We start from the raw sequence: 57,671 nt of genomic DNA on the forward strand, positions 1-57,671 counted from the left end.
GAACTGCCAGGCATCAAATTAAGTAGTAAGCCGGTGCATTAATCCGGTGGTTACAGAAGTATTCAGTGGAGCGGTAGTTCAGTCGGTTAGAATACCTGCCTGTCACGCAGGGGGTCGCGGGTTCGAGTCCCGTCCGTTCCGCCACTTATTAAGACATTAAGCCTGCCCAAAGGGCAGGCTTAATGGCAAAAAAATTTAGGGGCGTAGCTCAGTTGGTAGAGCACCGGTCTCCAAAACCGGGTGTCGCGAGTTCGAGTCTCTCCGCCCCTGCCATATAGAATCCTTTGCTTCGGCAAAGGATTTTTTTTTTGCCTGTAAAACGGCTCAACACCTTCCTGAAGAATAAGCAGCCTGCGTTTCCGCAGGCTTTTGCGTTAATCCAGTATGCTGGTTTTTAACAGATCTTTTATCTGCGACTGCTTATCGCTGTTTTGCAGCCAAATGGCATACAGCGGCCTGGAGAGCGTTGTTGAATCGGTGACAACATGGAGTGCAGGTTTATTATCCGCCCAGCGAACAGGTAACCAGGTACAGCCTTTCAGTGTGGGAAGATGCTGGCATGCGATCTCCGCAGAGCTTGTCGTGAGTTGCGGGATATCATCGCTGGCAATTAACCCCGTCTCGTGCTGCTGAAAATCAGGCCCCCATTCCAGGCGTAAATAATTCAGGTCGGCCTTCATCATTGCAGGCTCGGATGCATAGAGCGCCAGGCTAAACTGTCCAACAATCTGGCTGCTAAATTCATCCATCTTGGGGGCTTCTGTGGTGATCAGCAGATCAAGCTGCCGCTCGTGGAGTTGCTTAACCAGCGACTGGCGTTGCGCAATCCTCGCCTCAAATTGCAGATGGTTGTGTGTGCGATATAGCCGCATAAGCCACTGGCTGAGCATGCATTCCCATAGTGAAGCGCTGGCACCGATCGAGAATTCATTATGCCGGGATGTGTGCGCAACCTCCTTTCGCGCTGCCTGCCAGGTATTCATCAGGGTTTCTGCATAAGGCAATAGCTTTTCACCGGCCGGGGTTAAACGAATATTGTTGCGATGGCGGGTAAAAAGGTTCACACCCAGTTGATTTTCCAGCTGTCGAATACGAAAACTGACTGCTGACTGCGTCAGGTAGAGGGCTTCAGCTGCTCGCCCAAAGTGTCGCGTTCTGCTCACTTCGAGGAAAGTTTTTAGCAATTCCGTATCCACATCTTTCTCCACAAAATTATTTGTCGTTATGATTTAAATGTTTTGTTTTACACTCTGTCAAGCGTAACTAATACTCCGCGCCATAAATAGCTCGGCCAAAGAATTAGGAGCGTGTAGGATGGCGGAAAGCTTTACGACGACTAATCGTTTTTTCGATAATAAACATTATCCGCGCGGGTTCTCTCGTCACGGCGATTTCACTATCAAAGAAGCTCAACTTCTTGAGCGCCATGGTTATGCCTTTAACGAGCTGGATCTGGGTAAGCGCGAACCGGCAACCGAAGATGAAAAACAATTTGTCTCTGTTTGTCGTGGTGAGCGTGAGCCGCAGTCTGATGCAGAACGTGTATGGATCAAGTATATGGCTCGCATTAAGCGTCCTAAGCGTTTCCATACGCTGTCTGGCGGCAAGCCGCAGATGGAAGGTGCAGAAGACTACACCGAGTCTGACGATTAAGAAGAGAAGGGGCTACGGCCCCTTTTTTATGCCAGCATTTTTTGCAGATGCAACAGCAGCCGATCGATCGCACGGTAGCTTAATGCCTCCTGCAAATGTCGCCTCTCTATTCCGGGGCAGCCCTCCACGTCAGCGACCGTGCGCGCAACTTTCAACAAACGCTGCCACGCGCGAATGGATAGCCCAAACCGCGTCAGTGTCTCTTCCAGCCAGCCTGCATCTTCGGCGTTGAGAGAGCAAAACTGTCGGATCCCGCTGTTATCCAGCCGGGCATTCAGCCTGTTCTGACGGGCATACTGCCGCGCCTGAGCCGCAATGACCCGTTCTCGCACCACTGCTGAGCTTTCGCCTTTGATACCGGTTTGCCTCAGCAGACCGGGCGGTGGCAGGGGGATCTCGAGAGATAAATCAAAACGGTCGAGGAAGGGGCCGGACAGCTTACTCAGATAGCGCAGCGTCTGCTCCGGCGTACAGCGGTTATGGTTGCCCTGATAATGGCCCGTTGGGCTAGGGTTCATCGCGGCGACCAGCTGAAACTGCGCAGGGTAGCTTATTTTGGCGCGTGTACGAGACAGATGGATTTCGCCGGATTCAATCGGCTCCCGCAACGCATCCAGCACGCGGCGTTCAAACTCTGGCAATTCATCCAGGAACAGAATGCCGTTGTGTGCCAGTGAGATTTCACCCGGTCCGGGAATTGAGCCCCCGCCCACCATCGCGGTAAGAGACGCACTGTGGTGTGGCGAGCGGAAAGGACGGCGGCGCCACTGTTTATGCAGCGATATTGAACTGACCAGGCTAAATATCGCGGCGCTTTCCAGCGCTTCGTGATTATTGAGGGGGGGCAGCAGGCCGCTCAACCTGCTCGCCAGCATCGTTTTCCCCGTGCCTGGCGGACCTATCAGTAGCAGGTTATGCCCACCCGCGGCCGTTATTTCTAACGCCCGCTTACCCTGTTCCTGACCCATAATATCGCTGAGGTCATCGGGTGAATCTGCCACTACCTCCTCATTCTCCTGCGGCTCGGCAAGCTCATGTCGGCCTTCCAGCCAGGCGCAAACCTCCTGCAAATGTCCCGCGACAAGACACCCCTTTTCGGCGATAAGGCTGACTTCAGAGGCATTTTCATTGGCCACAATGATTTGCCTTCCCGCGCGTATGGCTTCAAGCGCACCCGAGATTGCTCCGGGAACGCCTCTTAACGCGCCTGTAAGCGCTAATTCACCCACGAACTCGCACGAGCTTAACCCTGACGTATTGAGCTGTTCAGAAGCCGCGAGAAGCGCTATAGCAATAGGTAAATCATATCGCCCTCCCTCCTTTGGCAAATCGGCGGGCGCAAGGTTGATGGTGATCTTCTTCGCCGGAAAAGCATAACCGCTATTAATAATTGCGCTGCGCACGCGATCCCTGGCCTCCTTAACGGTCGTTTCGGGTAAGCCGACCAGCGTCAGTCCGGGCAGTCCATTACTTAAATGAACCTCTACAGAAATAAGCGGTGCCTTCACGCCGATGGCCGCGCGTGTATAAACAACTGACAGTGACATAAGCCCCTCCTTGGCGGTAACTATGCCAGCATCATTTTTTCCTGTTTAGCGCTAATTCACTGAATTACGGCGCTCGTTCCAGCCTTTTAGCGCCTAAATGTAATCATTACATGTCGGTGGAATCGGCCTCGCAGAAAAGAAATCATGCGCGCCTTGCCTGATGAAACAGGACAAAAAAATGAAAAATCTTCATTTCTATTTTTTCCCTATATAAAACAACGATTTTGAAAGAAATAGTTCGCCTGCTACAGAAATGAGTCATAAAAAAATCTTGTGTCAGATGAAATATCTGTGGTAACTCTTTAGGTATTCCTTCGAACAAGATGCAAAAAGAACTGAAAATGACAGCCCTTCTACGAGTGATTAGCCTGGTCGTGATTAGCGTGGTGGTGATTATTATCCCACCGTGCGGGGCTGCACTTGGACGAGGAAAGGCTTAGAAATCAAGCCTTAACGAACTAAGACCCCCGCACCGAAAGGTCCGGGGGTTTTTTTATGACTAAAAAACTTAAATGAGGAGCAGAGAATGACGACTAGCACAAAATTCTGTTTCTCCAGATTTATGACGGGGAACTAACTATGAATGGGGCACAATGGGTAGTACATGCGTTGCGCGCGCAGGGAGTCGAAACCGTATTCGGTTATCCGGGTGGCGCAATTATGCCGATTTACGATGCACTGTATGACGGCGGCGTGGAACACCTCTTGTGCCGACACGAGCAGGGCGCAGCGATGGCCGCCATCGGTTATGCCCGTGCGACCGGTAAAACCGGCGTCTGTATGGCCACCTCCGGTCCGGGCGCAACGAACCTGATCACCGGCCTGGCTGACGCGCTGCTCGATTCCGTACCCGTGGTGGCGATCACCGGCCAGGTGGCCTCTCCGTTCATCGGCACCGATGCTTTCCAGGAAGTGGATGTGCTCGGTTTATCGCTTGCCTGCACCAAACACAGCTTCCTCGTTCAGTCTCTCGAAGAGCTGCCGCGCGTGATGGCCGAAGCGTTCGAGGTTGCCAGCTCTGGCCGTCCTGGCCCGGTTCTGGTAGATATCCCGAAAGATATTCAGGTTGCACTCGGCGATCTGGAACCGCACTTCTCCACCGTTGAAAGCGACGACGTGTTTCCCCATGCGGAGGTTGAAGAGGCTCGCCAGATGCTGGCGCAGGCGAAACAGCCGATGCTGTATGTAGGCGGCGGCGTGGGCATGGCGCAGGCTGTTCCTGCCCTGCGCGAATTTATCGCAGTAACGCAAATGCCCGCCACCTGCACGCTGAAAGGATTGGGCGCGGTCGACGCGGACTATCCATACTATTTGGGCATGTTAGGGATGCACGGCACCAAAGCGGCAAACCTGGCGGTGCAGGAGTGTGACCTGCTCATCGCCGTCGGCGCCCGTTTTGACGATCGCGTCACCGGCAAGCTGAACACCTTTGCGCCGAACGCCAAAGTGATCCATATGGACATCGACCCGGCGGAGATGAACAAACTGCGTCAGGCGCATGTCGCGTTGCAGGGCGATCTCAACGCGCTGTTACCGGCGCTGGAGCAGCCGCTGGATATCAACCCATGGCGTCAGCACACCGCCGATATGCGCGCTGAACACGCCTGGCGTTACGACCACCCCGGCGAGGCCATCTATGCGCCGCTGTTGTTGAAACAGTTGTCCGACCGCAAACCCGCAGACAGCGTGGTGACGACGGATGTCGGCCAGCATCAGATGTGGTCAGCCCAGCACATGACCTACACCCGCCCGGAGAACTTCATCACCTCGAGCGGCTTAGGCACGATGGGCTTCGGCCTGCCCGCTGCCGTGGGCGCACAGGTTGCCCGCCCGAACGATACTGTTATCTGTATCTCCGGTGATGGCTCCTTCATGATGAACGTCCAGGAGCTCGGCACCGTGAAGCGTAAGCAGTTACCGCTGAAGATCGTTTTGCTCGATAACCAGCGTTTAGGCATGGTTCGCCAGTGGCAGCAGCTGTTCTTCCAGGAGCGTTACAGCGAAACGACCCTGACCGACAACCCCGATTTCCTCACCCTGGCCAGCGCCTTCGGCATTCCTGGCCAGCACATCACCCGTAAAGACCAGGTTGAAGCGGCACTCGACACCATGCTGTCAAGCGAAGGGCCATACCTGCTTCATGTCTCAATCGACGAGCTTGAGAACGTCTGGCCGTTGGTACCGCCCGGTGCCAGTAACTCACAAATGCTGGAGAAATTATCATGATGCAACATCAGGTTGCCGTGCAGGCTCGCTTCAACCCGGAAACGTTAGAACGCGTATTGCGTGTGGTGCGTCATCGTGGTTTTCAGGTTTGCTCTATGAATATGGAAACGGCCACGGATGCACAAAATATCAGTATCGAATTAACCGTTGCCAGCCCGCGGCCGGTCGACTTACTGTTTAGTCAGTTATCAAAACTGGTAGACGTTGCCCATGTTGCCATCTGCCAGAGCACAACCACATCACAACAAATCCGCGCTTAAGCGTGACAGGACGAAAAAAATGACGACAAAAAAAGCTGATTACATTTGGTTCAATGGTGAGATGGTTCGCTGGGAAGACGCGAAAGTTCACGTGATGTCCCACGCGCTGCACTACGGCACCTCCGTGTTTGAAGGCATCCGTTGCTACGATTCTCACAAAGGACCAGTGGTGTTCCGCCATCGCGAACACATGCAGCGTCTGCATGACTCAGCCAAAATTTATCGTTTCCCGGTCTCCCAAAGCGTTGATGAGCTGATGGAAGCCTGCCGCGAGGTGATCCGCCAGAACAAACTGACCAGTGCCTATATTCGTCCGCTGGTCTTCGTGGGTGATGTCGGCATGGGTGTCAATCCGCCCGCTGGCTATAACACCGATGTGATCATTGCTGCGTTCCCGTGGGGCGCCTACCTGGGCGCGGAAGCACTGGATCAGGGGATCGACGCAATGGTTTCTTCCTGGAACCGCGTGGCACCAAACACTATCCCGACCGCGGCTAAAGCGGGCGGTAACTACCTTTCCTCACTGCTGGTCGGCAGCGAAGCGCGCCGTCACGGTTACCAGGAAGGTATCGCGCTCGATGTAAATGGCTACATCTCCGAAGGTGCGGGCGAAAACCTGTTTGAAGTGAAAGACGGCATTCTGTTCACCCCGCCGTTCACCTCGTCCGCGCTGCCGGGCATCACCCGCGACGCCATCATCAAGCTGGCAAAAGATCTGGGTATCGAAGTACGCGAGCAGGTGCTGTCCCGCGAATCCCTGTACCTGGCTGACGAAGTGTTCATGTCCGGTACCGCGGCTGAAATTACACCGGTGCGTAGCGTCGACGGCATTCAGGTGGGCGAAGGCCGCTGTGGTCCGGTCACCAAACGCATTCAGCAAGCCTTCTTCGGCCTGTTCACCGGCGAAACAGAAGACAAATACGGCTGGTTGGATCAGGTTAATCACTAAATATAAATTTGGGACGGCACGCACCGTCCCATTTAATAGTCAGACGGGAGTAAATAAAGCATGCCTAAGTATCGTTCAGCCACCACCACCCACGGCCGTAATATGGCGGGTGCCCGCGCACTGTGGCGCGCCACCGGAATGACCGACGCCGATTTCGGCAAGCCAATTATCGCCGTGGTGAACTCCTTCACCCAGTTTGTGCCGGGCCATGTGCACCTGCGCGATCTCGGTAAGCTGGTTGCCGAGCAAATCGAAGCCTCCGGCGGCGTGGCGAAAGAGTTCAACACCATTGCGGTGGATGACGGTATCGCAATGGGCCACGGGGGGATGCTCTATTCACTGCCGTCGCGCGAGCTGATCGCCGACTCGGTGGAGTACATGGTTAACGCCCACTGCGCCGATGCGATGGTCTGTATCTCCAACTGCGACAAAATCACCCCGGGGATGCTGATGGCCTCCCTGCGCCTGAACATTCCGGTGATCTTCGTTTCCGGCGGCCCGATGGAAGCGGGTAAAACCAAGCTTTCCGACAAAATCATCAAGCTCGACCTGGTCGATGCGATGATCCAGGGTGCGGACCCGAAAGTCTCTGACGAGCAGAGCGACCAGGTGGAACGCTCCGCGTGTCCGACCTGCGGCTCCTGTTCCGGGATGTTCACCGCCAACTCCATGAACTGCCTGACCGAAGCGCTGGGCCTTTCTCAGCCGGGTAACGGCTCGCTGCTGGCGACCCACGCCGACCGTAAGCAGCTGTTCCTTAACGCGGGCAAGCGCATCGTTGAGCTGACCAAACGCTACTACGAGCAGGACGACGCCAGCGCGCTGCCTCGCAACATCGCCAGTAAAGCGGCGTTCGAAAACGCCATGACGCTGGATATCGCCATGGGCGGTTCCACCAACACCGTTCTGCACCTGCTGGCCGCCGCGCAGGAAGCCGAAATCGACTTCACCATGAGCGACATCGACAAGCTCTCCCGCAAAGTGCCGCAGCTGTGTAAAGTCGCGCCGAGTACCCAGAAGTACCATATGGAAGACGTGCATCGTGCTGGTGGTGTCATCGGTATCCTCGGCGAGCTGGATCGCGCAGGGCTGCTGAACCGCAACGTGAAAAATGTGCTCGGCCTGACGCTGCCGGAGTCGCTGGACCAGTACGACGTGATGCTGACCAAAGACGACGCGGTGAAAAAGATGTTCCGCGCCGGTCCGGCAGGTATTCGCACCACGCAGGCGTTCTCGCAGGATTGCCGCTGGGACACGCTGGATGACGATCGCGCCGAAGGCTGCATCCGCTCGCTGGAACATGCCTACAGCAAAGACGGCGGTCTGGCCGTGCTGTACGGTAACTTTGCGGAAAACGGCTGCATCGTGAAAACCGCAGGCGTGGACGACAGCATTCTCAAATTCACCGGTCCGGCAAAAGTGTATGAAAGTCAGGACGAGGCGGTAGACGCTATCCTCGGTGGCAAAGTGGTGGAAGGCGACGTGGTGGTCATTCGCTACGAAGGGCCGAAAGGCGGTCCGGGCATGCAGGAGATGCTCTACCCGACTACCTTCCTGAAATCGATGGGCCTCGGCAAAGCCTGCGCGCTGATCACCGACGGTCGTTTCTCTGGCGGCACGTCAGGCCTCTCCATTGGCCACGTCTCCCCGGAAGCGGCAAGCGGCGGCAATATCGCGATCATCGAAGATGGCGACCTGATCGAAATCGACATTCCGAACCGCGGCATTCAGCTGAAGCTGAGTGACCAGGAGATTGCGGCCCGTCGTGAAGCGCAGGAAGCCCGCGGCGACAAAGCCTGGACGCCGAAAGACCGCCAGCGCGAAGTCTCCTTCGCCCTGCGCGCTTACGCGAGTCTTGCCACCAGTGCAGATAAAGGCGCGGTGCGCGATAAATCTAAACTTGGGGGCTAATGATGGCCGAGTCACAACCCTTATCCGCCGCCCCCGAGGGGGCGGAATACCTGAGAGCGGTGCTGCGCGCGCCGGTCTATGAAGCCGTGCAGGTCACGCCCCTGCAAAAAATGGACAAACTCTCCTCGCGCCTCGACAACGTCATTCTGGTGAAGCGCGAAGACAGGCAGCCGGTGCACAGCTTCAAGCTGCGCGGCGCCTACGCGATGATGGCCGGGCTGACGGATGAGCAGAAAGCGCGCGGCGTCATTACCGCGTCGGCGGGCAACCACGCGCAGGGCGTAGCGTTCTCCGCGGCCCGTTTAGGGCTGAAAGCGCTGATCGTGATGCCGGTTGCCACGGCGGATATCAAAGTCGACGCGGTGCGCGGGTTCGGCGGCGAAGTGCTGCTCCACGGCGCGAATTTTGACGAAGCGAAAGCCAAAGCGATTGAGCTGGCGCAGCAGCAGGGCTTCACCTGGGTCCCGCCGTTCGATCACCCGATGGTGATTGCCGGGCAGGGTACGCTGGCGCTGGAACTGTTGCAGCAGGATGCCCATCTCGACCGCGTTTTCGTCCCGGTGGGCGGCGGTGGCTTAGCCGCTGGTGTGGCGGTGCTGATCAAACAGCTAATGCCGCAGATCAAAGTGATTGCGGTTGAAGCGGAAGACTCCGCTTGCCTGAAGGCGGCGCTGGACGCCGGACATCCGGTGGATCTGCCGCGCGTCGGGCTGTTCGCCGAGGGCGTGGCGGTGAAGCGCATTGGCGATGAAACGTTCCGTCTGTGCCAGGAGTATCTCGACGATATCGTCACCGTCGACAGCGACGCTATCTGCGCGGCGATGAAAGATCTCTTCGAGGATGTGCGTGCGGTGGCGGAGCCGTCCGGCGCGCTGGCGCTGGCGGGGATGAAGAAATACATCGCCCAGCACAACATTCGCGGCGAGCGTCTGGCGCACGTGCTTTCCGGCGCCAATGTGAACTTCCACGGCCTGCGCTACGTGTCCGAACGCTGTGAGCTGGGCGAGCAGCGTGAAGCCCTGCTGGCGGTGACCATTCCGGAAGAGAAGGGCAGCTTCCTGAAGTTTTGCCAGCTGCTGGGCGGCCGTTCGGTAACGGAGTTCAACTACCGCTTTGCCGATGCCAAAGATGCGTGCATATTTGTCGGCGTGCGTCTGAGCCGTGGCGTGGAGGAGCGCAAAGAGATCCTCAGCCTGCTGCATGACGGCGGCTACAGCGTGGTCGATCTCTCCGACGACGAAATGGCGAAGCTGCACGTGCGTTACATGGTCGGCGGCCGTCCATCCAAGCCGCTCAAGGAACGCCTGTTCAGCTTCGAGTTCCCGGAATCGCCGGGCGCGTTGCTCAAGTTCCTGCACACGCTGGGCACCCACTGGAACATTTCTCTGTTCCACTACCGCAGCCACGGCACCGACTACGGCCGCGTGCTGGCGGCGTTCGAGCTGGGCGAGCACGAGCCGGATTTCGAAACGCGCCTGAACGAGCTGGGCTATGAGTGCCATGACGAAACCCACAACCCGGCGTTCCGCTTCTTCCTCGCGGGCTAAGGGTTGAGCTGCGTGTAGGCCAAGCGCAGCGCCACCCGGCTTTAGTGGTTCGGCAATATCTTCCAGAACGCATCAATAAGCGGCTCATGCAGCCGCTTTTTTTGTGCGCACACGCCAAGCTCGAACGGCGTTTTTTCGTCGCTGCGTTCTAAAATCATCACGCGATTGCGCACTGGCTCCGGGCTGTTTTCCAGCACCACTTCTGGCAGCAGCGCCACGCCGCAGCCGAGCGCCACCATCGACACCATCGCCTCATGGCCGCCGACCGTGGCGTAAATCGACGGGTTGCTGATTTTCTGGCGGCGGAACCACAGCTCAATGCGGCGGCGCACCGGCCCCTGATCGGCCATGATAAATGGCACCGTCGACCAGTCCGGTTTCTCCACCGAGACCTGGTTGCGCACAGGGCAGGGCAGCGCCGGGGCAATCAGTACTACCGCCAGATTCTCCAGCATTGAGAACGCTACCGCGCCCGGCAGGGTTTCCGGCTTCCCGGCAATCGCGAGATCCGCTTCGCCCGTGACCACTTTTTCCATCGCGTCGGCGGCATCGCCGGTGGTGAGCTTAATTTCAACCGACGGATGTTCCGCGCGGAAGCGGTCGAGAATGGGGGGAAGATGGCTGTAGGCGGCGGTCACGGAGCAGAAAATATGCAGCTCGCCGGAAAGCGACGGCCCCTGCTGGTCGATGGTGTGCCGCAGCTGCTGGTACTGCAACAAGGTTTGCTGGGCAAAGATGCGCAGCTCTTCACCGGCTTCCGTGAGGGTGACGGTGCGGTTATCGCGCACGAACAGCGGCTGGCCGAGGTCCTCCTCAAGGCGCTGGATCTGGCGCGACAGCGTGGAAGGGCTGACGTGCATCGCCCGGGCGCTGCGGCCAAAGTGACGGCTTTCCGCCAGATGCAGGAACATTTTCAGATCGCGTAAATCCACCGATTCCACTCCCTCTTTTTACATTGCATAAATTGCAATGTGACGTTGTGAATATATCAATTTCCGCAATAAATTTCCTGTTGTAATGTGGGTACATTCTCGCTGAAACGCGAACCGAACAATAAGACACACAACATCACGAGGTATCACCCATGGCTAACTACTTTAATACACTGAACTTGCGCCAGCAGCTGGCGCAGCTGGGCAAATGCCGCTTCATGGCGCGCGATGAATTTGCCGATGGCGCGAGCTACCTTCAGGGTAAAAAAGTGGTCATTGTTGGCTGTGGCGCACAGGGTCTGAACCAGGGCCTGAACATGCGTGACTCCGGGCTGGATATCTCCTACGCCCTGCGCAAAGAAGCGATTGCTGAAAAGCGCGCTTCCTGGCGTAAAGCGACCGAAAACGGCTTCAAAGTAGGTACCTACGAAGAGCTGATCCCGCAGGCGGACCTGGTGGTTAACCTGACGCCAGACAAGCAGCACTCTGACGTTGTGCGTTCCGTACAGCCGCTGATGAAAGACGGCGCCGCGCTGGGTTACTCCCACGGCTTCAACATCGTTGAAGTGGGCGAGCAGATCCGTAAAGACATCACCGTAGCGATGGTGGCACCGAAGTGCCCGGGCACCGAAGTGCGCGAAGAGTACAAACGTGGTTTCGGCGTACCGACGCTGATCGCCGTTCACCCGGAAAACGATCCGAAAGGCGAAGGCATGGCGATTGCCAAAGCCTGGGCAGCGGCCACCGGCGGCCATCGTGCGGGCGTACTGGAATCTTCCTTCGTTGCGGAAGTGAAATCTGACCTGATGGGCGAGCAGACCATTCTGTGCGGCATGCTCCAGGCGGGTTCTCTGCTGTGCTTCGACAAGCTGGTGGAAGAGGGCACCGACCCGGCATACGCGGAAAAACTGATTCAGTTCGGCTGGGAAACCATCACCGAAGCGCTGAAGCAGGGCGGCATTACGCTGATGATGGACCGTCTGTCCAATCCGGCAAAACTGCGCGCGTTCGCACTCTCTGAACAGCTGAAAACCATCATGGCACCGCTGTTCCAGAAACACATGGACGACATCATCTCCGGCGAGTTCTCTTCCGGCATGATGGCGGACTGGGCGAATGACGATAAGAAACTGCTGACCTGGCGCGAAGAGACCGGTAAAACCGCGTTCGAAACGGCACCACAGTTCGAGGGTAAAATCAGCGAGCAGGAGTACTTCGATAAAGGCGTACTGATGATCGCGATGGTGAAAGCGGGCGTTGAGCTGGCGTTCGAAACCATGGTGGATTCCGGCATCATTGAAGAATCTGCGTACTATGAATCGCTGCACGAGCTGCCGCTGATCGCAAACACCATCGCCCGTAAGCGTCTGTATGAGATGAACGTGGTGATCTCCGATACCGCCGAGTACGGTAACTATCTGTTCTCTTACGCCTGCGTACCGCTGCTGAAAGAGTTCATGACTACCCTGCAAGCAGGCGATCTGGGTAAAGCGATTGCGGAAGGTGCGGTTGATAACGCGCAGCTTCGTGACGTTAATGAAGCGATTCGCAGTCACGAAATCGAGAAAGTGGGCCAGAAACTGCGTGGCTACATGACCGATATGAAACGTATCGCAGTAGCAGACTAAAAAGACAATCGGGTGGCGCAAGCCACCCGAACTGTTTTAGCTACGCAGTATCGCGCCGGGATAACCCAGCTGGCGCCACGCCTCATACACCACCACCGACACCGCATTCGACAGGTTCATGCTGCGGCTGTCCGGCATCATCGGAATACGAATTTTTTGCTCAGCGGGCAGGGCATCCAGAATGGTGGCCGGCAGGCCGCGGGTTTCCGGACCAAACATCAGATAATCCCCGTCCTGATAGCATACGGCACTGTGCGCTGGCGTGCCTTTGGTGGTCAGGGCAAACATGCGCTGCGGCTTCTCTGCGTCCAGAAACGCGGCGTAATCGTGATGACGAACGACGGCAGTAAACTCATGGTAGTCCAGCCCCGCGCGGCGCAGACGTTTGTCGTCCCACGTAAAGCCCATCGGCTCAATGATGTGCAGACGAAAACCGGTGTTGGCGCACAGGCGGATGATATTGCCGGTATTGGGTGGGATTTCTGGTTCGAATAAGACGATGTTAAGCATGCTGCCCCCTTAATTGCGGGGGGCAGAATAGCAGAAAAGAGAGAGACTAGGCGACGCCCGGCTCCTGCGAGCGGCTATACAGCATTTTGTAGACGGTTGCCGCCGCGGCCACGAGAGCAGGCACGCTGAGGATCATCAAAATACTGTCCGCCTGCCACTGCATGGAAAGAAGCTGGGCGCTGGTCATGGTGCCCGCCACGCCGCCGAAGCGGCCGATCCCCTGCATCCAGGCGATACCCGTCGCGCGGCACTCGGTAGGGTAAAAGGTGGCGGCCAGGGTCTGCATCCCCGACTGCGCGCCGTTCATCGCGATCCCCATCAGGAAGATTAACCCGCCAAACAGGGTGATATGATTATGCTCAATGCCGAGTAAAAGAATCAGGCCCATCGTCAGCACGAAACCACACGCGACCACCTTGTGCGCTTCCCAGCGGTCCATCATCCAGCCCGCGAGCAGAATGCCAGCGGTGCCGCCGAAGGTGAACAGCGAGGTGAGCCAGGCGGATTCCGCCAGCGCATACCCCATCCCCTGCATCAGCGTTGGCATCCAGCTCAGCAGGACGTAATAAATCACCAGTCCCATAAAGTAGGTGACCCACAGCATCAGGGTGCCGGGCAGCCAGGGCATGGAAAACAGCTGCGACACGCTGCCTTTTTTCGACGCGACCTTCTCCTCCGCCAGGAAAAAGCCCGTGACGCTATCCAGCGTGCTGCGGGCGAACCGGCTGGCGATGCGGCGAACCTGCGCGACGTCTTTTCCGCGCTGCACCAGAAACTTCACCGACTCCGGCAACAGCAGCGCCAGCAGCACCGTTAAAATCAGCGGCGCAATCGCGCCGGTCAGCAGCACGCTTCGCCAGCCATGGTGAGGGATAAGCCAGGACGAGATCGCCCCGCCGCCCGCCGCACCCAGCGGAAAGCCGCAGTACATGGTGTTAATTGCCATGGCGCGGCAGCGCTGGGGGGCAAACTCTGAGATCAGCGTGATGGCGTTAGGCATCGCGGCGCCCAGCCCGAGACCGGTCAGAAATCGCCACAGCGTCAGGGTATTCAGACTTTGCGCCCAGGCCGTGCCCAGGCTCGCCAGGCCGAAGAACAGGCATGAAAAGACCAGTACGCGCTTGCGTCCCATACGGTCCGATACCGGACCTGCAATAAGAGCTCCCAGCGACAGCCCCAGTAGCGCCGCACTCAACACCGGCCCCAGATCCTGTTTATGTATTCCCCACTCCGCCGACAGCGTAGGCGCAATGTAACCCATCGCGGCGGTATCGAAACCATCGATCGCCAGCACCAGAAAGCCCAGCACAATAAGAAGCCAGTGAAACCCTGAAAAAGGACTCTCATCGATCACCTGCTGTATATCCACCCGACCTGAATACGTCATACGTTCCCCTCCGATGTGATGTTGTTTTTGTGTTCTTGTATTTGCTTGTCTATACAATTGCGGAGGGCGGGTTGTGTCAAATTTTCTTATCCAGAATGTTACGCAGGTGTTATTTTCAACAAAAAAAGCGCCCGAGGGTAAAGCTGGGCGCGGAAGAAGGGGAGGCTAACCGGGGGAGATCAGGCCGCGTTTCCTTGAGAAAGGGGGGCCAGCGCCGCAGGCAGCTTACTGAGCTCCTGCACCAGAGAGTCTTTGCTGATTTCACCGATTGTTTTCGCACCGGTAAGGGTCATCGCCACCTTCATCTCTTTCTCGATCAGGTTCAGCAGATTCGCCACGCCCGCCTGGCCGCTGGTGGCCAGCGCGTACAGGTAAGCACGGCCCAGCAGCACACTGTCTGCGCCCAGGGCAATCATGCGTACCACGTCCAGCCCGTTACGGATGCCGCTGTCGGCCAGAATCGCAATATCGCCTTTCACCGCATCGGCAATGGCTGGCAGGGCGCGGGCGGAGGAGAGCACCCCGTCAAGCTGGCGGCCACCATGGTTAGAGACCACGATCCCATCGGCACCAAAACGCACCGCGTCGCGCGCATCTTCCGGATCGAGGATCCCTTTGATCACCATCGGGCCGTCCCAGAATTCGCGGATCCACTCCAGGTCTTTCCAGGAGATGGATGGATCGAAGTTGTTCGCCAGCCAGCCGATGTAATCTTCCAGCCCGGTCGGTTTACCCAGGTAGGCCGAAATATTGCCCAGATCGTGCGGACGGCCATTCACGCCGACATCCCACGCCCACTGAGGGTGCGTCACCGCCTGCCAGTAGCGGCGCATCGCGGCGTTCGGACCGCTCATGCCGGAGTGCGCATCACGGTAGCGGGCGCCGGGCGTGGGCATATCGACGGTAAAGACCAGCGTTGAGCAGCCTGCCGCTTTGGCGCGCTCCAGCGCGTTACGCATAAAGCCGCGATCGCGCAGGACGTAGAGCTGGAACCACATCGGGCGCTTGATGGTCGGGGCGACCTCTTCAATCGGGCAGACGGACACGGTGGAAAGGGTAAACGGGATGCCTTTGGCATCTGCGGCGGCGGCGGCCTGCACTTCGCCCCGGCGGGCATACATGCCGCATAAGCCGACGGGCGCAAGCGCCACCGGCATGGAGAGCGTCTCGTTAAACAGCTTCGTCTCAAGGCTCAGGTCAGACATATTCTTCAGCACGCGCTGGCGCAGGGCCACTTCCGACAGGTCCTCCACGTTGCGGCGCAGGGTATATTCGGCGTACGCCCCGCCGTCAATGTAGTGGAACAGGAATGGCGGCAAAATGCGCTGTGCCGCGGCGCGATAGTCACTGGCTGCGGAAATAATCATGCTTTGTTCTCCCTGGAAATATCACTCTCGCCAGGCAGACGGGTAATACGCGCCTGTCGGGCCTGATCTTCATCGAATCGTTTAATGGTGGTATGCACGAAGCCGAGATGCGCCATCATCGCCTTGCGCGCGGCCTCGGCATCACCGGCCAGAATGGCGTTGAGCACCGCCTCGTGCTGTTCGGTCAGTTGGGCAAATACCGGCGGCACCAGATACATGCGCTGGCGGCTCTGCTTCACGGAGGATTGCAGCAGGTCGAAGAACCCGCGCATGGTTTGCAGCAGAACTACGTTGTGCGAGGCCTCGGCAATCGCGAGGTGAAAACGCACGTCCGCCTGGGAGGCGATGTCCGGATCGCTGCTTTGCGTGGCCTCAAAGCAGGCTTTGAGCTTCTCTTTGTCGGCCTCGGTTGCCCGCATCGCCGCATGCCACGCGGTGCTGGTTTCGATGGCGTGACGCGCTTCGAGGATGTCAAAGCTGTAGTCCGGGTCGTTTTCCATCAGCGTCTTAAGCGGCTGCACGATGTTTTGTTCGGACCAGTCGTCATGCTGCCAGCGCACGAAGGTGCCGCCGCCTCGACGGCTCAGCAGCACCCCTTCGCTGACCAGCGTCGCCAGCGCCTCGCGCAGTGAATTGCGCGACACGCCAAGCTGGGCGGCAAGCTGACGCTCGGCGGGCAATCTCATGCCCGCTTCCAGCTGTTGTTCTTCTATCAGCGCCCGTACGCGAGTGGCAATCTCGTCGGACAGGCGTCTGGGCATCACTATCATGGAATCATCCAGGTTAAGACATAGGCCTGCAATGTGGTGATCACGCCCACCATGCAGGTAAATATCAGGCTGTGTTTAACGGTAAAGCGGAACAGATCCGACTCTTTGCCTACCAGCCCCACCGCGGCACAGGCAATGGCGATGGACTGCGGTGAGATCATCTTCCCGGTCACGCCGCCGGTGGTGTTCGCGGCGACCAGCAGCACGTCCGAGACGCCAATCTGCTGCGCGGCTGTGGCCTGTAGGGCGGCAAACAGGGCGTTAGATGACGTATCTGAACCGGTCAGGAACACCCCCAGCCAGCCGAGGAACGGCGAGAAGAAGGTAAACGCGTGGCCGGTATGCGCCAGCGCTAACGCCAGCGTCGACGACAGGCCGGAGTAGTTCGAAATAAACGCGAACGCCAGCACCATGCCGATGGAGTAAATCGGCAGCATCAGCTCTTTAATCGTCGCCGCAAAGGTCTGCACCGCGGCGGCAGGCTTCATGCGCAGCCACACTACGGAAAGGATAGCGGCAAACAGGATGGCCGTGCCGGTGGCTGAGAACCAGTCGAACTTAAACACTGCCGCATACGGCGTGGCGTCGTGTACCACCGGCGGCATACGGGCGACCATTTTGTCGAGGAACGGCACGGAGATATTAATCACCATGTCGTACAGCGCGCCGCCCGGGGCGAACAGGGCTTTAAACGGCGGAATACTCCACAGCGTCACGGTGGCGGTCAGGAACAGGAACGGTGACCACGCGCGCACAATCTGTCCGGCGGTATAGCCGGTGCGCGCCAGCGTCTGATCCACGTGCGATGCGCCCATGTCAGCAAAGCGGAAGATACGTACCGGCTGCCAGCGTTTCAGGAACAGCGTCAGACAGACCAGCGACACCAGGGAAGAGATGATGTCCGGCAGTTCCGGGCCGAGGAAGTTGGAGCTGAGATACTGGGCAATGGCGAACGAACCGCCCGCTACCATCACCGCAGGCCAGGTCTCCTTCACGCCGCGCCAGCCGTCCATAATCGCCATGATCCAGAACAGCACGATAATGGTCAGGAACGGCAGCTGGCGGCCCACCATCTGGCCGATCTCGAAGCTGTCCAGCCCGGTCACCTGGCCCGCCACCAGAATAGGAATGCCCATCGCGCCAAACGCCACCGGCGCGGTATTCACAATCAGGCACAGGCCAGCGGCATACAGCGGGTTAAAGCCCAGACCGACCAGCAGGGCGGCGGTGATGGCCACCGGTGCGCCGAATCCTGCCGCCCCTTCCAGAAATGCTCCGAAGGAGAAGCCGACGATCAGCATCTGCAAACGCTGGTCCGGTGTAATAGAGAGAATCGACGAGCGAATAATGTCGAACTGCCCGGTTTTGACCGAGATTTTGTAAACAAAGACGGCGGCGATGATGATCCACGCAATCGGCCACAGGCCGTAGAAGAAGCCATAGACGACGGAGGCCAGCGCGCGATCGACCGGCATTTTGTAGAAAAACAGTGCCACAAGCAGGGCGATGGCAACGGTGTACGTTGCGGCAAGGTAGCCCTTCAGCTTGAGCTTAATCAGCGCAAAGAAGAAAAACAGTATCGGTAGCGATGCGATCAGGCTCGACAGCCAGATATTTCCGGCCGGATCGTAGTTTTGTTGCCAGAGGCTCATGCAGGTCTCCTGAGGACCACACAGGTGTTCGTCGGGTGAGTCTCTGCTCATCTCTGCGTCACACTTAGTGTAAAAGTGGTCCTTCCAATATTGTGATGTAGGGTTAATGACAACAAATGGTTAACCAAGTGTTGCTATTCAGCAATTGTTTTGTGAAGTGGAGCATCGAAATTGTGAACGATGGATAGCTTTGTGCGTGATTGGTAGGACCAAAACCGCAAAATCAAATCACCGTGTGCGTTGGGAGCGGTAGTCAGGTGGAGAGCCTTACACTCGCCTTTTAAGCAGATACGGCGTGTAAAAGAGGTTATATAAAAAGGAGGGGTGATAATATTGCGTGAATTGAATGATGTTTGTTTGTTTTATTTATGTTTTTGAGAAGCTGTATATGTGTGAGCAGAGTGATATATTTCCTATAAATAAAAATTTTTTTGGTTAAAAATGCGAAATCTAAGCTGTAGCAAAAAATTTTAATTAAGGTAAATTTCACATATAGATTTTAACAGTGTATTACAAACGATCAATTGATGATCGATAAAGAAATATCCTGTTCAATTGTGGTTTTTCAGGATAAAGGGTAAGAATTTTGCGCTGAACAGACATTTTTTGGCTAATAATATTCTGAAATAAATTGATCAAACAATGATCAGTTAACTCTCTTGTAATTTATTTGCGGTATTAAAAGCAGATTAATAATTATTAGGGCAATCGAAAGGGGTTAAATTTGTTAGCTGAGTGTTAATTTCTGAGTGTTTACAGACGCGGCATATTGCTTTTCAATGCGTAGACGTTAAAAGGCATTTGATTTACTATTTATTCAGAAGCAACGTAACAGAAGATTTTAAATTTATTACTAACCACAACGTATTCAGTGTTATTTTCGGCCAGAAGTCATTCCTCAGTTGAAGGATATCTGTGTATGGCCTTCTGAAAATATACGGATTATCACCATGGGATGGACCCTGCTTTATTCTATAAGGTCGCGTCACCCATTCTGCTAAAAACCTTTCGGTGGCGTTTTTAAATCCTTATAGCGGTTATTGTACCTGGTACAACAAGTCTATATCTGTTTAATTTACAGAGGGGAAAGTGTTCCAAATGAAAATCAAAAATGTGGCGCTGGCGATTGCCGCGGCGGGGCTGCTGTTATCTTCTCAATCAGTACTGGCAAGCAGTGATTCTGGCGTTAATGCTTCTCTGGATACCGGTGCGGGTTCGCAAAGTACGGGCGGGGTGATCAATTTTACCGGGAAGATTACCCTTATTTCCTGTGATATTACTCCGGCCTCTAAAAACAAAACGGTAGACCTTGGGGCGTGGGCAAAAAGCTACTTTGACGATCACAACGAAACGACGCCGCGCGAGTTCAAAATCAACGTGGAAAACTGCCCGGAGACGGTTGAATCGGTTGCGGTACTGTTTGACGGAACCAAAGATACGGTGAATGACACACTGCTTCAGGTTACGCCGGGTGAAGGTATGGCGACGGGTGTCGGCGTGAAGCTTTATAACAGCGATCGCAGCACCGCGATTAAACCGGGTACGGTATCTGAAACAACCGCACCGGATGATCAAGGCAATGCTGAATTAACTTTCTATGCCGCACTTGACAAAGATGGCACGGAAATCAACGCCGGCGATGTTAACGCCGTATCCAACTTCCTGATGGTTTATAACTGATTTCACTGTCAGCCACCTCCAGAGATAATAATGATGAAACGTTTATCGTATATTATGCTCACTGCATTAATGGTTAGTTCTGCGTCAGTTTCCGCTGGCGTTGTAATGGGGGGAACACGGATCGTATACCCGCAAAACAGCAAGGAGGTGGCATTTTCTGTTTCTAATATGGAAAGTGCGGTTCCCTATCTTATTCAGTCGTGGGTTGAAGGCGATGGGCCGGATAAAAATAACGCTGCGCCATTTATTGTCACACCACCTCTGTTCAGACTTGATCCGGAGCAGACCAACACGCTGCGTATTCAATATACCGGCGCTCCGCTGCCCACAGATCGTGAATCTGTATTCTGGCTCGATATTAAAGCGATAGCGCCAAAGCCAAAAGAGAGCAGCAACGAATTACAGGTAAACGTCAAATCGAAATTTAAAATCTTCTACCGCCCGGACAACCTGAAAGGGGACGCCGCCACGGCCTGGCAGAAAATAACGTTTTCGCGAACGGGAAAAGGGCTTAAGGCCGCTAACCCGACGCCATACTACGTCTCTTTTTATCGTCTGACCGTTGGCGGGCATAAAATTGAGCAGCCGGGCATGATCGGTCCAGGGGAAACCCGGGAATGGCCTGTGTCCGCCTCCGGGGGCGTAAGCTGGTCGGCTATTAATGATTTTGGTGCCATCACCGCCACCCACACCCAGCCTCTTTAAGACCATGCCTTTTCGCCTGTTTCGTTACGCGCCGCTTTCGGTGTTGCTGCTTAGCTTCAGCCGCACGGGGATGGCCGAGGATTACTTTGATCCCGCCGCGCTGGAGCTTTCCTCTACTGAACAGAAAACGGCGGATCTGCACTATTTCTCTGAAAAGGGCGGGCAGATGCCAGGCACCTGGCTCGTGACGCTGGAGATTAACGGACGCGAGGAGCGGCATCAGGAGATCACCTTCGTCAATGAGAAAGGCAGCCTGCAACCCGTTTTTAGCGTATCGCTGCTGGAAGCGCTTGGCGTAAATGTAGGGGCCATTCCTGCATTCTCCCGGTTGCAGGAGGGAGAAACGTTCACGCACCTCGAGGATTTTATTCCGGCAGCGCGAACCTCTTATGATTTCAACCAGCAGCGTCTCTTTCTCAGCCTGCCGCAGGCGGCAATGAAACACCGCAGCCGTGGCTACGTGCCGCAGTCGCAGTGGGACGATGGTATCCCGGCGGCATTTACTGATTACAGTCTGTCGGGCGGTCAGGCCCGTCATCAGAGCGGGGTCACGACATCCAGCTATCTGAGCCTGCGTAACGGCATCAATCTGGGGGCGTGGCGGCTGCGTAACACCTCGGCCTGGAGCTACAGCGACGCGGGCGGCGACCATTTTCAGTCGCAAAGTAGCTGGCTGACCCGGGATATTCGCCGTCTTAACAGCCAGCTACGGATCGGTGATGCCTGGACCGCAGGCGACGTCTTCGATAGCGTGGCGTTTCGCGGGGTACAGCTCTCATCAAGCGAAAGCATGTTGCCCGACAGCCAGCGCGGCTTCGCACCAACCATCCGCGGCGTCGCACACAGCTTCGCTAAAGTCTCCGTTTCGCAAAATGGCTATGTGATCTATGAAACCTGGGTGGCCGCTGGGCCATTTATCATTAACGATCTGTTCCCGGGCGCACAAAGTGGCGATCTACAGGTTACGGTCACGGAAAGTGACGGCTCAACGCGCGTCTTTACCCAGCCCTACTCTGCGGTGCCGTTTATGCGACGCCAGGGCAGCCTGAAATACAGTCTCAATGCAGGACGATTTCACTCCGGCTCCGGTGATGCGCGTTCGCCCGAATTTGTTGAAGGCGCTTTCTTCTACGGTCTGCTCTCCAGGATGACGGTGTATGGCGGCTTTCGTACGGCGAGCAACTATCAGGCCGGTGCAATTGGCGTAGGCAGAGGGTTTGGCGCATTTGGCTCGCTGGGTATTGATGATACGCTGGCAAAAAGCCGTTTACCCGACGGCAAAAGCGCGATGGGGCAGGCGTGGCGCATTCAGTACCAGAAAGATTTCAGCGCTACCGGCACCGCCTTCAACCTGGCGAGCTATCGCTATGCCTCGCGCAATTACTACGAATTTAGTGAACTGAATCAGTCTGACAGCCAACAGCTGCAACTCAATAATCGCCGTAGCCGCTCGCAGGTCACTTTTTCACAGACGCTGGGTCAGTTCGGCAGCCTCAGCGTCTCGGCATGGATGCAGGATTACTGGCATACGTCCGGGCAGGATAAAACCATCCACATTGGCTGGTACACCAGCTGGCGGGGTATTTCCTGGGGCGCGGGGTATGACTACACCGACTCAGCGCTTGAGCAGCATCCCGATCGCACCGTGTCGTTTAACGTCAATGTTCCGCTTGGCAACTGGCTGCCGGGCAGTTCGGTCAGTTACTACGCTAACCACAACAATCGTGGGATGACCACGCAGCAGGTGTCACTCAACGGCAGCGCGCTGGCGAACCGCAACCTGAATTACAGCGTTCAGCAGAGTAAGACCAGTGAGGGAGAGGCCGACAGCACCAGCCTGGCGCTGCAATACAATGGTGGCTACGGCAACGTCAGCCTCGGTTATGACCACAGCCGAAACGGTAGCAACGCGAGTCTTGGACTCGCCGGAGGCGTTATCGCCACGCAGTATGGGGTCACGCTTAGCCAGCCGCTGGGCGATACCGTCGCCCTGCTGCGCGTGCCCGGCGCGGCGAACGTTGAGCCGGAGGGCTACAACGGGATCCATACCGACAGCCGCGGCTATGCGGTCATGCCAACGCTCTCGGCGTATCGCAAAAATACCGTCAGCCTTGATACGGCGACGCTGGGTGAGAACGTCGACATTGAGCAAAGCGGTCTGACGCTCATTCCCACCAGCGGCGCGGTGGTGCTGGCCAATTACACAACCCACATTGGTTATCGCGTTCTGTTTTCCCTGCGCTACCACGGCGAACCGTTGCCGTTTGGCGCGCAGGCTGAAGTGGTGGAGCAGAACCGCCATTCTGCAAACCGAAGCATGGTCGCTGACGGCGGTCAGGCCTACCTGAGCGGGGTACCAGAGCGCGGCACCCTGCGCGTCACCTGGTATGAAAACGGGGAGCAGCAGCAATGCCAGACACCTTTCAGACTGGGGAAAGCTCATATGGCCCCCGGCATCGCTACGCTGTCTCTTGAGTGCCACTAGAGGAATATCATGCGTCACTTTATTCACTGGTTTTTCTATCTGAGCCTTCTTTCGCTTTTTGGCATGCTGAGTTTTCATGCGCACGCTCAGGCCTCGCCCTGCCGCACCACGCGCGATCAGTGGGTTGTCCAGGTACCCTACGCCATTGGATATGCTCCCGGCACCGCGGATTGGACGCCGGTTTCCGCGCCGATACAGTCTACCGGGCAAGACTTCTACAACTGTGATGGCGGTAGTGACCCCTGGCGTAGTATCGGATTTGTCGAGCTGGATAACCCCGTCGGCACCGTGGTGGGGGAAGACGGTGCGTCGCGGCACGTCTACAAAACCCAGATTGACGGCATCGGCTACGCGCTCGGGTTCCGCGAGCAGCAGTACTGTGGTGCGGATGCCGTACAGTATATTGACGGCACCAGCCCGGTAGACGGCAACGAGTCCCGGCGTATCTGCGATGCCTCACAGAATCCTGCCTTTGCCAGCGCCCCAACGTATAAATTGCAGTTCTGGGTGGTGTTTTACAAAATCCCGACGACCAGCCCCATGCCTGACGATAACGCCAACTCCCAGGAGCAAAATGTCGGATCGCTGATATTGCAGGCGGGAGAAAATCAAGCCAGCGCCACCAACGTGGCGACACCAGTACAGATTCATCTCGCCAGCTTCACCGTCAGGCGTACCAGCTGCTCAGTGGGCTCTCGCAGCATTCTTGTTCCCATGGGGAGCGTGAGCCAGCGTGAATTTCACGGCATCGGCTCCCGTGCCGGAGGCGGACGCTTCAGCATTCCGGTGACCTGTGAAAATAACACGGCGGTTAAGATGGGTTTCTTTGGCGATACCACGCCGGGCAACGATCGGGCGCTGGCGTTGACGAAGCAGGAGGATAGCGCCAGCGGTGTCGGGATCGAACTGCTTTACGGTGACAATACCGGTTCGGTTCAGGGGCAGGTGGTATCGTGGAACACCCCGCAGGTGTCAGCGCTTGGCCAGGTAGGGGATAACCAGACGCAGACCTTCTGGTTTGATGCGCATTACATTCAGACGGAAGAGAACGTAACGGCGGGAAAAGCGGATGCGATGGCCACGTTTAACCTGATTTACAACTGAGTTTCCCCTGCGCAGCGGCAGGGGAGAGCGATCAGAACGCGGTCTTACTAAAACCCGTCATCTCTTTCAGGCCCATTTCGCGGCCAAGCTCAGTCATCGGGTGCACCACCACCAGGCCACGGACGCTTTTCTTCAGCTTGCCCATGTCGGCCTGCTCTTTTTTGGTGATCGCGCGGCGATGCGGCATGTTCATCAGCTTCTGCGCCTCTTTACTCAGCTTCTGGCCTTTCACATCGCGCAGGCGCTCAATTTCCGCCTCCAGCTTCACGGACTCTTTTTCCAGCTCGGCATATTTCTCGGCGGAATCAACAAGGGAGAGGCCAGCCATCTGATGGCGGATCAGATCCAGACGGTCGCTCAGGCGTTTAATTTCGTTCTTTTCGACTTCTTTCATGACAAATAACTCTGAAAACGGGGAATTTACAGGGAAGGATACACCAATGTGTGCGGGCTTACTTCTGAAACGCTTTTTTTAAGCTGATTTTAGAAATCAGCTCAGTCAGGGAAAGCACCATGGTGGAGCGGACAACTTGTTGATAACGCAGCTTTTGCATCATGTACAGCTCTGGGTCGCTGTCATCAAACTGAGGTGCGGGAGGGAGCGCGGCTACGCAGTGCAGTTCGCCGAAGGGCCCCAGGATCTCATCATCGGTGAAGGTGTACTCATTGCCGTCATGATTGAGCTCTTCGCGCAGCGCCATTAACAGCTCGGCGTCTTCATACTCCTGACGGTTGAGCACGCCAAGACCGTAGATCAGCTTCAGCCGTACCGATAAATCGCCCAGCGGTCCGTCTCCGTCAAGTAACGGTTCTACAGCATACTTTACCGCGTAGTCGTCTTTGCGAAACACCTGAAGCACCAGAATGTTCACCGCCTCGGTTAACAGCTCGACGGCGGCGATCAGGAAACTTCGTACGGTTTTGCCAGCATTCAGACGCTCAAGCACACGATTTTCAAAGGCCTGGGTTTGTTCCATTATTGCCTGCATATCTGACAATCTGTTATTCGGGCGCAGGCTAACCTGCGCCGGACTCTGCATCATTTGGTTGCGTTGTATGCGCTGACCGCCTCCGCAACCACGTCACTGTTGGCATCCAGACCGGAAATCTGCGCCAGCGCAGCCTGTGCGCCTTTGTCATCAATCAGCTGAGCCAGCTCAATCGCCTGCGGGTCCTGCTCGCTGCGGTAGTGCATCGCGGCAGCTATCCCTTTCACCAGGTTAGCGTGCGGCAGACCGTATTCCAGCGTGCCCAGCAGCGGTTTAATCAGGCGGTCGCCCGCGCTCAGTTTACGCAGCGGCTGACGACCCACTCGCTCAACGTCATCTTTCAGATACGGGTTTTCAAAACGACCGAGGATTTTCTGGATGTATGCTGCGTGTTTATCAGCATCAAAACCGTAGCGTTTGATCAGCACCGCGCCGCTCTCTTCCATTGCCCCTTTGACCACCGCACGGATGTTCTCATCGAGGATCGCGTCACGAATCGTCTGATGACCGGCCAATTTCCCGAGGTACGCGGTTATAGCATGCCCGGTGTTCAGCGTGAAGAGTTTACGTTCGACAAATGCCATCAGATTATCGGTTAATTCCATTCCCGGAATGGTCGGCAGCGCGCCTTTAAACTGAGTTTTATCAACGATCCACTCGCTGAAGGTTTCCACCGTCACTTCAAGCGGGTCGTTGGTGGCGGATTCTGATGGCGGAACGATGCGGTCAACGGCGGAATCCACAAAACCAACGTGCGCTTCAACCCAGGCTTTATCTTCCTCAGCCACAGCGGCCAGAACGTGGCCTTTCAGCTGCGTGGTGCCGCGCACCATGTTTTCACAGGCGATGATGTTCAGCGGCGTTTCAACGCCTTGTGCTTTACGCTTCGCCAGGCCTTTCGCGACCGCCGGGGCGATACGCTCAAGCACCACCGGACCCACGGCTGTGGTGACCAGATCAACGCTTGCGATGAGGTCAATCACGTCGTCGCCAATGCTGCTTACCGCGTTGACGCCAGAGACCGTTTCAACCTGTTCGTTTTCACCCACCACGTGAACCTGATAGCTATGACGGGCATTCAGGGCATCCAGAACCACCTGATTCACATCGGCGAATGTCAGGGTAATGCCCGCGTCTGCCAGCAGTTTACCGATAAAGCCACGACCGATATTACCTGCGCCAAAATGTAATGCTTTCATAGTGTTAACCTTCATCAATGTTTTTACCCGAGAGGGCTGGGGTGAGGAACGTTTTCCCCTCACCCTAGCCCTCTCCCCGGGGGGGAGAGGGAAGAGGCGCTGTTACTTGTTAAGCAGAGCCAGAACTTCTTCAACGCTGGTGGTATTGGCCAGACGCTCAATAACCGTTTCGTCATCCAGCGCGTTGGTCAGGCTGGTAATCACCTGGATATGCTCGTTATTGCGAGCGGCGATACCAATCACCAGACGGGCGATGTCGTCCTCTTCTTCACCGAAGCGCACGCCATCAGGATACTGACAGAACACCACGCCGGTTTTCAGCACGCGGTCTTTCGCTTCAACCGTACCGTGCGGAACCGCGATGGATTCACCCAGGTAGGTTGGGGTCAGCTTTTCACGCTCCAGCATCGCCTCAACGTATTCCGGCTGAACGTAGCCGCCTTTCACCAGCTGCTCACCGGCGAAGCGAATGGCCTCTTCTTTATTGGTCGCCGTGCGGCCAAGGAAGATGTTTTCTGCGCCCAGTTTGAACAGATGCGCGTTGCTCTCGTCGAAGCTGTCTTGCAGGCTGGTACGCACTTTCACTTCGTTATCTTCATGGCGCTGCGCCGCCACCAGGCGTTCGGTCAGGCTGGCGTACAGGCCGCTGTCGAGGAAGTTGGTCAGGGAAATGTGCTGTGCCTGCGGTACCTGACGCATAGCGCGTTCGGTCAGATCGCGGTGCGTGATCACCAGGTCAACGTCTGGCGGCAGGCTGTTAATCGCGCTGTTGGTGACGGAGATGTTGGTCAGACCCGCATCCTGCACTTTCTTCCGCAGTACGCCCGCACCCATTGCGCTGGAGCCCATACCGGCATCACAGGCCACGATGATTTTACGCACGTGGCTCAGATCGTTAGAGACATCACCCGCCGCCAGCGGCGTTGCGCCTTTGGATTCGGCTTTCATGTCATGCATACGACGGGTTGCCGCTTCGATATCGTCGTCTTCTTTCACCTTGCTGGTTTTCAGCAGGATAGCGGAGACCACGAAGGAGACGGCCATGGCCGCACAGATCGCCGCGATGTTCGCGAAGTAGGCGCCTTTCGGGGTCATCGCCAGCACCGCCAGAATAGAGCCTGGAGAAGCAGGAGACACCAGACCACCGCCCAGTACGCTCAGGGTGAACACGCCGGTCATACCGCCAAGGATAACGGCCAGGATCAGACGTGGGTTCATCAGCACATACGGGAAGTAAATTTCGTGAATACCACCCAGGAAGTGAATGATCGCCGCGCCGCCAGCAGACTGTTTCGCGCTGCCGCGACCAAAGAACATGTATGCCAGCAGAACGCCCATACCCGGACCCGGGTTCGCTTCAATCAGGAAGAAGATGGACTTGCCGAGATCGTGTGACTGCTGGATACCCAGCGGTGAGAAGATACCGTGGTTGATGGCGTTGTTCAGGAACAGGATTTTCGCCGGTTCAACGAAGATAGACGCCAGCGGCAGCATGTCGTGCGCCACCATGAAGTTAACGCCCGCCGCCAGCAGCTTGGAGAGCACTTCAACCGCAGGGCCAATGCCGAGGAACGCCAGAATCGCGAGGATCATCCCGATGATGCCCGCAGAGAAGTTGTTCACCAGCATTTCGAAGCCGGATTTGATCTTGCCATCAACCCAGACGTCAAATTTCTTGATCGCCCAGCCGCCCAGAGGACCGGCAATCATCGCACCGAGGAACATCGGCATATCCGCACCGACAATCACCCCCATGGTTGTGATGGCACCCACGACACCACCACGGTCACCGCCCACCAGACGACCACCGGTATAACCGATGAGCAGCGGCAGCAGGTACGTAATCATTGGGCCAACAAGTTTCGCCAGCGTTTCGTTAGGCAACCACCCTGTCGGAATAAATAATGCGGTGATAATACCCCACGCGATAAACGCGCCGATATTTGGCATCACCATGTTGCTGAGGAAACGACCAAAGCTTTGCACTTTGATCTTGAAATCGGATGACATAAAACACCCCTTCTTATGTTTACGCTTAGGCTTGTGGCCCGAGGTTTATCGTTAATGTGCGGCGGCAGAGGTAGCCGGGCCCTGTTCTGATGCTGTGAAATCTGGCACTGAATCGTTCAACTGTCCAGACAGCGGAATTTTGTGTGATCTGAATCACATGAATGTAGGGGGTGAGGATATTAATGAAGTGATCGCGATCACATAATGGATGTGTAAAAAAAATACATTGCTCAGAATTACGCCAAAATGAGGGCTATTTTGTGATTAATATCACAATGTTAAGTTGGCTGTTTGTTTCCAGATTGTGATTTGATTCACAAAATATTTTTATGCAGATTTCTCCCGTATCCCCTCACGGCAGGAATGCGATACGTACACCTGCCTTTTTTCACGGCTTGATCCATACTGACCTCTTTATGGGCATTAAGGATAAGCAATGAAACTCATCGGCAGTTATACCAGTCCTTTCGTGCGTAAGATTTCGATTCTCCTGCTGGAGAAAGGGATTGAATTTGAATTCGTAAATGAACAACCGTACCACGCAGAGAACGGCGTTGCGCAGTACAACCCGCTGGGGAAAGTCCCGGCGCTGGTAACGGACGAGGGCGACTACTGGTTTGATTCCCCGATCATTGCGGAGTACATCGAGCTGCTTGGCGTTGCGCCAGCCATGCTGCCGGCGGATCCAAAAGCAGCGCTGGCGATGAAGCAAATTGAAGCCCTGGCGGATGGCATTATGGATGCGGCATTAACGTCCGTACGCGAGCAGGCAAGGCCCGCCGCCCAGCAGTCAGAAAATGAGCTGCTACGCCAGCGCGAAAAAATCAGCCGCAGCCTGGATATGTGCGAACAGCTGATCCGCGAGGGGAAAATTCAGAGCGATAGCCTGAATCTGGCGACGATCGCCATCGCCTGCGCCATTGGCTACCTTAATTTCCGCCGCGTCTCGCCGGGCTGGTGCGTGGATCGTCCGCTGCTGGTCAAACTGGCGGAGACGCTCTTCCAGCGCGAAAGTTTCGCCCGGACTGAACCACCAAAGGCTTGATGCGGGTTATAACACTTCCTGGCGGGAGGCGGTACAATCCCCCCACATGTTAACTCCCTCTCCCGTCGGGAGGGGGGAAGATATTTACTCGCCAGGCGCATTCATGACTACTCATCATTCCCTCTACAGCCAGATCCCCGCTACCGATCGTCTGCTTCGTGATCCGCGCATCACTGCGGTGCTGGAGCAGTTTGGCCATACTGCAACGGTCGACATGCTACGCCAGCTTCAGGACGATGCGCGTCGCCATATTCAGGCTGAAAACGCGCTACCCGGCTGGTGCGAGGCATGGGCGCAGGAAGTTGAACGCAGGCTGAGCAAGCACGCGCAAAGCGCGTTGCGCCCGGTTATTAACCTGACAGGCACGGTTCTGCACACCAATCTGGGCCGGGCACAGCAGGCAGAAGAAGCGATAGAGGCCGTCACCCGGGCCATGCGCTCGCCGGTGACGCTGGAGTACGATCTGGACGGCGCCGGGCGCGGGCATCGCGATCGCGCGCTGGCGGATCTTCTCTGCCAGATCACCGGCGCGGAAGATGCCTGCATTGTGAATAACAACGCGGCGGCGGTGCTGTTAATGCTGGCGGCCACCGCGAGCGGAAAAGAGGTTGTCGTCTCTCGCGGCGAGCTGGTGGAGATCGGCGGGGCATTTCGTATTCCGGATGTCATGCGCCAGGCGGGCTGCACGCTGCATGAAGTGGGCACAACCAACCGTACCCATGCAAAAGATTATCGCGCTGCGGTGAATGAAAACACTGCCCTGCTGATGAAAGTGCATACCAGTAATTACCACATTGAGGGGTTCACCAAAACGGTGGAAGAGGCCGAACTGGCCGCCATCGGGCGCGAGCTAAACGTGCCGGTGATTGCCGATCTCGGCAGCGGGTCGCTGGTGGATATGCGCCAGTACGGTCTGCCGAAAGAGCCAATGGTGCAGGAAATGGTTGCTGCGGGCGTAAGCCTGGTCAGTTTCTCCGGCGATAAACTGCTGGGCGGGCCGCAGGCGGGGATTATCGTCGGCAAGCGCGAGCTGATTGCGCAGCTACAGCAGCACCCACTGAAGCGTGCCCTGCGTGCCGATAAAATGACGCTGGCCGCGCTGGAAGCCACGCTGCGGCTCTATCTCCACCCGGAGAAACTGGCTGACCGTCTGCCCACGTTGCGTTTGCTGAGCCGTGATGAAGCCTCTGTTCGCGCGCGGGCGGAAGCGCTACTGCCGCAGGTAGCTCCCCATTACCCTGAGTTTGAAGTTCGTATCGAGCCTTGCCTGTCGCAAATTGGCAGCGGCTCGCTGCCCGTGGACAGGTTACCGAGCGAAGCGCTGACGTTCACCCCGCGCGACGGACGCGGAAGCCAGCTTGAGGCGCTGTCGACGCGCTGGCGCGCATTACCGACGCCAGTGATTGGCCGGATCGGTGATGGTCGTATGTGGCTGGATTTACGCTGCCTGGAAGATGAAGGGCGGTTTCTGGAGATGATGTTGAAATGATTATTGCCACCGCCGGTCACGTTGACCACGGCAAAACCACGTTATTGCAGGCCATTACGGGCGTGAATGCCGATCGCCTGCCGGAAGAGAAAAAGCGCGGCATGACTATTGACCTGGGTTACGCCTACTGGCCACAGCCCGACGGTCGCGTGCTGGGCTTTATCGACGTGCCCGGCCACGAGAAGTTTCTTTCCAATATGCTCGCGGGCGTGGGCGGGATCGATCACGCTCTACTGGTTGTCGCGTGCGATGACGGGGTGATGGCGCAAACGCGCGAGCATCTGGCGATCCTCCAACTGACGGGAAACCCGCAGTTGACCGTCGCCCTCACCAAAGCGGACCGTGTGGATGAGGTGCGTATCAACGAGGTGCGTGAAGAGGTGCTGGCGGCGCTGAGTGAATATGGTTTTAAGGATGCCGCTCTGTTTGTCACCGTGGCGACAGAAGGCCGCGGTATCGACGCTCTTCGCGACCATTTGCAGCAGATCCCGTCTCGTGAGCATGCCAGCCATCACCGCTTCCGTCTGGCGATCGACAGGGCGTTTACCGTGAAAGGGGCTGGGCTGGTGGTGACCGGTACCGCGCTGAGCGGCGAAGTGAACGTGGGCGATACCCTGTGGCTGACGGGCGTGAACAAACCGATGCGCGTGCGCGGGCTTCACGCGCAAAACCAGCCGGTGGAACAGGCCCATGCCGGGCAGCGTATCGCCCTGAATATTGCTGGTGATGCCGAAAAAGACCAGCTTAACCGCGGCGACTGGCTGCTGGCCGACGCGCCGCCGGAGCCTTCTGAACGGATTATCGTTTCTCTCCAGACCCACACGCCGCTGACCCAGTGGCAGCCGCTGCATATCCACCACGCGGCCAGCCACATCACCGGACGCGTGTCGCTGCTGGAAAACGATCTCGCCGAACTGGTGTTCGACTCCCCGCTCTGGCTGGCGGATAACGACCGCCTGGTTCTGCGCGACATCTCCGCGCGCGAAACCCTGGCGGGCGCCCGCGTGGTGATGCTGAATCCGCCCCGTCGCGGCAAGCGTAAGCCCGAGTATTTAGCGTGGCTGGCCTCGCTGGCCCAGGCCCGTGACGACAAGTCTGCGTTAGATATCCACCTTGAGCGTGGTGCGGTGGATCTGGCTGCGTTCGCCTGGGCGCGCCAGCTCAGCGGTGAAGGATTGCGTCTTCTGACGCAGGAGCCGGGTTTTATTCAGGCTGGCAACAGCCTGCTGAACGCGCCGGTGGCGGCGCGCTGGCAGCGTAAAGTGTTGAGCACGCTGGCGACCTATCATGAACAGCATCAGGATGAGCCCGGTCCGGGCCGTGAACGTCTGCGGCGTATGGCGTTGCCCATGGAAGACGACGCGCTGGTGCTGTTGCTGATTGAAAACATGCGTGAAAGCGGCGTGATTGCAAGTCATCACGGCTGGCTACACCTGCCGGAACATAAGGCCGGTTTTACCGCTGAGCAGGACGCGGTCTGGCAAAAAGTGGCGGCGCTGTTTGGCGATGAACCCTGGTGGGTGCGCGATCTGGCGCGTGAAACCAATACCGATGAGCAGCTGATGCGTCAGGTACTGCGGCATGCGGCGCAGCAGGGCATGATTGTGGCGATCGTGAAAGATCGTTATTACCGCAACGATCGGATCGTTGCGTTTGCGAACCTGATCCGGGAGCTGGATCAGGCGCGCGGATCAACCTGCGCCGCAGACTTCCGCGATCGGCTGAACGTAGGACGCAAACTGGCGATTCAGATCCTGGAGTATTTCAACCGCATCGGGTTTACGCGTCGTCGTGGCAATGACCATGTGCTACGCGACGCGCAGTTATTTCCGTAAGCGTTAAGCGCTGCGCGCCTGCTTCTGCTTAGCCAGCCAGACCGCGCCCAGCCTTCCCGCCTGGTTACCCAGCTCGCAGGGAAGGATGGGCACCCGGAGCGCTTCCCACTCCTCGAATCGCTGTAAATATTTATCCAGCAGGAGATAGATTTTCTCCTGCTCACTAATGCCGCCGCCAATCAGCACCGCCTGCGGATCAAACATAGAGATCACGCTGTAAATACCGCGCGACAGACAATGCGCCCACGCTTCAATGGCCTCGCGCAGATGCACGTCGCTGTCCATGCGTTTAAAAAGCTCCTCACCATCAGGCATCTCATCTTCCGACACGGCCAGCGCGCGGCGGCAGGCTTTCATCAGGCCATTGGCGGACGCCACTTCATGCATCGGTTCGCCCTCATTGCCTACGGGTAGCACGCCAAATTCACCCGCCCGGTAGTGCGACCCGCGGTAGAGATCGCCCTCCATGACGATACCGCCGCCGATGCCGGTGCCGATGGTGATGCAGACGAAATGCTCATAGTCCTTGCCCGCGCCCTGCCAGCGCTCGCCCAGCGCCGCGCAATTGGCATCGTTTTCGATTGTCACGGGGAGATCGGTCAGCTGTGCGAACAGTTCGCACAGGTTTTCGCCGTCAAGATAGTCCAGCGCCCCGGCTTTGGCCGCTTCGCCAGTATGGTGATTGATATGTCCTGGAAAACTCACGCCAATACTGGCGATCTCGTGCTCCTGGCAGTATTTATCCACTACCGCTTTCCACTTCTCTTTGAAGGTGCTTTCATCGTCCGGCGTATCATATTCATCGGATGTCAGTTCTTCGCCGTTTTCATTAATTACGCCGTGTTTGATGTGGGTTCCACCCACGTCAAAGCCGATAAATAGCTGCATTGCATCATTCCTCATGAGCCCTTGAGCTATTAAGTATGGCTGCGGCGGCAGAAACGAAACGTAAAGTACGGTAATCCGTGATGCGGCTCGTAAACCCGCTACCCGCTGGCGAGAAAATCACCAGCCGGAACTACCCTTGTTGTACAACAACAGCAAGGAGACGGTCATGACAAACAATCCTCCCTCATCGCGTATCCAGCCTGGCGAGTATGGTTTTCCCCTTAAGCTGAAGCCCCGCTATGACAACTTTATCGGCGGTGACTGGGTGGCGCCCGTCGACGGTGAATACTATTCCAACCTGACGCCCGTTACCGGTCAGCCGCTGTGTGAAATTGCCAGTTCGGGCAAGCGGGATATCGATTTAGCGCTGGATGCGGCGCATAAGGCGAAAGATAAGTGGGGGCAAACGTCCGTTCAGGACAGAGCGGCCATTTTGTTCAAAATCGCCGATCGGATGGAGCAGAATCTGGAGCTGCTGGCGACCGCAGAAACGTGGGACAACGGCAAGCCGATCCGCGAAACCATGACGGCGGACGTGCCGCTGGCGATCGACCATTTCCGCTATTTTGCGTCCTGCATCCGTGCCCAGGAGGGGGGAATAAGTGAAGTTGACAAAGATACCGTGGCGTATCACTTCCACGAGCCGCTCGGCGTGGTGGGGCAAATTATTCCGTGGAACTTCCCGCTGCTGATGGCGAGCTGGAAAATGGCGCCCGCGCTGGCGGCGGGTAATTGCGTTGTGCTGAAACCTGCACGCTTAACGCCGCTTTCGGTACTGCTGCTGATGGAGGTAATTGGCGACCTGTTGCCGCCGGGGGTCATTAACGTGGTCAACGGGGCCGGGGGAGAGATCGGCGAATATCTGGCTACTTCAAAGCGTATCGCCAAAGTGGCGTTTACCGGCTCAACGGAAGTGGGTCAGCAGATTATGCAGTACGCGACCCAGAACATCATTCCGGTCACCCTGGAGTTGGGCGGGAAATCGCCGAACATCTTCTTTGCCGACGTGATGGATGAAGAGGACGCCTTCTTCGACAAAGCGCTGGAAGGGTTTGCGCTGTTTGCGTTTAACCAGGGCGAAGTCTGCACCTGTCCGAGCCGCGCGCTGGTGCAGGAATCCATTTATGAGCGCTTTATGGAGCGGGCGATCCGGCGCGTGGAGTCGATTCGCAGCGGTAATCCGCTGGATAACGTTACCCAGATGGGGGCGCAGGTATCGCATGGCCAGCTGGAAACCATCCTCAACTATATTGATATCGGTAAAAAAGAGGGGGCCGATGTGTTGACCGGCGGTCGTCGTAAGGTGCTGGGCGGCGATTTGCAGGAGGGCTACTACCTTGAGCCGACTATCCTGTTCGGTAAGAACAACATGCGCGTTTTTCAGGAGGAAATTTTTGGACCGGTGCTGGCCGTCACCACGTTTAAAACCATGGACGAGGCGCTGGAGCTCGCGAACGACACGCAGTATGGCCTGGGGGCGGGCGTCTGGAGCCGTAACGGTAATCTGGCCTATAAAATGGGCCGCGGCATTCAGGCCGGACGCGTATGGACAAACTGCTATCACGCCTATCCGGCTCATGCGGCGTTTGGCGGCTACAAACAGTCGGGCATCGGGCGCGAAACCCATAAGATGATGCTGGAGCACTACCAGCAAACGAAATGTCTGTTAGTCAGCTACTGCGAGAAACCGCTGGGGCTGTTTTAATCTCCCGGGCGGCCTGAGCCGGGTTAAAGCCGGGTGGCGGCTTCGCCTTACCCGGCCTACTTTTTACTCCCTCTCCCGTGGGAGAGGGCTGGGGTGAGGGCAACAGGCCGCAGTTATTCAGCCTTCATCCACCCATATCCGCATTTCCCCTTCTCCCCGGTTTGCCCAGCTGAACCACGGAATAAAGGTCAGCGTCTGGGGCTGACGTTCTACCGGCGAGTGGTCGTACTGCCACAGGGCATCAGTGTCCTTCGCCTGACACCCAATCCCTTCCGCCTGTATCAGCATCTTGTGCGCGAAAATGCCTTTGCCTTCAAATACCCTAAACGCGCTGTCTTGCGGCAAAGAAAGGTTATGCAGATTTGCGCCGTTATCGGCTTCTTCCAGGCAGTAAACCAGCGGCCCACGCTGCAATGCGACTTTCCCCGCCTGCTGGCGCACCTGCGGGTTGCCGTACACGCGGCGGACCGGCATCGGTAACGTCAGCGTCAGCGTGTCGCCTTCCTGCCAGTTGCGGTTGAGGTATAAGTATCCATGGGAGACCTCGCCTGTAATGGCTTGACCATTGAGCGAAACAGCCGGTTCCGCACACCAGTCCGGCAGCCTCAGGGCCAGCGTGTGAGTCACCGGAACTGGTGAGGTTATCTCGATTTTCACCTGCTCATGCCACGGATAGTTTCCGCTAATACGCAGCTGGAGGGTGTTTTCCCCCACCGGAATGGCGACATCGTTTCCCACGTACAGGTTGATCAACAGCGCGTCCGGGCGAACGGTATAAATATAGTGCCCCAGTGAGGTCAGCACGCGCGCAATATTCGGCGGGCAACAGGCGCAGCCGAACCAGCGCTGGCGCACCGGTTTCACGTGGTCATAGATATGGTTAAAGGCCAGTGTTTTCGGGTGCACTTCCAGCGGATTCACATAAAAGAAATGCTTACCGTCCAGCGCCATGCCACCCAGCACCGTGTTGTATAGTGCGCGCTCCATCACGTCGGCGTAGTGGCCGTCCGCCTCCATCTCAAGCATCCGGCGGGCAAACATCATCAGGCCGATGGAGGCGCAGCTTTCGGCATAGACCGTATCGTTGGGCAGATCGTAATCGCTGCTGAATGCCTCGCCGCTGCTTTGGGAGCCAATCCCGCCGGTGATGTACAGCTGGCGCTGTGGCATGTTGTTCCACAGCCGCAGGCAATCCTGACGTTTCCCTTCGTCGTTGCTCAGGCGCGCCAGATGCGCCATGCCCGCCATCAGATAGACAAAACGCACGGCGTGGCCGATGGCCGTTTGTTGTTCGGCAAGGGGCTGATGCGCCTGGCTGTAGGCTTTGTCCTTGACCATCCACGCCGGGCCATAGGTGTTCCAGTATGACGTTCTGTCGCGCTTCTCATATTCGATATCGTAGAAGTGAGGCTGTGTGCCGCGTTCCTCAATAAAGTATTTCACCAGATTGAGATAGCGTGGCTCCTGCGTGACGTCGTACAGCCGCATCAGCGCCAGCTCGATTTCCGGGTGGCCCGGATAGCCGTGCAGCTGGTTTTCGCCCGGGCCAAACACGCTGTCGATATGATCCGCCAGCCTGCACACCACGTCCAGCAGGCGGCGCTTTCCGGTTCCCTGGAAATACGCCACGCCCGCTTCAATCATATGTCCGGCGCAGTACAGTTCGTGGCACTCGGCCAGATTGGTCCAGCGCTCGGCCGGTGCTTTCACCGTGAAATAGGTATTGAGATAGCCATCTTCACACTGCGCCGCTGCGACCAGCTCGATCACCTCGCCGGCGGTTTTTTCCAGTTCGGCATCCGGCTTCTGGCACAGCGACCACGCCACGGCTTCGAGCCATTTCGCCACGTCGCTGTCCTGAAAGACCATCCCGTAAAACGCCCCCTGTTCCAGACCGGCCGCGATGCGGAAGTTGGCGATGGCGTGGCTGGGTTCAGCCTCCGCCACGCGATCGTTAAGCGCATCCCACTGGTAGGGGATCACCACATCACGGACCAGCCGTTGGTACTGACCAAGAAACGGGTCGTTGATTTTCAGCTGATGCAGGTCGGCTTCCATTATGGTCATATCGTTCTCCTCAGGACTGTACATGACGCTGGCGCAAATCGGTGGCAATGCGCGACATCACGGGATTGTTAAGCCTGCACCAGCGGATAGCGACCGCCAGCAGCAGGTGGAAAAGGGCAGGGAGCAGCGTCTCCATGGCGGTGATGCCCTGCAATGAGGCGGGTGTCTGGTTGCCCGCGCCTGGCTGATAGGCCACGGCAATAAACACCAGGCTGATGATCCCGGCGCTGGATGCCCACGCGAGCTTGATGAAAAATAGATTGAAGGCGAAATTCATTCCCGAGGAGCGCACGCCGGTTTTCCATTCGCCGTAGTCATCGGCAAAGGCCATTAGCGAGAAGTGAAGCGGCAGGGTGAAGCCCAGGATCACGCCGTTACTTAAAATCACGATAAGCCAGAGCGTCTGGTGCGCCGGGCCACCTGGCAGGAACCACATTCCCATAGCAAGCGCAGCGAGCACCAGGTTGGTGTAGTAGTAGAGTTTGACGGTATCAATCCGCCGCGACAGCGGGTTGACGATCACCGCGCCCAGAATGGCGGCAAAGGTCACCATGGTGAAAAACAGCGAGGTGTACGCCGTGCTGCCCTGAAGCACGTAGGTGATGAAGTACATGTACCCGCCGCCGCGAATGTTGAAGACGTTGATCAGCAGAAACGACATCACCAGCATCAGCAGCAGCTGATCGTTTTTACGCAGGCCCGCCAGGTGCTCGCGCAGGGTAAATTTCCCCATCAGCGCAAGCGGGACGCGCTCGCGCACCCAGAAGAAGCAGCACAAGAACATCACCACAGCGATGGCGCACAGTACGCCGACGCCCAGCTGATAACCCCGGGCGGTATTGCCCTGTCCCAGCTCTGACACCAGCCACGGCAGGCCAACGGAGACCAGAAAGCCCGCCACGCCGCACAGTACGAAGCGCCAGGACTGGCAGGATATTACCTCGTTGTGGCGGGTGGTCATGGTGTTGATCAGCGCGCAATACGGCACGTTGATGGCGGTATAGCCTACGGACAACAGCAAATAGGTGCCGAACGCCCAGGCGATTTTCACGCCCATGCTGGCGTCCGGGACGGTGAAGGTCAGCACGCCGACGATCCCGATGGGAAGCGCGACCCACAGCTGCCACGGACGAAAACGCCCCCAGCGGCTCTGCGTGCGGTCGGCAATCACGCCCATCACCGGATCGGAAATCGCGTCAAATACCCGAAGGGCAATAAACAGCGTGCCCACCAGCGCGGGCGTCAGGCCAAATACATCGGTATAAAAAAAGGTCAGGAAGTTCATGATCAGGCAGGTAATTACCGTGCCGCCCGCGTCGCCCAGGCCGTAGCCAATTTTCTCGCGGACTGACAGTCGGTCATCGGCTGCCTGTTTTGCAACTTCTGCGTCTGTAATCGGTGTGGAAGTCATGGGGTAACTCCTCGATAAACGATTTTTTATCGTATTTGTGCAAGGTACCCCATTTATTCTGCATTCAACGGGCAGACCAACAAGGGAAGGGAAAAGTATAAAAAGGTGACGATTCCGACCTGATGGTAAAACTGTGAGTTTGATCGAGCTGTTCTGCTGATATTTATTAATAATCAAACAATAAACGCAATATTAGCCACCATAAAAGCGGGAAACTGAATATCCATGCTTGAATTATCCATAGCACTTCCGATTAAGGTTCAAAATGGCGGGTTATTTATCTCCCGGGGCGTGGGTCGTCATCCCGCACGAAAATTATCTTCGTGGGAGATAATCTTTGTCGAAAAAGGGACATTAACGATCCAGGAGGAAAATACGCTGTTTGAGGTAAACGCCGGCGAGAGTTTATTACTTTGGCCGAAGCGGCGGCATGTCGGCGTGGAAGATTTTCCGGGCGATCTCAAATTTTACTGGCTGCATTTTGAGGTGGATGAAGGCTTGCCTGCGTTGCCAGGTGCGACGCCACTGTCGATTGAGCAACACTGTAGCGTGCGGGATCCGCAATATGTTATTGCGTTATTCCGTCAGTTTTTAAGCGAGCAGGAAAAATTACAGCGTAGCCAGGCGCTGGAGATAATTTTGCTGTTAATTTTGCAGCAGATATCGCTCTCGCCGGGATATGAAGATAAAGCGGATGATGCGGGCGCAGCAATGGCGTGGAAGGCCAAACAGCTTATCCGCACTCACTTTCATTTGCCCATATCCACTTCACAGCTGGCGAAAGAGCTGCATTGCAATGCAGATTACCTGGGGCGAGTATTTCGCCGGACGTTTCATTTAACCCTGACGGAGGCAATACACCGCCAGCGCGTCAGGGCCGCTGAAAAATTGTTGCTGAACGATGCGGCCTCATTAACTGAAGTGGCCACCCGGTGCGGTTTTAATGACGTGGGTTATTTCCGGCAGATATTCTCGAAACATACCGGGTTAACGCCCGCCGTCTGGAAACGGCGGTACTGTAAAGAGCATATTAATTCCGGATGATTACTGGCCGTAATAGGCATTTGCGCCATGCTTGCGCAGGTAATGCTTATCCAGCAATTCCTGCTGCATAACCGGAAGCTGAGGTGCAAGCTGGCGCGAGAAAAGCCCCATATAGGCGCACTCTTCCAGCACCACGGCATTGTGTACCGCATCGGCAGCGTCTTTGCCCCAGGCAAACGGGCCGTGAGAATGAACCAGCACCGCCGGGACCTGCATCGGGCTTATGTCGCGCTCCTCGAAGGTTTTGATAATGACTTCCCCCGTCTGGTATTCATATTCACCCGCGATTTCAGCCGTGGTCATCAGCCGCGTGCAGGGGATCGCACCGTAGAAATAGTCCGCGTGCGTCGTGCCCCATGCGGGTAAATCCTGCCCCGCCTGCGACCAGATGGTGGCGTGGCGGGAATGGGTATGCACGATGCCGCCAATTTCCAGGTAACGACGATACAGCGCGAGATGGGTCGGGGTGTCGGAGGAGGGTTTTTTACTCCCCTCGACCACTTTACCCGTGGCGATATTTACCACCACCATATCTTCTGCGGTCATCACGTCGTACTCCACGCCGGATGGTTTGATCACCATCATGCCGCTGTCACGGTCAACCGCGCTGACGTTGCCCCAGGTGAACGTCACCAGCTGGTGGGCGGGCAGGGCGAGATTTGCCGCCAGCACCTCGGCTTTGAGTTGTTCTAACATGTCATGCCTCCTTCCTGCATTCGGGCTTCAATCCAGCGGCGCGCCTGGATGATCTCCAGTACCGGCTCTTTGGCTTTCTCGGTCCACATTTCAATCAGAAATGCGCCGCGATAGTTAAGTTGATTTAGCGTGTTAAACACGCCAACGAAATCGACGCAGCCCTCGCCAAACGGCACATCGCGGAACTGGCCGGGGCTTTTTTCGGTTACGGGCCGGGTATCTTTCAGATGGATAGCGGCGATGCGGTCAATGCCCAGCGTCAGCTCGGCGGTGACGTCGTTGCCCCACGCGCTCAGGTTGCCGACGTCCGGGTAAACGCTGAACCACGGCGAGGCGAGCATGTCGTCCCACTTTTTCCACTTGCTGATGGAGTTCATAAACGCGGTATCCATGATCTCTACCGCCAGCATTACCTGCGCGGAAGCGGCCTGCTCTACGGCCCACGCCAGCCCTTCGGCAAAGCGCTGTTGCGTGCCCTCGTCATGCTCCTCGTAGTACACGTCATAACCCGCAAGCTGGATGGTGCGAATACCCAAATCACGGGCCAGCCGGATGGCTTTGGTCATGATCTCGCGGGCGCGTTCGCGCACGGTGTCATCGCGGCTGCCAAACGGGAAGCGACGATGGGCAGACAAGCACATCGACGGGATGGCCACGCCGGTCTCCAGCATCGCTTCCACCAGAGAGGCGCGCTGCGTGGTACTCCATTCAAGGCGCGATAAACGCTCGTCGGTCTCATCCACCGACATCTCCACAAAATCGAAGCCGCAGCTTTTTGCCAGAACCAGGCGCTCCGGCCAGGAGAGATCTTTTGGCAGCGCTTTTTCGTAAATGCCTAACGGATGCTGACGCATGGTTACTCTCCCCAGATGTCGCGAATTTGCGAATGGAATGCTTGTGCCACCTGCGGCGGATTGGCGGCGCCTGCCAGCGCGCGCCCGGCAATGAAGGCTTTGACGTTGATCTGCTTAAACAGCGGCAGGTCAGCGGGGGTGATACCGCCAGTGATGGAAAGCTGTAGCCCGATATCGGACAACGCCTTCATTTTGCTGAGATCCGCCTCGCCCCACTGCTGGCCGCTGGCCTGTGCGTCGCGTCCACGGTGGTATATCGCCTGCTTCACCCCGATGCGGTGCCACGCGCGCGCGTCGTCCAGCGTCCAGTTGCCAAACAGCTCCATCTGGATCTCGCCGCCGCCGCGCAGTGCGACCTCGTGGCCACGTTCAACGGTGGCCAGCGGGGCGGCACAGATGATGGTCATCCAGTTTGCGCCTGCGCCAAACGCCTGCTCAGCCAGCGTTTCTCCGGCATCGGCGACTTTCCAGTCCGCCACGATAATTTTATCCGGACACTGCGCGCGCAGGGCGCGAACGGCGTTTAGCCCTTCGGTCAGGCACAAAATGGTGCCGGCTTCGACGATGTCGACGTGATCGGAAAGCGTCGCGACATCCCGCTGCGCGGCCTGAAGTGAGGTGTGGTCGAGCGCCAGCTGCAATAATGGTCGGCTCATAGGTCGTACTCCTTAACACGGGCGTGATAGCCCTGTAATGCTGAAATCAGTAGCTGGTAACGGTGATATTTGCGCTGGTAGGCGGCATGGGCACGCATGTCAGGTTCAATCATCCGGATGTCATGCCTGAGGGCGCGCTGAGCGGCGTAAAAATCGGGATAGAGACCTGTACCGACGAGCGCGGCCAGCGCCGCACCGGAACAGCCGGTCTCTTCCACCTGCGGGAGTTCAATCGCCAGGCCGCTGACGTCCGCGAGCATCTGCATCCACACGTCCGAATGGGTGGGGCCGCCCGTCACGCGCAGGGTCTGCACGTGGGGAAAGCGTTCGAGCATACGGTTGAGGTGGGTCATGTGGCTGAATACCACCCCTTCATAAACCGCCTGGAGGAGGTGCGCGCGGGTATGCAGCGCCTGCAAACCATAGAAGCCGCTGGTCATCTCCAGTCCGGCGTTGCTGCCGTAGAGGAAAGGCAGGAAGAACACATCGCTTTCAGCTTTTGGCAGGCTGGCCACGGCGTGGTTAATCTCATCGAATGACATTTCGCCCCATTGGGCCGTCAGCCATTCCAGGTTGCCGGACGAGGTGGGGCTGGCTTCGTGAACGATGAACTGCTGCGGATGGACATAGCGGCCATAGACGTAGGGGAACGGCTCGTTGTCGCGGATGCCGTGGGCAATCCCACTGGTCACGGCCCAGGTCCCCATTACGGCATTCAGCGTATTTTCGTCATGCAGCCCGGCGCAGATCGCGGTGGAAACCACATCAAACAGTCCACCAACGACGGGAGTACCCGCCGTGAGACCGGTCAGTGCGGCTGCCTGAGCGGTGATTTCCCCGCAAATTTCTGCTGAACCGATAATAGGCGGCAGGGCACCGTCAATGTCGCTGATGCCGAGCCAGCGCGTGAGCTGCTGATCGTACTGCCCGGTATTCATGTTGTAGAGATTGGATTCCGAGATGTTGCTCTCTTCGCAGCCTTTGACTCCGGTCAGACACCAGCGCAGGTAATCGTGCGCCATCATCACGCTGCCGATTTGCTGATACCGCTGCGGCTCGTTCTCTTTAACCCAGCGCAGGAGTGAGGCCGGATGCCCCATCCACAGCGTCTGGCGAGTATGCGGATAGAGCTTTTCGGGTATACCGTCCTGCTGCCAGCGTTGCACGATCTCCAGCGCACGGCGATCGGAGGAGAGTATGGCGTTACCCAGGGGGCGATCCTGTTTATCGAGCAAAAACAGCCCCTTGCCCTGGGCTGAAATGCCAACGCCTTTAATCTGACCGCCGTCAGCGCCTGAATTTTTAAGCAGCAGGGCGACGGTTTTGTGGCAGTGCTGCCAGAGCTGGTGCATATCCCGCTCGGCGTAGCCAGCGCGTGGGCTGAGCGTGGCCACTGAGCGGCGTTCAATACAGACTTCTTTGCCCTGGCTGTTGTATAAACCGGCTTTCAGATAAGTACCGCCACAATCGATACCCAGCCAGAAGGGCTCTTTTTCACTCATCTTCTTCTCGCTTAATTGCCGGGTGGCGCTTCGCTTACCCGGCCTACGGTTTGGTTTAGTGAATCAGGTGAGGGCCTCAGGCCGCACGCTTATGCGAGTTCACCGTGGGGTTGGGCTCTGCTCCGGCATCGCATTTCGCCGGTAACATCAGGGCCAGCAGCGATGCCAGCGCCAGCGAAACCGCCAGGCAGTAAACGCCTGCGTCTTTGCTGTACAGGGTGATTAGTACGCCTACCGCATAAGGACCGCAGAACCCGCCGAGGTTGCCCAGGGCATTAATCACGCCGCGAGCACCACCCGCCATCTCAGCGCTGAACAGACGCGCCGGGATGGTCCAGAACACGCCCGCTGCGGATTGCAGGAAGAAGCCACAGCCCACCAGAGCGGCATAGGCCAGCCAGGTGTGCTCTTTCAGCGCCACGGAGAGGAACATGCAGAGCGCAAAGCCAATCAATGGCAGGGAAACAAACAGCTTGCGCTTGCCGGTGCGGTCAGAGAGCGTAGAGAACAGGAACATGCCGGCAATGGCGCCGATGTAAGGCAGAATGGCGAGCATTCCCACCTGGCCGATGCTGGTGTGCGTCAGTTCTTTCAGAATGGTGGGCAGCCAGAGGGTGTAACCGTAAATGCCGGTCTGGTAGAAGAAGTTGAGGGCGATCAGCTGCCACATGGTTTTGTCAGACAGCACTGCGCTGAGCGAGGCGTTTTTCACCTCTTTACCCGCAATGGCCTGCTGCTCTGCCGCCAGTGTTTGTACCAGGTAGTTTTTCTCGGCCTCAGAGATCCAGCGCGCTTCCTGCGGCCGGTCGTAGACGGTGAACGCCCACAGCACCAGCACAACAACGGACATCAGACCTTCAATAATGAACAGCCAGCGCCAGTCGAGAGCGGTGATAATCCAGCCCGACAGTGGGGCGGTGATGATCCCGGCGATGGGCACGAACATGATCACAATCGCGTTGGCGCGGCCGCGCTCGGCATCCGGAAACCAGTTACTGATCATCGTGAGCACAACGGGCAGCATCCCGCCTTCCGCCACGCCGAGTAAGAAGCGCAGCACCAGCAGCTGATACTGGTTGGTTACAAGCCCGGTCAGAACCGAGATCACCGCCCAGGCAACCAGCGACCAGCCGATAAACTTCTTACCGCTGCCGTGCACGGCAATTTTGCCGCCGGGAACTTGCAGGAACAAATAGCCAATAAAAAAGATCCCCCCCGCCAGGCCCGCCATCGTGGCGGAAATGCCCAGCTCTTCGTCCATACCGCCGGGCATCGCAAAAGCTATATTTACGCGGTCCATATAGGAAATAATGCAGGCGATAAGAATAGGGGGAATGATCCTTAGCCAGCGCTGGCGCGGAATGTCCGCGTGTAGAGCATTAGAAGAAATATTCATAGTTAATATCTCAGTGAAGGTAACCGGAAAATGTATTCTTTATTTTTATTGTGATGCTTTATTCATAGCGCTAATGCCGTCGCGCAAAATAGCGATGCGATGGCTGACGTCAGCATTAGCATTTATTTCCAGTAATTTAATACCGGAGAATTTCAATGTTGCGGCGCTCGCCGCAGTAAACAGCGTTTTTACATGTTCAGTGGACATGAGACTGTCGGCGCAGAACGAAGAAAACGGCGCGTGCAGATCCTGCCATTCTCCGTACTCACCGCGAGGGGTCGTGCCCGAAAACATCAGCGCCCCCAGTTTCCCGGCAGCGAGTGCCGCCTGAACATGTTCCAGCGGAAGGGCGGTGTTGCGACCTTCGATGGCCGAACGTGCCCAGTTGATACAGACGCTGATATCGGTCTCTCTCACTACCTCCAGCACCTGCTCTAAGGGCAAGAACCCTTTACGCGGCGCCGGGCTATTCATCGCATCACAGTGTTCCAGCACCAGATCGCAGCCCCAGTCCCAGCTCGCGATTTCCCTTACCGAGCGGGAGAATGCTTCTGTCGCTTGCTCGACAGAATCATTACCCGCCTGTGGTGCGGCCTGCATTTCCAGAGCGACCACTTTCCCGGGAAAGCGGGTGTTAACGGCATCAATCTTTTGATGCAGATGGCGGTAATATTCAATGCACGCTTTACGTTGTTCTTCGTCCGCGGACGCCAGGCCAAACGCGCCGTTGCTGCCGCGGCGGCGCATGGTTTCCATAACGGCTGTGACAACGATCTGCCAGTTGCCCGGCGTATGACGAAACAGCCATTCATCACCAAACGGATGGAGATTTTCAAGGCAAGGTTGTTCCAGCCCGCGAATATTTGGCGTGTCGGAAAGTTCCCGCCAGAAGGCGTGTTCTTCCTGCTCCCCTTTCTGGTGAAACGAGGGTGCGCAGGGGTACGCACCAATAATAAAACCGGTGTTGGTCATTTCGCATTCCTGTATTTATCAGAAAATTAATCTAATTCGCTGATGGCCACTTTCACCACAATTTTACGAATTGCGGATCCCTTGTTTTTAATACAGGCAGGACGGTGAACATCCTGCGGGAAAAATATGGCGTAACTGCCAGGTATCATTTCGATAAGCGACTCGTGTTCGCTGTCGTGATAAAAAATAATATCCCGTTGCTCCAGCAATGATTCGCTGATTTTGTTATTTCCGGTATCAATAGCAATACCGATTTTTTCTTCGCCCCAGGCCAAAAACTGGATATCCAGATAGCGGCGATGGACTTCAGGGCGGTTCTCGTGCTGTTCCTTTGTGGTGAGGTCGAGAACCTGGGCAAAAATGTTGCGGCCTTCAATTTCGATCACGCCCGGCGCCAGGGTGGTGAAATCCGTGGTACGCAGAAAATTAAGCGCCTTTTCAATCGCCAGCGGCAGGCGACATGGATTTGGCTGTGTAATATGTCCGAATATCATGACCCACTCCTTACAGAGACTGGATTTTCGCCCACACGCTGTCGTCAATCGTGATGCCGTTGCGGCGGTTCTCCTCCAGCAGGCGTGTGAACTCATGGCCTGGCAGACGGACGGCGACGTTTTCATCAGCGCGTTCTGCGGTGGTGATGAAGTCCATGATGCGCTGTAGTTTGGCATCGCGGGTTGGGCCGTCGATCAGGCGATCCACTTCGATGGCGATAAAGATCTGCGATACGCCGTATTCGTCGCTGTTGTCCTGGGTCACTTCCGCAACGGATGCGCCGTCAGAGAGCAAGGTGGCGATCATGTCGAGCACAATCGATAAGCCAGAACCTTTCCAGTAGCCCATGGGCAGAATGCGGCGGTTTTTCTCAATCACGCCCGGCTCTCTGGTTAGATTGCCCTCATCGTCAAAGCCGCCGTCGACCGGTAATTCGCGTCCGGCCAGGCGATTCACCTCCAGCATGCCGTAGGAGAACATCGACATCGACATATCGACCATGGTGATTGGATTCGACGGAATGGCAACGATCAGCGGGTTTGTGCCGATGCAGCATTCTTTTGATCCCCACGCGGGCATCACGGCAATAGAGTTGGTCCAGCAGATGCCGATATAGCCTTTCTCCGCCGCCTGCCAGCCGTAGCTACCGCCGCGCATCCAGTGGTTAGCATTACGCAGCGCCACCAGGCCGATCCCGTGATCGGACGCCAGCTCGGTAGCACGGTCCATCATCTTCTTCGCCGTCAGGTTGCCGATGGAACGCTGCGCATCCCACTGTTCGATGGCGCCTAATGTCGTTACGCGTTTCGGCTGGGCGTCAGGGAGGATGTCGCCTGCGTCAAGCTGCTGAATAAATCGCGGGAAGCGGTTGACGCCGTGTGAATAAACGCCGGACTCCGTGGTGCGGGCGAACATCTCGGCGCAGGCGTCTGCGGTATCCGCTTTTACACCGCGATCGAGCAGAACCCGATTGAACGCCGCTTTCAACTCTTCGAAGGTCACTTTCATCCCTGTTCTCCTGTTTTTTTAGGGGCAAGTGCGAGTGCTTTTTTATCGCTAAATTTCACTATGCGAAATCAGATTTCAAATATAGCGATCAAATTTTGTCAGATCAACGACATTCACGTTTTTCAAAACCGATTAAAATCAAATGGTTGTGTTTTTTCTGTTGAGATCGTGAACTAAACCACACTTTGCGCTACCATCAGGGCGCGATAAACAGGAGCCATTTGATGAGCATAAAAGAGAGCGAAATGACGCAAGAAAAAGAGAGGCCAGCAGGTAGCCAGAGCTTGTTTCGCGGCCTGATGCTGATTGAAATCCTCAGTAACTATCCAAACGGGTGTCCGCTTGCGCATTTATCAGAACTGGCGGGGCTGAATAAAAGCACCGTGCACCGGTTATTGCAGGGGTTGCAGTCGTGCGGGTACGTGACGCCGGCGCCGGCGGCAGGGAGCTATCGTCTGACCACCAAATTTATCGCCGTCGGGCAAAAGGCGCTTTCATCGCTCAATATTATTCACGTGGCGGCGCCGCACCTCGAGGCGCTGAACATTGCCACCGGCGAAACGGTCAACTTCTCCAGCCGTGAAGATGATCACGCGATCCTGATTTATAAGCTTGAGCCAACAACCGGTATGCTGCGCACGCGCGCATATATCGGCCAGCACATGCCGCTCTATTGTTCTGCGATGGGCAAAATCTATATGGCGTTTGGTCATCAGGATTACGTGGCGAGCTACTGGGAAAGCCACCAGGAACAGATCCAACCTTTGACCCGCAACACCATCACCGAACTGAGCGCGATGTATGATGAGCTGGCGGAAATTCGCGATCACAGTATGGCGATGGATAAAGAAGAGAACGAGCTGGGTGTGTCATGTATCGCCGTGCCGGTCTTTGATATTCACGGGCGCGTGCCCTATGCCATCTCCATTTCGCTGTCGACGTCGCGCATGAAGCAGGTGGGCGAGAAAAACTTGTTAAAACCGCTGCGTGACACGGCGGAAGCTATCTCGAAAGAACTGGGGTTTAACGTGCGCGAGGCGTAACTGATGAACCGATTTATTCTGACGGATCCTGAAAAATGTATCGGGTGCCGCACCTGTGAGGTGGCGTGCATGATGTCGCATCAAAGCAGCGCCACGCCAGAAGCGTTTACGTCACGTATCCGCGTGGTTAAGGGGGGAACCTTCACCACGGCCGTGGGCTGCCACCAGTGTGAAGATGCGCCCTGCGCGAATGTCTGCCCGACGGGGGCCATTCACCGTGCTGCGGGAGCCTGGCTCGTTGAGCAGGCTCGCTGTATCGGCTGCAAAAGCTGTATGGTGGCGTGCCCGTTCGGGGCAATGCAGGTTCGGGTTGTGGGAGATCGCGTTCAGGCGCTGAAATGTGATTTGTGCATGCATCGCGAGGGCGGTCCCGCCTGCGTCGAAGCCTGTCCCACCCACGCGCTGCGCTGCATAGACCCCGCCAGACTACGCGTGGAACGGCTGCGTAATCTGGCCTGAGGTTTTATTAACCGGCCTCGCGCCAGGCGTTCTCAATCTCTTCGGCGAGAATTTTCACACCCGCTTCGATTTTTTCCGGGTCCGGGACGTAGTTCATGCGCATGCACTGGTGCGTATGCGGCCACGGCTTATCCAGACCCGGGAAGAAGTAATCCCCCGGGACCATCAGCACGCCACGCTTTTTCAGACGCTGATAAAGCAGCTCTGTCGTAATGGGCAGATCCTTAAACCACAGCCACAGGAAAATTGCCCCTTCCGGTTTATGGATCAGGCAGCGTTCCTCCGGTAAGTAGCGGCGAAGGATGGCGATAGTTTCCTGAACGCGCTGAGAGTAAAACGGCTTGATCACCTCATTTGACAGGCGCAGCAGGTCGTTACGCCTGATCATCTCGCACATCATCGCCGGGCCGATGCCGCCAGGGGAAAGGCTGATAATGCCGTTCATGTTGGTAATGGCGGTGACGATTTTCTCGTTAGCAATGATAATGCCGCAGCGGCTGCCCGGCAGGCCCAGCTTGGAGAGGCTCATGCAGAGGATGATGTTCGGGTTCCACAGCGGACGCGCTTCGCTGAAGATGATACCCGGGAACGGTACGCCATAGGCGTTATCGATCACCAGCGGGATGCCGTGCTGATTCGCCAGCGCATCCAGCTTCATCAGCTCGTCGTCGGTGATCACGTTCCCCGTCGGGTTGGTGGGACGAGATACGCAGATCATGCCCGTCTCTTCACCGATATGCAGATGTTCAAAATCGACGTGATATTTGAACTGGCCCTCTGGCAACAACTCGATATTCGGACGTGCGGAAACAAACAGGTCTTCTTCGAGGCCGGCATCGGCATAGCCGATATACTCCGGAGCCAGCGGGAACAGCACTTTTTTCGTGGTGCCGTCGGCGCGGCGTCCGGCGAACAGATTGAATAAGTAGAAAAACGCGCTCTGACTGCCGTTTGTCAGTGCAATGTTCTGTGGTTCGATATCCCAACCCAGCGCTTCCCGCAGCATTGCCGCCAGAAGCGTCAGTAGTTCTGTTTTACCCTGAGGGCCGTCGTAATTACATAGCGCATCGGTTGCTTTACCGTTTTCCAGCATGTCTGCCAGCAGCGTCTGGAAGTAGGTGTTCATCTCCGGAATTTGAGCCGGGTTTCCACCGCCAAGCATGATAGCGCCTGGGGTGCGCAGCCCGTCGTTGAGGTCCTCCATCAGGCGGGTAATGCCTGAATGGCGGGTAAATTTGTCGCCGAATTGTGAAAACGTCATAGCAGGTGATCTGTCGGGCTTAATATGAAAGGCAGTAACCATAACGCCAGCACCGTGTTGGTGCAAATCGGCGGATGTGGTCGGATTTGTTGTTTTGTATGGTGGAGAGGGATTATTGCAGTGAATCCTTCTGATGAATGTACCCCTCACCCCGACCCTCTCCCCAAAGGGGCGAGGGTGAAAGACCGCACCGTGCAATCCCCTTGCCCCTTAGGGGAGAGGATTAGGGTGAGGGGGCTGTTCTACTGATTACCCGCCCACACCACCATCACCTTATCGCCCTTGTGCTCGCGCACAAAGCCGTAGCCTTCTTTCATTGACAGCGTTGTTTGCTTGCCTTCACCCACAGCCGGATGACGGGCGCGGAACTGCCCCAGAAGCTGCCAGTGGGCGACAGTTAACGCCTGTTTACCTGTGACGTCCTGCCAGTTCATATCCGAACGGGTTCCCTGTAGCGGATCGGAGCCTGTCGGGCCAAATGGACGCTCTGATTCATCGCCGTAATAGATCTGCACGCTTCCCGGCGCCAGCAGCAGTAACTCAGCGGCGCGCTGGCCCCCTTCACGGAACAGACGCGTATCGTGGGAGGAGAGATAGCTCAGCACATTAAAACTTTGCAGCTTTTCTGCCATTTGCTGCCAGGTCAAATCCATATCTGCCAGACAGTCCACTGCTTTCGCCGCCTGCTCCTGATAGTCAAAGTTGATCATCGCATCGAAGCCGTGGCGGTAATAATCGCTCTGCATCACGCCGTGGCCCCAGGATTCACCGGTCATCCAGAACGGCGCATCGTCGATTTTTTTGTCCGGGTTGGCGGCTTTCCACGCGGCCAGCGCCTGGCTGGCCTGGTTTTTCAGTTGCTGCCAGGCTTCAGGCTCAACGTGCTTAGCGGTATCGACCCGGAAACCGTCGATGCCGTAGTCACGTACCCACTGGCTAAGCCAGTGGGTCAGGTAATCTCGCGGCGTGAAATTCGTCATCACTTTCGCGTTGGTGTCGGGCTTGTGTTGATAAAAGTTCGGCAAACCTGACGGGGTTTTTGATTCCGTTTTCAGATCCGGCAGGAAGGCCAGGGACATGGTCAAGTCGTCAAAGCCCGGGTTGTCGTAATCACCGATATCGGTACGGATCCATTTTTTACCCCACCATTTTTCCCATGCGGCTTTGTCACTGAAGTTGATGTAATCGTTGAAGCTGTGCCAGCTTTGACCCGCGCCTGGCTTCCAGTCAGTCCAGCGTTCGCCGAGCGTTTTTTTCAGCTCATCTCCCTGTAAATAGAGTGCGCCAAACTGATATTCCTGCATATCTGCAAGCGTCGCATAGCCCGCGTGGTTCATGACAACGTCAAACAGGACGCGGATACCGCGCCTGTGCGCGTCGTCGACAAGCTGGCGTAAATCATCTTCGTTGCCCATGTTGGCGTCGAGTTTCGTCCAGTCCTGGGTGTAATAACCGTGATACGCGTAGTGGGGGAAATCCCCTTTGGTGCCGCCGCCAACCCAGCCGTGGATCTGCTCCAGCGGGGAGCTTATCCAGAGCGCATTCACGCCCAGTTGCTGAAGGTAATCCAGTTTGCTGGTAAGCCCTTTCAGATCGCCGCCGTGGAAAGTACCTATCTCCTGCATACCATCTTTATGGCGGCCATAGCTGTTGTCGTTGGTGGGGTCGCCATTCACGAAGCGATCGGTCAGCACGAAATAGACGGTGGCGTTTTGCCAGCTGAACGGCGCGGGTTTGTCCGTTTCGGCGCGCTCAAGCAGCAGCAGGCCATTGCTGTTGGCGGCTGGCTGAAGAGTCACTTTGCCATTTTGAACGGTCGCGGTCTGTTTGCTGTAAAAATCACGCACCACCGTGCCTTCCGGGAACGTGTTAACGACGTCGATCGTGAGCGGTTTGCCGTCCCACTTCGGGCACTGGCGGGTAACGTTTGCGACAGGCTGTGGCGCCGCACTTTGTACCGTCAGCATCAGCGTCGGCGTTCCAGAGCGCGTATCAATACGCATCTGATAAACGCCGTCACGGAATAATCGCCACTGCGGTAGCGTGCCTTCGCACGGTTTGAGCGACAGCATCTCGTTGAGCTTAATGGCCTTTGTCGGCTGCCAGCACGCGTTGTCAAGACTCAACGTCAGTGGACGGGTACCCTTCGCAAGCGTTGCCTGGCTGGTAAAGACGCCGGTACCTTCAGCGTTGAATGCGTCAAATCCCGGCGATGACCAGTCGGCATGCGCGAATGCGGGTAACATCAGAACAGCTAATGCAGTGCGTTTCATTCCATTTTCCTGTCGCGGCATTTTTGACCAGTGTGCCATTCGGCTCAGGGGAAAAACTCCTCCTCTGAGGCTTTCTGCCAGGAGGACGCGAAGGGATGAGTGATCCCGCGCAAAATTAGGCAGTTATCTGCGATATCGCGCACATTTTTCCAGTGTTGGTGCTTTAATGAGCATGTTCCGGATGACATAGTTTCGGAATTGGACTATTTATAGACGTGCTCTTGAAGACTATTTTTGGTACGATTTGAGATTCCGCTCTCAAATTTTGAAGAAAATAAGGTGTTGGAATGCTTATATCCGACCAGGAGACCTAATGATATCGACTCCCATTCGACGATATGGGGCCGCGATACTCATGTTACTCACCATGGCATTTTCAGGTGAGGTGCTTGCAAAGACGCACACGGATACAACGAGTAAGAAAGCCCACGTAATAAAGACGACAAGCAGTAAGGTTAGCAGTAAACAAGAGTATTCTCGCAATAGTGCAAAGAGTAGTTCACTTCCTGATTTGCGAAAATACCCTTCCGGGACACCAAGGAAAAAAGCGTTTCTCCGGACGGTAATGCCTTACATTAAAAGTCAAAATGCCGCGATTACTGCGGATCGTAACTGGCTGATCGCCAAACAGTACGATAGCCGCTGGTCGCCGTCTGAGCGCACTCGCCTGAAAGACATCGCCAAACGCTATAAAGTGAAGTGGAGCGGGAACACGCGTCGTGTGCCGTGGAACACTCTGTTAGAGCGTGTGGACATTATTCCAGGCAGTATGGTCGCGACAATGGCCGCCGCCGAAAGCGGTTGGGGCACCTCGAAGCTGGCGCGCAACAACAACAATCTGTTTGGCATGAAATGCGCAAAAGGTCGTTGTACTAATGCACCCGGCAAGGTGAAGGGCTATTCACAGTTTGAATCGGTGAAAGATTCCGTGAATGCCTATGTGGTGAATCTGAACACCCACCCGGCCTACTCTTCGTTCCGTAAGTCACGCGCGCAGCTGCGTAAGGCGGATCAGGAAGTGACGGCCACGGCGATGATCCACAAGCTGAAAGGTTATTCCACCCAGGGACAGCGCTACAACAACTACCTGTTCTCAATGTACCAGGATAACCAGCGTCTGATTGCCGCACATATGTAATGAAAAACGCCTTCCACTGGAAGGCGTTCTTTTTTCTAGAGCAGGACTTCACTGTACCGTTCCCGGTACTCCTTCGGCGTGGTGTCATACTCTTTCCTGAACACCGAATAGAAATACTGAAGCGACGGGTAGCCGCACATCTGTGAAATCTCGTTGATCGACAGCGAGGTGGAGATCAGCAGACTTCGCGCTTTCTCCAGCTTTTCCGCATGGATCACGGCGTGGATCGTCTCACCGACTTCCTCTTTAAACCGCTTCTCCAGATTCGAACGTGAAATGCCGACCGAATCCAGCACCTGATCGACCTTAATCCCTTTGCAGGCATGATTGCGAATGTAGTGCATCGCCTGAATCACGGCCGGATCGTTTAAGGAACGGTAGTCAGTTGAGCGACGCTCGACCACGCGAACGGGCGGAACCAGCAGACGCTGGAGCGGCAGGGATTCGTTGTCTAACAGTCGGTGCAGCAGCTTCGCGGCCTGATAGCCCATCTGACGGGTACCCTGCGCCACGGATGAGAGCGCCACGCGCGACAGATAGCGCGTAAGCTCTTCGTTATCAATACCAATCACGCACAGCTTTTCAGGCACAGGAATATGCAAATGTTCGCACACCTGTAATACGTGGCGGGCGCGGGCGTCCGTCACGGCGATAATCCCTGTCTGGGGCGGCAGCGTTTGCAGCCAGTCAGCCAGGCGATTCTGTGCGTGCTGCCAGTTTTCTGGCGCGGTTTCCAGCCCCTGATAAACGACGCCGCGATACTTCTCCTGGGCAACCAGCTGGCAGAAGGCATACTCACGCTCCATCGCCCAGCGCTTTCCGCTGGTGGCGGGCAATCCGTAAAACGCAAAACGATGGACGCCTTTCTCCTTTAAATGGAGGAAGGCGGTCTCAACCAGGGCATGGTTATCCGTGGCGATGTAGTGAACGGGGGGGTAATGTTCCGCTGAATGGTAAGAGCCGCCAACGCCCACGATAGGTACGTCGACACCACTCAGCAACTGTTCAATCACGGGGTCGTCAAAGTCAGCGATAACCCCGTCTCCCAGCCAGTCTTTGATGTTCTCCAGACGGGTACGGAAATCTTCTTCGATGAAAATATCCCATTCGGATTGCGACGCCTGCAAATATTCACCAACCCCCTCAACCACCTGACGGTCATAGGCTTTGTTGGCATTGAATAACAACGTAATGCGGTGACGCTTTTCAAACATGGCTCACTTTCCCAAATTAGTCACGATACGGTTCTCAGGCGCGCCGCTTGGTGGCAGAGTCCATCCAGACTGCCAGCAAAAGAATGGCCCCTTTGACGATATACTGCCAAAACGTCGGCACGTCCATCATACTCATCCCGTTATCCAGCGAAGCCATAATAAATGCGCCCATCACCGCCCCCGCCACGCTGCCAATGCCTCCGGCGAGGCTGGTCCCGCCAATCACGCAGGCGGCGATGGCGTCCAGCTCGGCAATATTACCGGCAGACGGGGAACCCGCACCCAGACGTGAGCTGAGGATCAGCCCCGCGATGGCTACCATCAGGCCGTTGATGGCAAAGACGGCGAGTTTGGTGCGCTCGACGTTGATACCAGATAAACGCGCGGCTTCAAGATTGCCGCCGATAGCATAAATACGGCGACCGAATGCGGTACGTGTGGCCATAAACATCCCACCTAACAGCAACAGCGCCAGCAGCAGAACGGGCGTTGGGACACCGCGATAATCGTTTAGCAGCCAGATGGCCCCCAGCACAATCACCGCTGTAAGCGCCTGACGGCCGACAACCGAGGTTGAGGCAGGCGAGGCCAGCCCCAGCGCCTGGCGACGCATGCGTCCTCGCCATTGCCACGCGACAAACGCCATCAGCCCAACCACACCGATCGTAAAACCGACGCCATCAGAGAGGTAGCTTTGGCCAATCTGGGACATCGAGGCGCTGGTCGGGGATACGGTAGTGCCGTTGGTGATCCCAATCAGAATACCGCGGAAGGCCAGCATCCCTGCTAAGGTGACAATAAACGACGGGACTTTACGGTAGGCCACCCACCAGCCGTTCCACGCACCCAGCAGCAGACCCAGTACCAGCGTGACCGCAATCGTCAGCGGCAGCGGCCAGCCGAGCCAGACGTCAAAAATTGCCGCCACGCCGCCGAGCAGACCCATCATCGACCCTACCGACAGGTCAATTTCCGCTGAGATAATCACAAAGACCATCCCCACCGCCAGGATCCCGGTGATGGCGGTCTGACGCAGCAGGTTAGAGACGTTACGTGCGCTCAAATAGGAGCCATCGGTCATCCAGGTAAAGAACAACATGATGACGATAATGGCGGCAATCATTACAAAAACTTGCAGATTCAGCGATTTAAGTCCTGCGAACGCACCGGGCGTCGGAACAGCGACTTTGATATCAGACGGGTTGCTTTTCGACATGGCGTTCGCTCCTTAAGGCAGCTTCCATCACCTGCTCTTGCGTCAGGTTCTGGTTGTTCAGGTTGGCTTTGAGTTTTCCTTCATGCATGACCAGCACGCGGTCGCTCAGCCCCAGCACTTCAGGCAATTCGGACGAGATAACAATGACGGCAATCCCTTGCTGCACAAGCTGGTTGATCAGCTTGTAGATTTCATACTTCGCGCCGATATCGATCCCGCGCGTGGGTTCGTCCAGAATTAAAATGCGCGGATTAAGCAACAGGCAGCGCGCCAGAATCGCTTTCTGCTGGTTGCCGCCGCTCAGGCGACCTATCGCCAGTTCCGGCGAGGAGGTTTTCACCTTGAGCCTGGCAAGTAACTGAAGAATACACTGCTGTTCTGCGGCATCATCCAGGCTGCTCAGCGCGCCGGAAAACTGGCTGAGCGCCGCCAGCGTGATATTTTTTCCCACCGCCATGACCGGCACGATGCCGTCTTTTTTGCGGTCTTCGGGCACCATGGCAATGCCTTTGGCAATGGCCTGCTGGCAGTTGTCGATTTTTACCGGCTGACCGTCGATATAAATTTTGCCTTCCCAGCGCCCCGGCCAGACGCCAAACAGACACTGCACGGCCTCGGTTCTTCCGGCACCCACTAAACCCGCAATACCGAGAATTTCGCCGCGGTGCAGCGAGAAGGAGAGGTTATCCACGCGCTTGATGTGGCGGTTAACGGGATGCCACGCCGTCAGGTTTTCCACGCGCAGGACTTCTTCGCCTATGGTGTGTGGTTCGTTGGGATACAGTGCGGTGAGTTCGCGACCCACCATCATGGTGATGATGTCATCTTCGCTCATGCCTTCTGCTTCACGCGTGCCAATGTGCTGCCCGTCGCGGATGACGCAGATGGTGTCGGAAATAGCTTTCACCTCATTGAGCTTGTGCGAAATATAGATGCAGGCGATACCGTGGTTTTGCAGGTCGCGGATGATATTGAGCAGAACGGCGGTTTCCTGTTCGGTGAGCGAGGCGGTTGGCTCGTCGAGGATCAGCAGGCGTACCTGTTTATTTAGCGCCTTGGCGATCTCCACCAGCTGCTGCTGGCCCAAACCTAAGTCGCCCACGCGCGTATCCGGTGAGATAGCGAGACTCACCTGGGCCAGCAGTTTTTCGCAGCGCAGCGTCATGGTGTCGTAATCCAGTACGCCGTGGCGCGAGAGTTCGACCCCAAGAAAGATATTTTCCAGCACGGTAAGGTGCTTCACCAGCGCCAGCTCCTGGTGAATGATAGCGATGCCTTTACGTTCGGTATCACGAATGTGCGTGGCCTGAAGCACCTCACCGGCAAAGACGATTTCGCCCTCGTAGCTGCCGTGCGGATAGATCCCGCACAGCACCTTCATCAGCGTGGATTTCCCCGAGCCGTTTTCGCCGCACAGCGACATCACTTCGCCGGGGTTCAGCCGCAGGCTTACGTTGTCGACCGCTTTCACCGCCCCGAAGGCTTTGGTGATG

The 57,671-nt window shown here is 56.5% G+C and carries 49 protein-coding genes and 2 tRNA genes (1 of these 51 running past the window's edge); 23 read left to right on the forward strand and 28 right to left on the reverse strand.

What is annotated here, in order from left to right; all coding sequences use genetic code 11:
- The first annotated feature begins 67 nt into the window (after positions 1-67).
- Positions 68-144 (forward strand) — tRNA-Asp (locus CKK19_RS13145).
- Between the two features lie 53 nt (positions 145-197).
- A tRNA-Trp gene (locus CKK19_RS13150) sits at positions 198-273 on the forward strand.
- Positions 274-374: 101 nt separating this feature from the next.
- Here the strand turns inward: CKK19_RS13150 and hdfR are convergent.
- On the reverse strand, positions 375-1,196 hold the full coding sequence (gene hdfR / locus CKK19_RS13155) for an HTH-type transcriptional regulator HdfR (protein ID WP_022649779.1): 822 nt from the start codon (positions 1,194-1,196) through the stop codon (positions 375-377).
- Positions 1,197-1,314: 118 nt separating this feature from the next.
- On the opposite strand from hdfR, the gene CKK19_RS13160 reads away from it, so the two are divergent.
- Complete coding sequence (locus tag CKK19_RS13160) at positions 1,315-1,653, forward strand: DUF413 domain-containing protein (RefSeq protein ID WP_006808641.1); 339 nt, start codon at positions 1,315-1,317, stop codon at positions 1,651-1,653.
- Positions 1,654-1,679: 26 nt separating this feature from the next.
- On the opposite strand, the gene CKK19_RS13165 is transcribed toward CKK19_RS13160, so the two are convergent.
- Positions 1,680-3,200, reverse strand: coding sequence for a YifB family Mg chelatase-like AAA ATPase (locus tag CKK19_RS13165; protein WP_045308985.1), 1,521 nt, complete (start codon positions 3,198-3,200; stop codon positions 1,680-1,682).
- 341 nt (positions 3,201-3,541) lie between these two features.
- On the opposite strand from CKK19_RS13165, the gene ilvL reads away from it, so the two are divergent.
- The 7 genes from ilvL (at position 3,542) to ilvA (ending at position 10,093) form a co-directional block, all read left to right on the forward strand.
- Positions 3,542-3,640, forward strand: a complete 99-nt coding sequence (ilvL, locus tag CKK19_RS13170; RefSeq protein WP_001311244.1) for an ilv operon leader peptide — start codon at positions 3,542-3,544, stop codon at positions 3,638-3,640.
- An 86-nt stretch (positions 3,641-3,726) separates the two neighbouring features.
- On the forward strand, positions 3,727-3,777 hold the full coding sequence (gene ilvX, locus CKK19_RS13175) for a peptide IlvX (RefSeq protein ID WP_166792073.1): 51 nt from the start codon (positions 3,727-3,729) through the stop codon (positions 3,775-3,777).
- 2 nt (positions 3,778-3,779) lie between these two features.
- Positions 3,780-5,426 (forward strand): acetolactate synthase 2 catalytic subunit, encoded by a 1,647-nt coding sequence (gene ilvG, locus CKK19_RS13180; protein WP_023298882.1) that lies wholly within the window; start codon positions 3,780-3,782, stop codon positions 5,424-5,426.
- A complete protein-coding gene (ilvM, locus tag CKK19_RS13185) occupies positions 5,423-5,686 on the forward strand; it encodes an acetolactate synthase 2 small subunit (protein ID WP_063147041.1) in 264 nt (87 codons plus the stop codon). The genes ilvG and ilvM overlap by 4 nt, the downstream gene beginning before the upstream one ends.
- A gap of 19 nt (positions 5,687-5,705) precedes the next feature.
- The gene (ilvE, locus tag CKK19_RS13190; RefSeq protein WP_003860182.1) at positions 5,706-6,635 is read left to right on the forward strand and encodes a branched-chain-amino-acid transaminase; all 930 of its coding nucleotides are present in this window, start codon (positions 5,706-5,708) and stop codon (positions 6,633-6,635) included.
- 60 nt (positions 6,636-6,695) lie between these two features.
- Complete coding sequence (gene ilvD / locus CKK19_RS13195) at positions 6,696-8,546, forward strand: dihydroxy-acid dehydratase (RefSeq protein WP_022649775.1); 1,851 nt, start codon at positions 6,696-6,698, stop codon at positions 8,544-8,546.
- A 2-nt stretch (positions 8,547-8,548) separates the two neighbouring features.
- Positions 8,549-10,093, forward strand: coding sequence for a threonine ammonia-lyase, biosynthetic (gene ilvA, locus CKK19_RS13200; protein ID WP_100148853.1), 1,545 nt, complete (start codon positions 8,549-8,551; stop codon positions 10,091-10,093).
- A gap of 41 nt (positions 10,094-10,134) precedes the next feature.
- Here ilvA and ilvY read toward each other — a convergent pair whose 3' ends face one another.
- Positions 10,135-11,025: an HTH-type transcriptional activator IlvY gene (ilvY, locus tag CKK19_RS13205; protein WP_017382574.1), complete on the reverse strand. Its 891-nt coding sequence runs from the start codon at positions 11,023-11,025 to the stop codon at positions 10,135-10,137.
- Positions 11,026-11,177: 152 nt separating this feature from the next.
- Between ilvY and ilvC the strand changes: the two genes are divergently transcribed.
- Entirely contained in the window at positions 11,178-12,653 is a 1,476-nt protein-coding gene (ilvC, locus tag CKK19_RS13210; RefSeq protein ID WP_063854013.1) for a ketol-acid reductoisomerase, read from the forward strand.
- Between the two features lie 36 nt (positions 12,654-12,689).
- On the opposite strand, the gene trmL is transcribed toward ilvC, so the two are convergent.
- The 5 genes from trmL to lldP form a co-directional block, all read right to left on the reverse strand.
- Positions 12,690-13,163 carry a tRNA (uridine(34)/cytosine(34)/5-carboxymethylaminomethyluridine(34)-2'-O)-methyltransferase TrmL gene (trmL, locus tag CKK19_RS13215; RefSeq protein ID WP_063854012.1) on the reverse strand — a complete coding sequence of 158 codons (474 nt, stop codon included), beginning with the start codon at positions 13,161-13,163 and terminating at the stop codon, positions 12,690-12,692.
- Positions 13,164-13,209: 46 nt separating this feature from the next.
- On the reverse strand, positions 13,210-14,550 hold the full coding sequence (locus tag CKK19_RS13220) for an MFS transporter (protein WP_048966146.1): 1,341 nt from the start codon (positions 14,548-14,550) through the stop codon (positions 13,210-13,212).
- 179 nt (positions 14,551-14,729) lie between these two features.
- The gene (lldD, locus tag CKK19_RS13225; protein WP_022649770.1) at positions 14,730-15,917 is read right to left on the reverse strand and encodes an FMN-dependent L-lactate dehydrogenase LldD; all 1,188 of its coding nucleotides are present in this window, start codon (positions 15,915-15,917) and stop codon (positions 14,730-14,732) included.
- On the reverse strand, positions 15,914-16,687 hold the full coding sequence (lldR, locus tag CKK19_RS13230) for a transcriptional regulator LldR (RefSeq protein WP_023298877.1): 774 nt from the start codon (positions 16,685-16,687) through the stop codon (positions 15,914-15,916). Before lldR ends, lldD begins: the two co-directional genes overlap by 4 nt.
- Positions 16,684-18,339, reverse strand: coding sequence for an L-lactate permease (gene lldP / locus CKK19_RS13235; protein ID WP_003860175.1), 1,656 nt, complete (start codon positions 18,337-18,339; stop codon positions 16,684-16,686). Before lldP ends, lldR begins: the two co-directional genes overlap by 4 nt.
- 1,098 nt (positions 18,340-19,437) lie before the next feature.
- Between lldP and CKK19_RS13240 the strand changes: the two genes are divergently transcribed.
- The 4 genes from CKK19_RS13240 to CKK19_RS13255 are packed head-to-tail and all read left to right on the forward strand — an operon-like array spanning position 19,438 to position 24,313.
- On the forward strand, positions 19,438-20,019 hold the full coding sequence (locus CKK19_RS13240) for a fimbrial protein (RefSeq protein ID WP_032621994.1): 582 nt from the start codon (positions 19,438-19,440) through the stop codon (positions 20,017-20,019).
- A 30-nt stretch (positions 20,020-20,049) separates the two neighbouring features.
- A complete protein-coding gene (locus tag CKK19_RS13245; RefSeq protein ID WP_022649767.1) occupies positions 20,050-20,724 on the forward strand; it encodes a molecular chaperone in 675 nt (224 codons plus the stop codon).
- Positions 20,725-20,728: 4 nt separating this feature from the next.
- The gene (locus CKK19_RS13250; RefSeq protein WP_053087815.1) at positions 20,729-23,209 is read left to right on the forward strand and encodes a fimbria/pilus outer membrane usher protein; all 2,481 of its coding nucleotides are present in this window, start codon (positions 20,729-20,731) and stop codon (positions 23,207-23,209) included.
- Positions 23,210-23,218: 9 nt separating this feature from the next.
- The gene (locus CKK19_RS13255) at positions 23,219-24,313 is read left to right on the forward strand and encodes a fimbrial protein (RefSeq protein WP_022649765.1); all 1,095 of its coding nucleotides are present in this window, start codon (positions 23,219-23,221) and stop codon (positions 24,311-24,313) included.
- A 31-nt stretch (positions 24,314-24,344) separates the two neighbouring features.
- Here CKK19_RS13255 and CKK19_RS13260 read toward each other — a convergent pair whose 3' ends face one another.
- The 4 genes from CKK19_RS13260 to CKK19_RS13275 all read right to left on the reverse strand — a co-directional run bounded on the left by CKK19_RS13260 (position 24,345) and on the right by CKK19_RS13275 (position 28,511).
- Entirely contained in the window at positions 24,345-24,707 is a 363-nt protein-coding gene (locus CKK19_RS13260; RefSeq protein WP_022649764.1) for a YibL family ribosome-associated protein, read from the reverse strand.
- A 58-nt stretch (positions 24,708-24,765) separates the two neighbouring features.
- Positions 24,766-25,356 carry a mannitol operon repressor MtlR gene (gene mtlR, locus CKK19_RS13265; RefSeq protein ID WP_023298873.1) on the reverse strand — a complete coding sequence of 197 codons (591 nt, stop codon included), beginning with the start codon at positions 25,354-25,356 and terminating at the stop codon, positions 24,766-24,768.
- Positions 25,353-26,516 (reverse strand): mannitol-1-phosphate 5-dehydrogenase, encoded by a 1,164-nt coding sequence (gene mtlD / locus CKK19_RS13270; RefSeq protein ID WP_041907503.1) that lies wholly within the window; start codon positions 26,514-26,516, stop codon positions 25,353-25,355. Before mtlD ends, mtlR begins: the two co-directional genes overlap by 4 nt.
- An 87-nt stretch (positions 26,517-26,603) precedes the next feature.
- Complete coding sequence (locus tag CKK19_RS13275) at positions 26,604-28,511, reverse strand: PTS mannitol transporter subunit IICBA (RefSeq protein WP_063854011.1); 1,908 nt, start codon at positions 28,509-28,511, stop codon at positions 26,604-26,606.
- Between the two features lie 436 nt (positions 28,512-28,947).
- Here CKK19_RS13275 and CKK19_RS13280 point away from each other — a divergent pair, with 436 nt between their 5' ends.
- The 3 genes from CKK19_RS13280 to selB all read left to right on the forward strand — a co-directional run bounded on the left by CKK19_RS13280 (position 28,948) and on the right by selB (position 32,880).
- Positions 28,948-29,556, forward strand: a complete 609-nt coding sequence (locus tag CKK19_RS13280; RefSeq protein ID WP_048966144.1) for a glutathione S-transferase — start codon at positions 28,948-28,950, stop codon at positions 29,554-29,556.
- A gap of 103 nt (positions 29,557-29,659) precedes the next feature.
- On the forward strand, positions 29,660-31,045 hold the full coding sequence (gene selA, locus CKK19_RS13285) for an L-seryl-tRNA(Sec) selenium transferase (protein ID WP_045308992.1): 1,386 nt from the start codon (positions 29,660-29,662) through the stop codon (positions 31,043-31,045).
- On the forward strand, positions 31,042-32,880 hold the full coding sequence (selB, locus tag CKK19_RS13290; protein WP_063842094.1) for a selenocysteine-specific translation elongation factor: 1,839 nt from the start codon (positions 31,042-31,044) through the stop codon (positions 32,878-32,880). The genes selA and selB overlap by 4 nt, the downstream gene beginning before the upstream one ends.
- A gap of 3 nt (positions 32,881-32,883) precedes the next feature.
- Here the strand turns inward: selB and CKK19_RS13295 are convergent, their stop codons facing one another.
- Entirely contained in the window at positions 32,884-33,768 is an 885-nt protein-coding gene (locus CKK19_RS13295) for an ROK family protein (protein ID WP_063854010.1), read from the reverse strand.
- 166 nt (positions 33,769-33,934) lie between these two features.
- Here CKK19_RS13295 and aldB point away from each other — a divergent pair, with 166 nt between their 5' ends.
- On the forward strand, positions 33,935-35,473 hold the full coding sequence (gene aldB, locus CKK19_RS13300; protein ID WP_063854009.1) for an aldehyde dehydrogenase AldB: 1,539 nt from the start codon (positions 33,935-33,937) through the stop codon (positions 35,471-35,473).
- Between the two features lie 117 nt (positions 35,474-35,590).
- Here the strand turns inward: aldB and CKK19_RS13305 are convergent, their stop codons facing one another.
- Positions 35,591-37,540: a glycoside hydrolase family 127 protein gene (locus tag CKK19_RS13305; protein WP_225455154.1), complete on the reverse strand. Its 1,950-nt coding sequence runs from the start codon at positions 37,538-37,540 to the stop codon at positions 35,591-35,593.
- A gap of 10 nt (positions 37,541-37,550) precedes the next feature.
- On the reverse strand, positions 37,551-38,951 hold the full coding sequence (locus CKK19_RS13310; RefSeq protein WP_022649754.1) for an MFS transporter: 1,401 nt from the start codon (positions 38,949-38,951) through the stop codon (positions 37,551-37,553).
- A 225-nt stretch (positions 38,952-39,176) separates the two neighbouring features.
- Here CKK19_RS13310 and CKK19_RS13315 point away from each other — a divergent pair, with 225 nt between their 5' ends.
- Complete coding sequence (locus CKK19_RS13315; RefSeq protein WP_022649753.1) at positions 39,177-39,995, forward strand: AraC family transcriptional regulator; 819 nt, start codon at positions 39,177-39,179, stop codon at positions 39,993-39,995.
- On the opposite strand, the gene araD is transcribed toward CKK19_RS13315, so the two are convergent.
- From araD to yiaK, 8 genes are all read right to left on the reverse strand, one after another.
- Positions 39,996-40,691, reverse strand: a complete 696-nt coding sequence (araD, locus tag CKK19_RS13320; protein ID WP_023298864.1) for an L-ribulose-5-phosphate 4-epimerase — start codon at positions 40,689-40,691, stop codon at positions 39,996-39,998.
- Positions 40,685-41,545 carry an L-ribulose-5-phosphate 3-epimerase gene (locus CKK19_RS13325; RefSeq protein WP_038416908.1) on the reverse strand — a complete coding sequence of 287 codons (861 nt, stop codon included), beginning with the start codon at positions 41,543-41,545 and terminating at the stop codon, positions 40,685-40,687. The genes araD and CKK19_RS13325 overlap by 7 nt, the downstream gene beginning before the upstream one ends.
- 2 nt (positions 41,546-41,547) lie before the next feature.
- Complete coding sequence (gene ulaD / locus CKK19_RS13330) at positions 41,548-42,201, reverse strand: 3-keto-L-gulonate-6-phosphate decarboxylase UlaD (protein ID WP_023298862.1); 654 nt, start codon at positions 42,199-42,201, stop codon at positions 41,548-41,550.
- Positions 42,198-43,703, reverse strand: coding sequence for an FGGY-family carbohydrate kinase (locus CKK19_RS13335; RefSeq protein ID WP_063854007.1), 1,506 nt, complete (start codon positions 43,701-43,703; stop codon positions 42,198-42,200). The genes ulaD and CKK19_RS13335 overlap by 4 nt, the downstream gene beginning before the upstream one ends.
- Before the next feature lie 76 nt (positions 43,704-43,779).
- The gene (locus tag CKK19_RS13340; RefSeq protein WP_038416906.1) at positions 43,780-45,099 is read right to left on the reverse strand and encodes an MFS transporter; all 1,320 of its coding nucleotides are present in this window, start codon (positions 45,097-45,099) and stop codon (positions 43,780-43,782) included.
- 45 nt (positions 45,100-45,144) lie between these two features.
- Positions 45,145-46,071 carry a DUF4862 family protein gene (locus tag CKK19_RS13345; protein ID WP_023298859.1) on the reverse strand — a complete coding sequence of 309 codons (927 nt, stop codon included), beginning with the start codon at positions 46,069-46,071 and terminating at the stop codon, positions 45,145-45,147.
- Positions 46,072-46,097: 26 nt separating this feature from the next.
- The gene (locus CKK19_RS13350; RefSeq protein ID WP_038416904.1) at positions 46,098-46,565 is read right to left on the reverse strand and encodes a YhcH/YjgK/YiaL family protein; all 468 of its coding nucleotides are present in this window, start codon (positions 46,563-46,565) and stop codon (positions 46,098-46,100) included.
- A 10-nt stretch (positions 46,566-46,575) separates the two neighbouring features.
- The gene (yiaK, locus tag CKK19_RS13355) at positions 46,576-47,574 is read right to left on the reverse strand and encodes a 3-dehydro-L-gulonate 2-dehydrogenase (RefSeq protein WP_063854006.1); all 999 of its coding nucleotides are present in this window, start codon (positions 47,572-47,574) and stop codon (positions 46,576-46,578) included.
- A 224-nt stretch (positions 47,575-47,798) separates the two neighbouring features.
- On the opposite strand from yiaK, the gene yiaJ reads away from it, so the two are divergent.
- Complete coding sequence (gene yiaJ / locus CKK19_RS13360) at positions 47,799-48,617, forward strand: IclR family transcriptional regulator YiaJ (protein ID WP_015572751.1); 819 nt, start codon at positions 47,799-47,801, stop codon at positions 48,615-48,617.
- A gap of 3 nt (positions 48,618-48,620) precedes the next feature.
- Positions 48,621-49,076, forward strand: coding sequence for a 4Fe-4S dicluster domain-containing protein (locus tag CKK19_RS13365; RefSeq protein ID WP_045309001.1), 456 nt, complete (start codon positions 48,621-48,623; stop codon positions 49,074-49,076).
- Between the two features lie 7 nt (positions 49,077-49,083).
- Here the strand turns inward: CKK19_RS13365 and avtA are convergent, their stop codons facing one another.
- Positions 49,084-50,337: a valine--pyruvate transaminase gene (gene avtA, locus CKK19_RS13370; RefSeq protein WP_063854005.1), complete on the reverse strand. Its 1,254-nt coding sequence runs from the start codon at positions 50,335-50,337 to the stop codon at positions 49,084-49,086.
- Positions 50,338-50,579: 242 nt separating this feature from the next.
- The gene (locus CKK19_RS13375; RefSeq protein WP_063854004.1) at positions 50,580-52,610 is read right to left on the reverse strand and encodes an alpha-amylase; all 2,031 of its coding nucleotides are present in this window, start codon (positions 52,608-52,610) and stop codon (positions 50,580-50,582) included.
- A 313-nt stretch (positions 52,611-52,923) separates the two neighbouring features.
- Between CKK19_RS13375 and CKK19_RS13380 the strand changes: the two genes are divergently transcribed.
- A complete protein-coding gene (locus tag CKK19_RS13380; protein ID WP_022649749.1) occupies positions 52,924-53,748 on the forward strand; it encodes a protein bax in 825 nt (274 codons plus the stop codon).
- A gap of 35 nt (positions 53,749-53,783) precedes the next feature.
- Here CKK19_RS13380 and xylR read toward each other — a convergent pair whose 3' ends face one another.
- The 3 genes in view from xylR to CKK19_RS13395 are tightly spaced (at most 34 nt apart) and all read right to left on the reverse strand, a layout consistent with a single transcriptional unit that may run on beyond the window.
- A complete protein-coding gene (xylR, locus tag CKK19_RS13385; RefSeq protein ID WP_038416899.1) occupies positions 53,784-54,962 on the reverse strand; it encodes a D-xylose utilization transcriptional activator XylR in 1,179 nt (392 codons plus the stop codon).
- Positions 54,963-54,996: 34 nt separating this feature from the next.
- On the reverse strand, positions 54,997-56,178 hold the full coding sequence (xylH, locus tag CKK19_RS13390) for a xylose ABC transporter permease XylH (RefSeq protein WP_003860151.1): 1,182 nt from the start codon (positions 56,176-56,178) through the stop codon (positions 54,997-54,999).
- Positions 56,156-57,671 carry the 3' portion of a xylose ABC transporter ATP-binding protein gene (locus tag CKK19_RS13395; RefSeq protein WP_063854003.1) on the reverse strand. It continues 26 nt past the right edge of the window, so only the last 1,516 of its 1,542 coding nucleotides appear in the window; its start codon lies beyond the right edge, outside the window; its stop codon occupies positions 56,156-56,158. Before CKK19_RS13395 ends, xylH begins: the two co-directional genes overlap by 23 nt.

It is taken from the genome of Enterobacter sp. CCUG 70166 (assembly GCF_020224095.1).
Classification (GTDB): Bacteria; Pseudomonadota; Gammaproteobacteria; order Enterobacterales; family Enterobacteriaceae; genus Enterobacter; species Enterobacter intestinihominis.

Bases quoted from the DNA above. Each gene is read 5' to 3' on its own strand.
- CKK19_RS13160 (WP_006808641.1), top strand. From the start codon at position 1,315: ATGGCGGAAAGCTTTACGACGACTAATCGTTTTTTCGATAATAAACAT.
- CKK19_RS13165 (WP_045308985.1), bottom strand. From the start codon at position 3,200: ATGTCACTGTCAGTTGTTTATACACGCGCGGCCATCGGCGTGAAGGCA.
- ilvL (WP_001311244.1), top strand. From the start codon at position 3,542: ATGACAGCCCTTCTACGAGTGATTAGCCTGGTCGTGATTAGCGTGGTG.
- ilvG (WP_023298882.1), top strand. From the start codon at position 3,780: ATGAATGGGGCACAATGGGTAGTACATGCGTTGCGCGCGCAGGGAGTC.
- ilvM (WP_063147041.1), top strand. From the start codon at position 5,423: ATGATGCAACATCAGGTTGCCGTGCAGGCTCGCTTCAACCCGGAAACG.
- ilvE (WP_003860182.1), top strand. From the start codon at position 5,706: ATGACGACAAAAAAAGCTGATTACATTTGGTTCAATGGTGAGATGGTT.
- ilvD (WP_022649775.1), top strand. From the start codon at position 6,696: ATGCCTAAGTATCGTTCAGCCACCACCACCCACGGCCGTAATATGGCG.
- ilvA (WP_100148853.1), top strand. From the start codon at position 8,549: ATGGCCGAGTCACAACCCTTATCCGCCGCCCCCGAGGGGGCGGAATAC.
- ilvC (WP_063854013.1), top strand. From the start codon at position 11,178: ATGGCTAACTACTTTAATACACTGAACTTGCGCCAGCAGCTGGCGCAG.
- trmL (WP_063854012.1), bottom strand. From the start codon at position 13,163: ATGCTTAACATCGTCTTATTCGAACCAGAAATCCCACCCAATACCGGC.
- CKK19_RS13220 (WP_048966146.1), bottom strand. From the start codon at position 14,550: ATGACGTATTCAGGTCGGGTGGATATACAGCAGGTGATCGATGAGAGT.
- lldD (WP_022649770.1), bottom strand. From the start codon at position 15,917: ATGATTATTTCCGCAGCCAGTGACTATCGCGCCGCGGCACAGCGCATT.
- lldR (WP_023298877.1), bottom strand. From the start codon at position 16,687: ATGATAGTGATGCCCAGACGCCTGTCCGACGAGATTGCCACTCGCGTA.
- lldP (WP_003860175.1), bottom strand. From the start codon at position 18,339: ATGAGCCTCTGGCAACAAAACTACGATCCGGCCGGAAATATCTGGCTG.
- CKK19_RS13240 (WP_032621994.1), top strand. From the start codon at position 19,438: ATGAAAATCAAAAATGTGGCGCTGGCGATTGCCGCGGCGGGGCTGCTG.
- CKK19_RS13245 (WP_022649767.1), top strand. From the start codon at position 20,050: ATGATGAAACGTTTATCGTATATTATGCTCACTGCATTAATGGTTAGT.
- CKK19_RS13250 (WP_053087815.1), top strand. From the start codon at position 20,729: ATGCCTTTTCGCCTGTTTCGTTACGCGCCGCTTTCGGTGTTGCTGCTT.
- CKK19_RS13255 (WP_022649765.1), top strand. From the start codon at position 23,219: ATGCGTCACTTTATTCACTGGTTTTTCTATCTGAGCCTTCTTTCGCTT.
- CKK19_RS13260 (WP_022649764.1), bottom strand. From the start codon at position 24,707: ATGAAAGAAGTCGAAAAGAACGAAATTAAACGCCTGAGCGACCGTCTG.
- mtlR (WP_023298873.1), bottom strand. From the start codon at position 25,356: ATGATGCAGAGTCCGGCGCAGGTTAGCCTGCGCCCGAATAACAGATTG.
- mtlD (WP_041907503.1), bottom strand. From the start codon at position 26,516: ATGAAGGTTAACACTATGAAAGCATTACATTTTGGCGCAGGTAATATC.
- CKK19_RS13275 (WP_063854011.1), bottom strand. From the start codon at position 28,511: ATGTCATCCGATTTCAAGATCAAAGTGCAAAGCTTTGGTCGTTTCCTC.
- CKK19_RS13280 (WP_048966144.1), top strand. From the start codon at position 28,948: ATGAAACTCATCGGCAGTTATACCAGTCCTTTCGTGCGTAAGATTTCG.
- selA (WP_045308992.1), top strand. From the start codon at position 29,660: ATGACTACTCATCATTCCCTCTACAGCCAGATCCCCGCTACCGATCGT.
- selB (WP_063842094.1), top strand. From the start codon at position 31,042: ATGATTATTGCCACCGCCGGTCACGTTGACCACGGCAAAACCACGTTA.
- CKK19_RS13295 (WP_063854010.1), bottom strand. From the start codon at position 33,768: ATGCAGCTATTTATCGGCTTTGACGTGGGTGGAACCCACATCAAACAC.
- aldB (WP_063854009.1), top strand. From the start codon at position 33,935: ATGACAAACAATCCTCCCTCATCGCGTATCCAGCCTGGCGAGTATGGT.
- CKK19_RS13305 (WP_225455154.1), bottom strand. From the start codon at position 37,540: ATGACCATAATGGAAGCCGACCTGCATCAGCTGAAAATCAACGACCCG.
- CKK19_RS13310 (WP_022649754.1), bottom strand. From the start codon at position 38,951: ATGACTTCCACACCGATTACAGACGCAGAAGTTGCAAAACAGGCAGCC.
- CKK19_RS13315 (WP_022649753.1), top strand. From the start codon at position 39,177: ATGCTTGAATTATCCATAGCACTTCCGATTAAGGTTCAAAATGGCGGG.
- araD (WP_023298864.1), bottom strand. From the start codon at position 40,691: ATGTTAGAACAACTCAAAGCCGAGGTGCTGGCGGCAAATCTCGCCCTG.
- CKK19_RS13325 (WP_038416908.1), bottom strand. From the start codon at position 41,545: ATGCGTCAGCATCCGTTAGGCATTTACGAAAAAGCGCTGCCAAAAGAT.
- ulaD (WP_023298862.1), bottom strand. From the start codon at position 42,201: ATGAGCCGACCATTATTGCAGCTGGCGCTCGACCACACCTCACTTCAG.
- CKK19_RS13335 (WP_063854007.1), bottom strand. From the start codon at position 43,703: ATGAGTGAAAAAGAGCCCTTCTGGCTGGGTATCGATTGTGGCGGTACT.
- CKK19_RS13340 (WP_038416906.1), bottom strand. From the start codon at position 45,099: ATGAATATTTCTTCTAATGCTCTACACGCGGACATTCCGCGCCAGCGC.
- CKK19_RS13345 (WP_023298859.1), bottom strand. From the start codon at position 46,071: ATGACCAACACCGGTTTTATTATTGGTGCGTACCCCTGCGCACCCTCG.
- CKK19_RS13350 (WP_038416904.1), bottom strand. From the start codon at position 46,565: ATGATATTCGGACATATTACACAGCCAAATCCATGTCGCCTGCCGCTG.
- yiaK (WP_063854006.1), bottom strand. From the start codon at position 47,574: ATGAAAGTGACCTTCGAAGAGTTGAAAGCGGCGTTCAATCGGGTTCTG.
- yiaJ (WP_015572751.1), top strand. From the start codon at position 47,799: ATGAGCATAAAAGAGAGCGAAATGACGCAAGAAAAAGAGAGGCCAGCA.
- CKK19_RS13365 (WP_045309001.1), top strand. From the start codon at position 48,621: ATGAACCGATTTATTCTGACGGATCCTGAAAAATGTATCGGGTGCCGC.
- avtA (WP_063854005.1), bottom strand. From the start codon at position 50,337: ATGACGTTTTCACAATTCGGCGACAAATTTACCCGCCATTCAGGCATT.
- CKK19_RS13375 (WP_063854004.1), bottom strand. From the start codon at position 52,610: ATGAAACGCACTGCATTAGCTGTTCTGATGTTACCCGCATTCGCGCAT.
- CKK19_RS13380 (WP_022649749.1), top strand. From the start codon at position 52,924: ATGATATCGACTCCCATTCGACGATATGGGGCCGCGATACTCATGTTA.
- xylR (WP_038416899.1), bottom strand. From the start codon at position 54,962: ATGTTTGAAAAGCGTCACCGCATTACGTTGTTATTCAATGCCAACAAA.
- xylH (WP_003860151.1), bottom strand. From the start codon at position 56,178: ATGTCGAAAAGCAACCCGTCTGATATCAAAGTCGCTGTTCCGACGCCC.